At 29.6% G+C, this 57,671-nt stretch carries 47 protein-coding genes (2 of these 47 cut by a window edge); 30 read left to right on the forward strand and 17 right to left on the reverse strand.

The window, feature by feature from the left end:
- The 9 genes from BHYOB78_RS04450 to yqeC all read left to right on the forward strand — a co-directional run.
- Positions 1-1,488, forward strand: the 3' portion of a protein-coding gene (locus BHYOB78_RS04450; protein ID WP_020064071.1) for a methyl-accepting chemotaxis protein. The gene continues 351 nt to the left of window position 1, outside the view; the window shows 1,488 of its 1,839 coding nt (coding positions 352-1,839); its start codon lies off the left edge, out of view; the stop codon is at positions 1,486-1,488.
- A gap of 413 nt (positions 1,489-1,901) precedes the next feature.
- On the forward strand, positions 1,902-3,743 hold the full coding sequence (locus BHYOB78_RS04455) for a methyl-accepting chemotaxis protein (protein WP_047115034.1): 1,842 nt from the start codon (positions 1,902-1,904) through the stop codon (positions 3,741-3,743).
- A gap of 214 nt (positions 3,744-3,957) precedes the next feature.
- Positions 3,958-5,799 carry a methyl-accepting chemotaxis protein gene (locus BHYOB78_RS04460; RefSeq protein WP_065203217.1) on the forward strand — a complete coding sequence of 614 codons (1,842 nt, stop codon included), beginning with the start codon at positions 3,958-3,960 and terminating at the stop codon, positions 5,797-5,799.
- Between the two features lie 139 nt (positions 5,800-5,938).
- Complete coding sequence (locus BHYOB78_RS04465; protein ID WP_012669609.1) at positions 5,939-6,190, forward strand: TM1266 family iron-only hydrogenase system putative regulator; 252 nt, start codon at positions 5,939-5,941, stop codon at positions 6,188-6,190.
- Between the two features lie 41 nt (positions 6,191-6,231).
- Positions 6,232-7,656, forward strand: coding sequence for a [FeFe] hydrogenase H-cluster radical SAM maturase HydG (hydG, locus tag BHYOB78_RS04470; RefSeq protein ID WP_020064340.1), 1,425 nt, complete (start codon positions 6,232-6,234; stop codon positions 7,654-7,656).
- A gap of 102 nt (positions 7,657-7,758) precedes the next feature.
- Entirely contained in the window at positions 7,759-8,943 is a 1,185-nt protein-coding gene (hydF, locus tag BHYOB78_RS04475; RefSeq protein ID WP_020064341.1) for a [FeFe] hydrogenase H-cluster maturation GTPase HydF, read from the forward strand.
- A 24-nt stretch (positions 8,944-8,967) separates the two neighbouring features.
- Positions 8,968-10,089, forward strand: a complete 1,122-nt coding sequence (gene hydE, locus BHYOB78_RS04480) for a [FeFe] hydrogenase H-cluster radical SAM maturase HydE (RefSeq protein ID WP_020064342.1) — start codon at positions 8,968-8,970, stop codon at positions 10,087-10,089.
- Positions 10,090-10,178: 89 nt separating this feature from the next.
- Positions 10,179-11,936 carry a TrkH family potassium uptake protein gene (locus BHYOB78_RS04485; RefSeq protein ID WP_012669613.1) on the forward strand — a complete coding sequence of 586 codons (1,758 nt, stop codon included), beginning with the start codon at positions 10,179-10,181 and terminating at the stop codon, positions 11,934-11,936.
- 2 nt (positions 11,937-11,938) lie between these two features.
- Positions 11,939-13,123, forward strand: coding sequence for a selenium cofactor biosynthesis protein YqeC (yqeC, locus tag BHYOB78_RS04490; RefSeq protein ID WP_020064343.1), 1,185 nt, complete (start codon positions 11,939-11,941; stop codon positions 13,121-13,123).
- A 95-nt stretch (positions 13,124-13,218) separates the two neighbouring features.
- On the opposite strand, the gene BHYOB78_RS04495 is transcribed toward yqeC, so the two are convergent.
- The 9 genes from BHYOB78_RS04495 to BHYOB78_RS04535 form a co-directional block, all read right to left on the reverse strand.
- Complete coding sequence (locus BHYOB78_RS04495; RefSeq protein WP_020064344.1) at positions 13,219-14,604, reverse strand: uracil-xanthine permease family protein; 1,386 nt, start codon at positions 14,602-14,604, stop codon at positions 13,219-13,221.
- 26 nt (positions 14,605-14,630) lie between these two features.
- Positions 14,631-15,473, reverse strand: coding sequence for an FAD binding domain-containing protein (locus BHYOB78_RS04500; protein ID WP_028331319.1), 843 nt, complete (start codon positions 15,471-15,473; stop codon positions 14,631-14,633).
- Positions 15,464-15,952, reverse strand: a complete 489-nt coding sequence (locus BHYOB78_RS04505; protein ID WP_012669617.1) for a (2Fe-2S)-binding protein — start codon at positions 15,950-15,952, stop codon at positions 15,464-15,466. Before BHYOB78_RS04505 ends, BHYOB78_RS04500 begins: the two co-directional genes overlap by 10 nt.
- A complete protein-coding gene (locus tag BHYOB78_RS04510) occupies positions 15,952-18,087 on the reverse strand; it encodes a xanthine dehydrogenase family protein molybdopterin-binding subunit (RefSeq protein WP_020064346.1) in 2,136 nt (711 codons plus the stop codon). The genes BHYOB78_RS04505 and BHYOB78_RS04510 overlap by 1 nt, the downstream gene beginning before the upstream one ends.
- 162 nt (positions 18,088-18,249) lie before the next feature.
- Positions 18,250-19,191 carry a carbamate kinase gene (gene arcC, locus BHYOB78_RS04515; RefSeq protein ID WP_012669619.1) on the reverse strand — a complete coding sequence of 314 codons (942 nt, stop codon included), beginning with the start codon at positions 19,189-19,191 and terminating at the stop codon, positions 18,250-18,252.
- A 130-nt stretch (positions 19,192-19,321) separates the two neighbouring features.
- Complete coding sequence (ygeW, locus tag BHYOB78_RS04520; protein WP_020064347.1) at positions 19,322-20,512, reverse strand: knotted carbamoyltransferase YgeW; 1,191 nt, start codon at positions 20,510-20,512, stop codon at positions 19,322-19,324.
- 48 nt (positions 20,513-20,560) lie between these two features.
- Positions 20,561-21,892 carry a YgeY family selenium metabolism-linked hydrolase gene (locus BHYOB78_RS04525; RefSeq protein ID WP_012669621.1) on the reverse strand — a complete coding sequence of 444 codons (1,332 nt, stop codon included), beginning with the start codon at positions 21,890-21,892 and terminating at the stop codon, positions 20,561-20,563.
- Between the two features lie 66 nt (positions 21,893-21,958).
- The gene (gene dpaL / locus BHYOB78_RS04530; RefSeq protein WP_020064348.1) at positions 21,959-23,152 is read right to left on the reverse strand and encodes a diaminopropionate ammonia-lyase; all 1,194 of its coding nucleotides are present in this window, start codon (positions 23,150-23,152) and stop codon (positions 21,959-21,961) included.
- Positions 23,145-23,798 (reverse strand): helix-turn-helix transcriptional regulator, encoded by a 654-nt coding sequence (locus BHYOB78_RS04535; protein ID WP_012669623.1) that lies wholly within the window; start codon positions 23,796-23,798, stop codon positions 23,145-23,147. Before BHYOB78_RS04535 ends, dpaL begins: the two co-directional genes overlap by 8 nt.
- 180 nt (positions 23,799-23,978) lie before the next feature.
- Between BHYOB78_RS04535 and ssnA the strand changes: the two genes are divergently transcribed.
- The 4 genes from ssnA (at position 23,979) to yqeB (ending at position 31,890) form a co-directional block, all read left to right on the forward strand.
- Entirely contained in the window at positions 23,979-25,310 is a 1,332-nt protein-coding gene (ssnA, locus tag BHYOB78_RS04540) for a putative aminohydrolase SsnA (protein ID WP_020064349.1), read from the forward strand.
- A 97-nt stretch (positions 25,311-25,407) separates the two neighbouring features.
- Positions 25,408-28,377 (forward strand): putative selenate reductase subunit YgfK, encoded by a 2,970-nt coding sequence (ygfK, locus tag BHYOB78_RS04545; protein WP_020064350.1) that lies wholly within the window; start codon positions 25,408-25,410, stop codon positions 28,375-28,377.
- A gap of 99 nt (positions 28,378-28,476) precedes the next feature.
- Positions 28,477-31,047 carry a selenium-dependent xanthine dehydrogenase gene (xdh, locus tag BHYOB78_RS04550; protein ID WP_020064351.1) on the forward strand — a complete coding sequence of 857 codons (2,571 nt, stop codon included), beginning with the start codon at positions 28,477-28,479 and terminating at the stop codon, positions 31,045-31,047.
- Between the two features lie 15 nt (positions 31,048-31,062).
- Complete coding sequence (yqeB, locus tag BHYOB78_RS04555) at positions 31,063-31,890, forward strand: selenium-dependent molybdenum cofactor biosynthesis protein YqeB (protein WP_020064352.1); 828 nt, start codon at positions 31,063-31,065, stop codon at positions 31,888-31,890.
- Positions 31,891-31,997: 107 nt separating this feature from the next.
- Here the strand turns inward: yqeB and BHYOB78_RS04560 are convergent, their stop codons facing one another.
- Positions 31,998-34,253 (reverse strand): ankyrin repeat domain-containing protein, encoded by a 2,256-nt coding sequence (locus BHYOB78_RS04560; protein ID WP_020064353.1) that lies wholly within the window; start codon positions 34,251-34,253, stop codon positions 31,998-32,000.
- 178 nt (positions 34,254-34,431) lie between these two features.
- On the opposite strand from BHYOB78_RS04560, the gene BHYOB78_RS04565 reads away from it, so the two are divergent.
- Together BHYOB78_RS04565 and hydA are read left to right on the forward strand one after the other, a co-directional pair.
- Complete coding sequence (locus BHYOB78_RS04565) at positions 34,432-35,337, forward strand: Rpn family recombination-promoting nuclease/putative transposase (protein ID WP_020064354.1); 906 nt, start codon at positions 34,432-34,434, stop codon at positions 35,335-35,337.
- A gap of 129 nt (positions 35,338-35,466) precedes the next feature.
- Entirely contained in the window at positions 35,467-36,906 is a 1,440-nt protein-coding gene (gene hydA, locus BHYOB78_RS04570; RefSeq protein ID WP_020064355.1) for a dihydropyrimidinase, read from the forward strand.
- 87 nt (positions 36,907-36,993) lie between these two features.
- Here hydA and BHYOB78_RS04575 read toward each other — a convergent pair whose 3' ends face one another.
- The gene (locus BHYOB78_RS04575) at positions 36,994-37,980 is read right to left on the reverse strand and encodes a LacI family DNA-binding transcriptional regulator (protein ID WP_028331320.1); all 987 of its coding nucleotides are present in this window, start codon (positions 37,978-37,980) and stop codon (positions 36,994-36,996) included.
- 163 nt (positions 37,981-38,143) lie between these two features.
- Between BHYOB78_RS04575 and BHYOB78_RS04580 the strand changes: the two genes are divergently transcribed.
- From BHYOB78_RS04580 to BHYOB78_RS04620, 9 genes are all read left to right on the forward strand, one after another.
- The gene (locus tag BHYOB78_RS04580; protein ID WP_020064356.1) at positions 38,144-39,565 is read left to right on the forward strand and encodes a PTS transporter subunit EIIC; all 1,422 of its coding nucleotides are present in this window, start codon (positions 38,144-38,146) and stop codon (positions 39,563-39,565) included.
- Positions 39,566-39,706: 141 nt separating this feature from the next.
- Positions 39,707-41,191, forward strand: a complete 1,485-nt coding sequence (locus tag BHYOB78_RS04585) for a glycoside hydrolase family 32 protein (protein WP_020064357.1) — start codon at positions 39,707-39,709, stop codon at positions 41,189-41,191.
- A 69-nt stretch (positions 41,192-41,260) separates the two neighbouring features.
- Positions 41,261-41,725, forward strand: coding sequence for a transcription elongation factor GreA (greA, locus tag BHYOB78_RS04590; protein WP_012669634.1), 465 nt, complete (start codon positions 41,261-41,263; stop codon positions 41,723-41,725).
- 167 nt (positions 41,726-41,892) lie between these two features.
- Positions 41,893-43,386 carry a glycogen synthase GlgA gene (gene glgA, locus BHYOB78_RS04595; RefSeq protein ID WP_012669635.1) on the forward strand — a complete coding sequence of 498 codons (1,494 nt, stop codon included), beginning with the start codon at positions 41,893-41,895 and terminating at the stop codon, positions 43,384-43,386.
- A gap of 36 nt (positions 43,387-43,422) precedes the next feature.
- Positions 43,423-43,947, forward strand: a complete 525-nt coding sequence (locus BHYOB78_RS04600; RefSeq protein WP_012669636.1) for a DJ-1/PfpI family protein — start codon at positions 43,423-43,425, stop codon at positions 43,945-43,947.
- Between the two features lie 145 nt (positions 43,948-44,092).
- On the forward strand, positions 44,093-44,890 hold the full coding sequence (locus tag BHYOB78_RS04605) for a Cof-type HAD-IIB family hydrolase (protein WP_020064359.1): 798 nt from the start codon (positions 44,093-44,095) through the stop codon (positions 44,888-44,890).
- A gap of 23 nt (positions 44,891-44,913) precedes the next feature.
- Positions 44,914-45,699, forward strand: coding sequence for a Cof-type HAD-IIB family hydrolase (locus BHYOB78_RS04610; protein ID WP_012669638.1), 786 nt, complete (start codon positions 44,914-44,916; stop codon positions 45,697-45,699).
- Between the two features lie 93 nt (positions 45,700-45,792).
- Positions 45,793-47,079: a glucose-1-phosphate adenylyltransferase gene (locus tag BHYOB78_RS04615; RefSeq protein WP_012669639.1), complete on the forward strand. Its 1,287-nt coding sequence runs from the start codon at positions 45,793-45,795 to the stop codon at positions 47,077-47,079.
- A gap of 182 nt (positions 47,080-47,261) precedes the next feature.
- Positions 47,262-47,690, forward strand: a complete 429-nt coding sequence (locus BHYOB78_RS04620) for a PepSY-like domain-containing protein (protein WP_012669640.1) — start codon at positions 47,262-47,264, stop codon at positions 47,688-47,690.
- Between the two features lie 62 nt (positions 47,691-47,752).
- Here BHYOB78_RS04620 and BHYOB78_RS04625 read toward each other — a convergent pair whose 3' ends face one another.
- From BHYOB78_RS04625 to BHYOB78_RS04635, 3 genes are read right to left on the reverse strand one after another with little or no spacing between them, the layout of a single operon-like run.
- Entirely contained in the window at positions 47,753-50,128 is a 2,376-nt protein-coding gene (locus BHYOB78_RS04625; RefSeq protein WP_020064361.1) for a glycoside hydrolase family 3 C-terminal domain-containing protein, read from the reverse strand.
- A 60-nt stretch (positions 50,129-50,188) separates the two neighbouring features.
- Complete coding sequence (locus BHYOB78_RS04630; protein ID WP_020064362.1) at positions 50,189-50,713, reverse strand: GNAT family N-acetyltransferase; 525 nt, start codon at positions 50,711-50,713, stop codon at positions 50,189-50,191.
- Positions 50,704-51,267: a GNAT family N-acetyltransferase gene (locus BHYOB78_RS04635; RefSeq protein WP_020064363.1), complete on the reverse strand. Its 564-nt coding sequence runs from the start codon at positions 51,265-51,267 to the stop codon at positions 50,704-50,706. The genes BHYOB78_RS04630 and BHYOB78_RS04635 overlap by 10 nt, the downstream gene beginning before the upstream one ends.
- Before the next feature lie 197 nt (positions 51,268-51,464).
- On the opposite strand from BHYOB78_RS04635, the gene kdsA reads away from it, so the two are divergent.
- The 5 genes from kdsA to BHYOB78_RS04660 all read left to right on the forward strand — a co-directional run bounded on the left by kdsA (position 51,465) and on the right by BHYOB78_RS04660 (position 55,644).
- Positions 51,465-52,280, forward strand: a complete 816-nt coding sequence (gene kdsA / locus BHYOB78_RS04640) for a 3-deoxy-8-phosphooctulonate synthase (protein WP_020064364.1) — start codon at positions 51,465-51,467, stop codon at positions 52,278-52,280.
- Between the two features lie 490 nt (positions 52,281-52,770).
- Positions 52,771-53,451 (forward strand): cytidylyltransferase domain-containing protein, encoded by a 681-nt coding sequence (locus BHYOB78_RS04645; RefSeq protein WP_020064365.1) that lies wholly within the window; start codon positions 52,771-52,773, stop codon positions 53,449-53,451.
- Positions 53,441-53,830, forward strand: a complete 390-nt coding sequence (locus BHYOB78_RS04650; RefSeq protein ID WP_020064366.1) for a GIY-YIG nuclease family protein — start codon at positions 53,441-53,443, stop codon at positions 53,828-53,830. The genes BHYOB78_RS04645 and BHYOB78_RS04650 overlap by 11 nt, the downstream gene beginning before the upstream one ends.
- Before the next feature lie 57 nt (positions 53,831-53,887).
- Positions 53,888-54,685: a transketolase gene (locus BHYOB78_RS04655; RefSeq protein ID WP_012669647.1), complete on the forward strand. Its 798-nt coding sequence runs from the start codon at positions 53,888-53,890 to the stop codon at positions 54,683-54,685.
- A 41-nt stretch (positions 54,686-54,726) separates the two neighbouring features.
- Positions 54,727-55,644: a transketolase family protein gene (locus tag BHYOB78_RS04660; RefSeq protein WP_020064367.1), complete on the forward strand. Its 918-nt coding sequence runs from the start codon at positions 54,727-54,729 to the stop codon at positions 55,642-55,644.
- A 77-nt stretch (positions 55,645-55,721) separates the two neighbouring features.
- Here the strand turns inward: BHYOB78_RS04660 and BHYOB78_RS04665 are convergent, their stop codons facing one another.
- The 3 genes from BHYOB78_RS04665 to BHYOB78_RS04675 form a co-directional block, all read right to left on the reverse strand.
- Positions 55,722-55,901: a (2Fe-2S)-binding protein gene (locus tag BHYOB78_RS04665; RefSeq protein ID WP_012669649.1), complete on the reverse strand. Its 180-nt coding sequence runs from the start codon at positions 55,899-55,901 to the stop codon at positions 55,722-55,724.
- Between the two features lie 19 nt (positions 55,902-55,920).
- The gene (locus BHYOB78_RS04670; protein ID WP_012669650.1) at positions 55,921-56,136 is read right to left on the reverse strand and encodes a (2Fe-2S)-binding protein; all 216 of its coding nucleotides are present in this window, start codon (positions 56,134-56,136) and stop codon (positions 55,921-55,923) included.
- Positions 56,137-56,215: 79 nt separating this feature from the next.
- The gene (locus BHYOB78_RS04675; protein WP_012669651.1) at positions 56,216-56,746 is read right to left on the reverse strand and encodes an HdeD family acid-resistance protein; all 531 of its coding nucleotides are present in this window, start codon (positions 56,744-56,746) and stop codon (positions 56,216-56,218) included.
- A 140-nt stretch (positions 56,747-56,886) separates the two neighbouring features.
- On the opposite strand from BHYOB78_RS04675, the gene rsmH reads away from it, so the two are divergent.
- Positions 56,887-57,671: the 5' portion of a 16S rRNA (cytosine(1402)-N(4))-methyltransferase RsmH gene (rsmH, locus tag BHYOB78_RS04680; protein WP_020064368.1), read on the forward strand. Its footprint extends 118 nt past the window's final position; the window shows 785 of its 903 coding nt (coding positions 1-785); it begins with the start codon at positions 56,887-56,889; its stop codon lies beyond the right edge, outside the window.

The following is a 57,671-nucleotide window of genomic DNA, read 5'->3' on the forward strand; positions in this document are numbered from 1 at the left end:
GTTTTACTAACTACATCAGAAGCTTTAAAAAATAGGAATATGGCAGATATAAGACCTCATTTATGGGCTAAGCTTTCAAAAGGAGAAAAAGTTGCATTTGGAAGTCCTAGAGAATCCCCTGTTTCAGGTGAAATAACATTGGGTGTTGGTTCTATAATTACAGATTTTACCAATAATACAATAGGTTATTTAGTAACTACAGTAAAAGGATCTGTTATACATGATAATTATTTTTCAAAAGTTAAATTAGGAAAAACTGGAAGGATAGTTGCTGTTAATGAGAATTTTGTAGTTACTATGGATATGGATCCTGCTAATATTAATAAGCCTGCACCTGCTGAATATAAAAATATATTTAATAATGCTTCTGGTGAAGGACCATACAGCTATAAAAATGGAAATATCATTAGAATGGGATACTACAAGAAAATGAATGTTCAGCCTTGGATAGTAACTTATGCTATGAATGAAGATGAAATATTTGAACAGGTAAGAACTACAGTATTGATAAGTATTTTAGTCACTGTTATTTCTATAATTATTTTAGTTGTATTTGTGTTTATGTATGCAAGAAGGATTACAAAACCTCTTAGAATAGTAGTTGAGGAAGCGAAAGAAATAGAGTCAGGCAGACTCATTATGCATGGAAGAAAAGTTAATAGAAATGATGAAATTGGAGAACTATCCCGTTCTTTCCATAATATGAAATATAAACTTATAGAAATAATAGAAACTTCTTTAAATGAATCTAATAGAATGGCTCAGGCTGCTAATAGTCTTGCAACAGGAAATAAAGATTTAGCAGAGAAAGCGGAAAGTACTGCTGGAAATCTAGAGGAGACAGGATCATTTATGGAAGAAATAGCTGCTGCAATCACTGTATCGATTAATAATTCTGTAAAAGGAAATGAAATGATGAATGATTGTAAAATTGCTATAGAGAATGCGGCTTCAGTAGTAGAAGAGACTGTAAAAAGTATAAGCGAAGTTAATGCTGATAGTGAAAAAATAAAAAACATTATTAAAGTAATTGAAGGAATAGCATTTCAAACTAACATATTAGCTCTTAATGCGGCAGTAGAGGCAGCAAGAGCCGGAGATCAAGGTAAAGGTTTTGCTGTAGTTGCAAGCGAAGTTAGAAGTTTAGCACAAAGCAGCCAAGATTCAGCTAAAGATATAACAGAATTAATAAATCAAGTATATGAAAAAATTAATAGAGCAAATCAGATAGTAGGAAGTCAGGAACAATTATTTGTAGGAATAAAAGAACAGATAGAAGAAACAGCGGATACAATAAAAAGTATTACTGAGGCAGCAGTAGAACAAAAAGAAGGTGTATCTCAAGTTAATAGAGCAGTTGAAGAAATGGATACTTTAACTCAGGAAAATGCAGCTTTAGTTGAAGAGTCTACAGCATCCTCTATGTCATTATATAATGATGCTAAACATTTACAGCAAGTTATCAATTTCTTTAGTATAGAAAGATAATAAATAATATTGCTGCTAACATTAATAATTTATTTATATAATAAAAAATCTCCTTTTGAAATTTATAGTAACTAATATGCATATATTAGAATAATCTGATGTAAACTATATTTTTTTATTTGTAAAAATTGACAATATTCTATTACAATTTTTTTTATTAGTTTATTATTCATCATTAAAAAATAATAATAGAATAATTTACAATATTGTAGAGATAAATATAAAAATTGTGAATATATAGTAAATTTATTTAACATAATTGCTTAATTAATACATTTCTATTAATAATAATGTGAAAAAATCAAAAAAATTTTATTTTCTTGACAACTATTTTTTTTTGAATATACTACATATATAGGTTTTTGTTTATTTTATCAATCTTTTTTATCTAAAAATAATGTTAGGAGTAAATTATGAGTAGATTTCATAGTCTATCATTTAAAATGCCTATTACTATTAGTTTAATGTCTGTTTTAATGTTAGGTTTTTTATTAAGTGCCTCTGTGTTTTTTTCAAATAAAGGAATAACACAAAGTATAGATACAGGCTTTAAAAATACGGTAGAAGGATACGCAAATTTATTTGATTCTATATTGGATGCACAAGTAATGGTAAATAAGGCCTATACAAGCAGTGCCAATATTAAGAATTTTCTATCAGATATGAGTAATTCCTATACTAGAAATGTTAATCTAGATATAACTTCATTTATAGAAAACAATAATTTTATTGAAAATATTTCTATAATGAATACTAATGGTGTAATAGTTTTTGATAAAAATTCTAAACTAATAGGCAGAAATTTTATGGAACTTAGACCAGATATGATGCAAAAATTGCTTGCTGGAGCTGATGTTGCTTTCGGAAATGAAATTAAAGAATCGGCAGCTACAGGAGAGCTTACAATATCTTTAGGCTTGAGAATACTTGATTATAATAATCAATTAATAGGATATTTAGTTTCCATAATAAAAATAATGGTTATATATGACAATTATTTCAGCAATATACAATTAGGAAGAAGCGGAAGAATAGTAACTGTAAATGATAAATCTATGGTTATAATGGATACTGATCCAAAAGAAATAAATAAGAAGGCTCCAAGTGAATATGATAATATAATAAAAAGCGGTTCTGTATCAGGGGATATACGTTATAGTGCCAATAATCATATTAGAGAGGGCTTTTATAAAAAAATGACTGTTCAGCCTTGGATAGTAGCTTATGCTATGGATCAGGAAGAAATTTATGAGATAAATAAATCTATAGTTATAACTAGTGTTATTATAGGCATAATATCTATGCTTCTTATGACATTAGTTGTTTTCCTATTTACTAGAAGTATAATAAAACCTTTAAACATTGTAGTTGAAGAAGCTAAAGAAATAGCATCTGGAAGGCTTGTCATACATAATAGAAAATTAAATAGAAAAGATGAACTTGGAGAATTATCTCATTCTTTCCATGATATGAAATATAAACTTATAGAAGTAATAGAAACAACTTTACATAATGCAGATAAAATGTCTCAGGCTGCTAATAGTCTTGCTATAGGAAATAAAGATTTGGCTCATAAAGCAGAAAATACAGCAGCTAACCTTGAAGAAACAGCTTCTTCTATGGAAGAAATAGCTTCAGCTATATCTATGGCTACAAATAATTCTGTAAAAGGTAATGAGATGATGACTCACTGTAAAGAGTCTATAGAGAATGCAACATCTGTAGTATCTGAAACAGTTAGAAGTATGAATGAAGTTAATGCTGATAGTGAAAAGATTAAAGATATTATTAAAGTTATAGAGGGTATAGCTTTCCAAACTAATATATTAGCTTTGAATGCGGCAGTAGAGGCAGCAAGAGCCGGAGATCAAGGTAAAGGTTTTGCTGTAGTAGCCAGCGAAGTAAGAAGTTTGGCACAAAGCAGTCAGGATTCAGCAAAAGATATAACAGAATTGGTAAATCAAGTATATGAAAAAATTAATAAAGCTAATAAGATAGTAGAAAGTCAGGAAGAGCTTTTTATGAGTATTAAAGGCGAAATAGATGAAACAGCAAATATTATTAAAGATATTAGTTCAGCAGCATTGGAACAGCAATCAGGAGTATCACAAGTAAATAAAGCTGTAATGGAAATGGATTCTATTACACAGGAGAATGCTGCCTTAGTTGAACAGTCCACAGCTTCTTCGCTTGCTTTATATGATGATGCTAAAGAGCTTCAGTCTGTTATGAGTTTCTTTAGAATAGAAAAGTAGTTAAAAAATTATAATATAATGATAATATTATGTATATAAATACTTTATATAATATTGTTTATACATAATATTATCAATATTGTAATTATTAATACATCTTATATTATTTAATTGACAATTCTAATAGTTTTTACTATACTATCTATTATTATAAATTCTATTGTTATTTTCGTATTTATCTTTGTAAATATCTAAATATCTGGGAGTTTGAAGTATGAGTAAATTTAGCAGCCTATCTTTTAAAATGCCAATAACTATTAGTTTTATGGCTATAATAATGTTAGTTTTTTTACTAAGTGCATCTGTGTTTTTTTCAAATAAGGGAATAACAGAAAGTATAGATACAGGTTTTAAAAATACGGTAGAAGGGTATGCTAATTTATTTAATTCTATATTAAATGCTCAAGTTATGGTATCTGTAGCTTATTCAAGCAGTTCTAATATTAGGAATTATCTTATTAATAGAGATGAAAATTATAAGAGATTAGGCTTGATTGATTTAAATTTGTTTATAAAAAGAAATGAGTATTTAGAAAATATATATGTTGTAGGTATTGAAGGCGATATTTTATTGGATAAAAAAAATGAGTTAACAGGGCAAAGTATGGCTAAATTTAGACCATGTATGTGGAATAAATTAAAAGCAGGTGAAGAATATGCTATAGGAAATAATATGAGAAAATCAGCAGATACAGGAGAATATACAGTATCTATTGGTACTCAGATATTAGATTTTGAAAATAATATTATAGGTTATTTAGTATTGATAGTTAGATCATCTATAATATATCAGAATTATTTCAGTAATATAAAATTAGGAAGAAGCGGAAGAATAGTTGCTGTTAATGATCAGCTTAAAGTTGTAATGGATACAGATCCTAATGAAATAGATAAAGATGCTCCTCAAGAATATGATACTATATTTAAATCTGGAAGTTTAGAGGGAGAATTAAAATATTCGTTTAATAATCATATTAGAGCTGGTTATTATAAGAAAATGAAGATACATCCTTGGATAGTAGCTTATGCTATGGATGAAGAAGAGATTTATGAAGTTAATAAATCTATTATAGGTATAAGTACAATAATAGGTATAATATCTATGCTTCTTATGACATTGGTTGTTTTCCTATTTACTAGAAGCATAATAAAACCTTTAAATATTATAGTTGAAGAAGCAAAAGAAATAGAGGAAGGAAGGCTTGTAACTAATAGAAAAGCTTTGAATAGAAAAGATGAGTTAGGTGTATTATCAAGATCATTTACTTCTATGCGCATAAAACTTATAGAAATAATAGAAACAACTTTACATAATGCAGACAAAATGTCATTAGCAGCAAATAATTTGGCAGCAGGTAATAAAGATTTATCAAGAAGATCAGAAAATACAGCAGCTAACCTTGAAGAAACAGCTTCTTCTATGGAAGAAATAGCTTCAGCTATATCTATGGCTACAAATAATTCTGTAAAAGGTAATGAGATGATGACTCACTGCAGAGCATCAATAGATAATGCAACATCCATAGTATCTGAAACAGTTAGAAGTATGAATGAAGTTAATGCTGATAGTGAAAAGATTAAAGATATTATTAAAGTTATAGAGGGTATAGCTTTCCAAACTAATATATTAGCTTTAAATGCGGCAGTAGAAGCAGCAAGAGCCGGAGATCAAGGTAAAGGTTTTGCTGTAGTAGCCAGCGAAGTAAGAAGTTTGGCACAAAGCAGTCAGGATTCAGCAAAAGATATAACAGAATTGGTAAATCAAGTATATGAAAAAATTAATAAAGCTAATAAGATAGTAGAAAGTCAGGAAGAGCTTTTTATGAGTATTAAAGGCGAAATAGATGAAACAGCAAATATTATTAAAGATATTAGTTCAGCAGCATTGGAACAGCAATCAGGAGTATCACAAGTAAATAAAGCTGTAATGGAAATGGATTCTATTACACAGGAGAATGCTGCCTTAGTTGAACAGTCCACAGCTTCTTCGCTTGCTTTATATGATGATGCTAAAGAGCTTCAGTCTGTTATGAGTTTCTTTAGAATAGAAAAATAATATATTTTGTTAAATTTTTATTAATACTATTTACAAATTAAAAATAATTATTATAATATTATCAGCCTAAATGAATAACTGTTAATGTTTATCATGAAGGAATTTATTTAAAATTTATATTAATCTGATTTATTAGTTTATGGAAAATAATAGAATCGCTGTTGTTGGTATAATAGTTGAAGAAACAGAAAATGTTTCAAAAGTTAATGAAATTTTGCATGATTACAGTGATTTTATTATAGGAAGGATGGGAATTCCTTATAGAGAAGAGAATATAAATATAATCAGCATAGTCTTAAATGCTCCTAATGATAAAATTAATAGTTTAACAGGTAAACTTGGTATGCTTAAAGGTGTTTCTGCTAAAGCACTTTATGCAAACAAAAAGTAAAAACTATAATATTATAAGTTTAATTATTAGGAGTTTATATTATGTCTTCAACTACTTTATTTAAGTACGATTCTAAATCAAGAAATGCAAATGAATTTATTAATGATGAAGAAATTTTAAAAACTATATCTCAAGTAGAAAGCGGAAATTACAATATAAGAGATATATTGGATAAAGCTAAAGAGATGAAAGGGCTTGAACCTAATGAGGCATTAGCTTTACTTCTTTGCGATGATAAAGATGCTGAAAATGAGATGTTTGAAATAGCAAAGAAAATAAAATTAGAAATATATGGTAAAAGAATAGTTTTATTTGCTCCTCTTTATTTATCAAATTATTGTATTAATGGATGCGTTTACTGTCCTTATCATGCCAAAAATAAACATATAGCTAGAAAGCAATTAACTCAAGATGAGATTAGAGCTGAAGTTATAGCATTGCAGGATATGGGACATAAAAGACTTGCATTAGAAACAGGAGAAGATCCTGATTATGCTAGTATGGAATATTTACTAGAATCTATAAAAACAATATACAGCATTAAGCATAAAAACGGAGCAATTAGAAGAGTTAATGTTAATATTGCAGCAACTACTGTAGAGAATTATAAAAAGTTAAAAGATGCCGGTATTGGTACTTATGTATTATTCCAAGAAACTTATCATAAACCTACTTATGAAAAAGTTCATCCAAGCGGCCCAAAAAGTAATTATGAATATCATACTGAGGCAATGGACAGAGCTATGGAAGGCGGAATTGATGATGTTGGTATAGGTGTATTATTTGGGCTTTATAATTATAAATATGATTTTACTGCTATGCTTTATCATGCTAAACATTTGGAAGATACTTTTGGATGCGGACCTCATACTATAAGTGTACCTAGAATAAGACCTGCTGATGATGTTGATGTGAAAAATTTTCATAATGCTATTACTGATAGCTTATTCAAAAAGATAGTTGCTGTTTTAAGAATAGCTGTTCCTTATACTGGAATAATAGTTTCTACAAGAGAGAGTCAGAAATCAAGAGAAGAAGTTTTGGAAGTTGGAGTTTCTCAAATAAGTGGAGGATCAAGAACAAGCGTTGGAGGATATGTTGAAGAGGAAGAAGAAAACTCCAAACAGTTTGAAATTTCTGATAACCGTTCTCTTGATGATATTATAAAATGGCTTTCTGATATAGATTATCTTCCTAGCTTCTGTACTGCTTGTTATAGAGAGGGAAGAACAGGTGACAGATTCATGGCATTTGCTAAAAGCGGACAAATAAAAAATTTCTGTCAGGCTAATGCTATAATAACTTTAAAAGAATATGAGAATGATTATGCTAAAGAAGAAACTAAAAAATCTATAGATAAAGTTATAATAAATGAAATAGAGAAAGTACCTAATGAAAAGGTAAAGGCTAAATTAGTAGATTCTTTAAAAGGCATAGACGAGGGAAGAAGAGATTTTAAATTTTAATTTAGGGTTACTCATTTTATAATTTATTCAGTTTTCTTAATTGTTTGTAATGATTAAGAAAACTGAATTAATTTTATTTATAAATAGGATGTGTGAAAAAATATGAATGATACACCAAATTCAAATAGAACTCATATTGCAATATTTGGAAGAAGAAATGCAGGTAAATCTAGTATTATAAATGCTATTGCCAATCAGTATATAGCAATAGTTTCCAATACTGCAGGAACAACTACTGATCCGGTTAAAAAAGCTATAGAAATAAATGGTATAGGTGCATGTACTATTGTTGACACTGCAGGCTTTGATGATGATGGAGAGCTTGGAGCTTTAAGAATAGAAAGAACAAAAAAAATAATGGAGTCATCTGATATAGCTTTATTTGTTTTTGATGCTAGTTTTATAAATAATGATTATTCATTAGAGCTTAAATGGAAAAATAAACTTGAAAGTTTAGAGATACCAATTATAGCAGTTTTAAATAAAATAGATTTAAATGCTGATTATAAAAATATAGAACAAAATATAAAAGAAATTTTTAATTTAGAAACTGTTTCAATAAGTGCTTATAATAAAATTAATATAGATAAATTAATTGATGCTATAAAATTAACGATTCCAAAAACAGAAGAAATAAGTATAACAGGACATATAATAAAAGAGGATGATATAGTAATGCTTGTTATGCCACAGGATATTCAAGCTCCTAAAGGCAGACTTATTCTTCCTCAAGTTCAAACTATAAGAGATATTTTGGATAATAAAGCTGTGATAATTGCTTCGACATTTGATAAGTTTGAAAATGCATTAAAAGCATTAAGCAAAGCACCTAAAGTAATAATAACAGATTCCCAGGTTTTTAAAGAGGTAGAAAAATTAAAACCTAAAGAAAGTTTATTAACTTCTTTTTCAGTTCTTTTTGCACGTTATAAAGGAGATGAGAAAATCTATAAAAAAGGTGCTGATTTTATAGATAATTTAACAAAGGACAGTAAAATATTAATAGCAGAAAGCTGTACTCATATACCATTGGAAGGAGATATAGGCAGAGTAAAAATTCCAAATTTATTAAAAAATAAATTTGGTTTTGAATTTGATATAGATTATGTTGCAGGTAATGATTTTCCAAATGATTTATCGAAATATGATTTGGTTATACATTGCGGAGGATGCATGGGTACTAGAAAACATATTTTAAATAGAATAAGAATATGCGAAGAGCAGAATATACCTATAACTAATTACGGTATGACTATAGCAAAGATTAATGGAGTTCAATATATATAATAATTTAAAAAAGGGAATATAAACTTGATTAATATAAATAAAGCAAAAGAAATTATTAATAAAATAGAAATAGAAGAAAAAATATCAAAAGAAGATGCTTTAACTCTATTATCATCTTTTGAATATGATAATAATATCAATATAAAAAAATTAAATGAAGAAGAAAAAGTAGAAGTAAAGAACTTAAAAGAATATCTAAGACTAAAAGCAAGAGAAAAAGCTGATAAAGTATTCGGAAAATATGTTTTTATGCGCGGGCTTATAGAGTTTACTAATTATTGTAAGAATGACTGTATATACTGCGGGATAAGAAAAAGTAATAAAAATGCAGAGAGATACAGACTTGATAAAGAAGATATTTTATCATGCTGCGAACTTGGTTATGAAATAGGATTTAGAACTTTTGTACTTCAGGGCGGTGAAGACCCTTATTATAATTTAGAAATTATGTCTGATATAGTTGAAGCAATTAAAACAAAATATCCGGATTGTGCTTTGACATTATCAATAGGCGAAAAAGAAGAAGAGTATTATAAAGCATTAAAAGAAAAAGGTGCTAATAGATTTTTGCTTAGACATGAAACTTCTGATGATATTCACTATTCAAAACTTCACCCTACAGATATGAGTTTAGAAAATAGAAAAAAATGTTTAAGAACTTTAAAAAAATTAGGATATCAAACAGGTACAGGTATAATGGTTGGAAGTCCTCATCAAACTTTAGAAAATATAGCTGATGATTTTGTTTTTATGCAGGAGATAAAACCTGAAATGATAGGTATAGGGCCTTTTCTTCCGCATAAAGATACTCCTTTTGCCAATGAAAAAAAAGGAGAGTTGGAACTTACGTTAATACTCATAAGTATACTTCGTCTAATTTTTCCATTGTCTTTGATACCTGCTACCACTGCTTTAGGTACTATTAAAGAAGGCGGACGTGAAATGGGTATACTTTGCGGGGCAAATGTTGTTATGCCTAATTTATCTCCTATGAGTGTGAGAAAAAAATATTTGCTTTATAATGATAAGCTTGCTACAGGTACTGAATCTGCTGAAGGAGTTAAAAGCCTTAGAATCAATATGGAAAATATTGGATATATTCTTACAGGTATGAGAGGGGATTTTGATATTAACAGACATAGTTAAATCTTTATAAAAAATAAAATTATATATTTACATATAAGCTATTATATATTAAAATAATATGATTATATTAATAAGAGTAAAGATTAGTTATGAAAAATATTTTTAATAATAAACTTAATAATCCAAGTAATCCTAATAAAACTTTTATTCAGGCTATAGATGAGTTTTTAAGAAGAATATCAAATTTAATAGCGATAGCAGGATCTATATTTGCAATATTTGTTCTTTTAATGCAGGTAAGACAAATTAATGTTTATAACTTTTACATATATAATTATGATAAGATTATTAATATCATAACAATATGTTTTGTATTTATACTTATAGATCAAATAAGAATAGCACCTAGGAAACTTTATATAGTTGTGCCGATTATTCAGCTTATAGGTTTATTACTTTTAAATTTTTTCAGCAGAAAATATTATGATGTATATGCAAATAGAATAATATGGACTATAGCAGGTTCTATACTTTTCTTTTTAGTTATAGTAATAAATTGGCTTAGGCTTTCATACTCTAAGTTTACATTATATCAGATGATTATAGCTTCTTTTATATTTGTTATAACATTAGGAAGTTTGCTTTTATATTTGCCTTTGAGTACAGTAACAGGTAAATTATCATTTGTAGATGCTTTGTTTACAGCTACTAGTGCGGTATGCGTTACGGGGCTTAGTGTTATAGATATTTCAAAAGAGTTTACTCTTTTTGGACAGATTGTATTGATTACTCTTATTCAAATAGGAGGACTTGGTATTATGTCCATATCTGCAATAGTACTTTTATTTTCTATAAGTAAAGGTAGTGTACAGGATAGGGTAAGAACTTTGGAAATGTTTAATACACAGAATAAAGATATAATACAGTCTACTATAAAAGTGATTTTTTTATCCACATTTTTAATAGAATTATTGGGTGCCGTTTCTCTATTTACTGTTATAGATACTAATGATAGATTAGGAATGCGTATATTTTCTTCGGTATTTCACTCTATAAGTGCATTTTGTAATGCAGGTTTTTCTCTTTACACTGATAATCTTCATCAATATTCTGCTAATGTTGTAGTTAATGTTACTATTATGCTGCTTATAACTCTTGGAGGTATAGGATATCCTGTTATGCTTACTGTTACTAGGGCTATCATTAATAAATTCAAAGGTAAAAGATATGTATTTGACGTTCAGGCTAGAATAGTAATATTTACAAGTATTCTTCTTATAATTCTTGGAAGTGCATTTATTTTCTTTAATGAGTATTCAAATTCATTGAAAGATTTGCCTTTAAAAGAAAAAATATTGGTTTCTTTATTTCAAAGTGTAAGTCCAAGAACAGCAGGTTTTGAAACAATCGCTTATAGTTCTATGAGCAGTGTTACTATAGGAGTTGTTATATTTTTAATGTTTGTAGGAGCTTCTCCTAACAGTACAGGCGGCGGTGTAAAAACTACTACTTTATTTGTATTTATGTTTTCAGTAATAACAGCAATTTTTAACAGACCATATATTGTAGTTAATGGCAGAAAAATAAAAGATGATACAGTTAATAAGTCAGTTGCCATAGTTACACTTGCAATAGCTATTTCTGTATTAGCTTCATTTATCATGTTTTATATAGAAAAATCAAATAGTATGATGCCTATACTTTTTGAGGCAGTATCAGCAATAAGCACAGTAGGACTTTCTCTTGGTATAACACCAACTGTTACAATATGGAGTAAATTGATACTTATTGTTTTAATGTTTATTGGTAGGGTAGGTTATCTTACTTTGTTTATGAGTATAGGTTCTATTAATCAAGGAAAATACGGTATAATAGATTTACCTACAGGCGAGGTAACTATAGGATAATTATGTCTGAAATTATTATTGTATGCGGTGCCGGAGGTAAAACCTCTTATATAAGACAAATAGCAGAAGATAATAAAGATAAAAAAGTAGTAATCACAACCACTACTAAAATATTCAAACCTAAAAACTATACAGAAACTATAAATAATCATTCCTTTGATAATGATAATATTATTGTACTTGGAAAAGAGTATGATGAAAAAAAATTAATGTATGCTGGTGATGTAGAGTTAGAGAATGCAATTAAATATGCTGACATTGTTTTAATAGAGGCTGATGGGGCAAAATACCATCCTTTGAAAATACCTAATGCTGAAGAGCCTGTTATACCAAAGTTCTTATATGCAAGAATATCTCAAATAGTTATTATTATGGGGCTTCATAGCTTAGGAAGAAAATTTAAAGAGGTTTGTTTCAGATATAATTTATGCAGTGAAATAGAGCCTGAAAGAATAGTTGATTTAGATACTATTAATTATATAGCTGATAAATATTATATTAATAAACTTAGATGTAAATGCAGTAATATAAAACTATATTTAAATGATTTTTCAAAGAATAATTATATTTATTATAAAAAAACAGCTTTTATTATATTAGCATCTGGTAAGAGTGAGCGTTTCAATGGTAACAAATTAATTCATAAATTCAAATCCCTTGATAATAAAACATTATTTGAAAAAACAATAGATAAAATATCTGATGTGAGAAAATTATTTAAAGAAAATGAAAAGCTAAAAAATATAGAAACTTTTGTAATAGTTGTAAGCGTATATGATGATATAATAAATAAAAAATTTGAAAATAAAGATTATTATGCTTTTTATAATGATAATCGTAATGAAGGAATAAGTGCTTCTATAAAACTAGGCATTAATGAGGCATTAAAATTAAAAGCCGATTCTTTTGCTTTTTTTGTATGCGACATGCCTTTTCTAGAAAGTAATGATATATTCAATATGTTAAAATATTTTTATTATAGTCATAAAAATATAGGTGCTATGTTCACAGATAACAGACCTTCTAATCCTGCTATTTTTTCATCTAAGTATATTAATGATATTTTGAGTTTAGAAAATGATGTTGGTGCAATTAGAATTATAAAAAAGAATATAGAAGATTGTTTTTTTTATACTATAGATGAAAATAAATTAAAAGATATAGATACAAGAGAAGATTTATTATAAAATATTTTAGTTAATAAAAGTAAGTAATTAATAAAAGAAAAAGCATAAGCTATAAATAATAACTTATGCTTTTATATATTAAAAGATATTTTTAATTATTTTTTAGCTTCCTCTTTAGGAAGAATAACGTTAAGTATAATAGCAACACAAGTAGCTATAACAACAGGGCTGCTTCCGAATACAGTTTTAGCCCAAGCAGGGAAAGTATCTAAAGCACCGCCAACCTGAACAGTACCCATACCTAAAGCAACAGCAAGTCCAACTATTAATGTGTTTCTAGGTCCCATATTTTCAGTGAATACCAATTTAATACCAGTCATAGCGATAGAAGCAAATACCATTATAGTAGCTCCTCCTAATACACAAGAAGGTATTGTAGTAAGTAAAGCAGAGAATTTAGGGAATAAACCAGCTATTAATATTATGATAGCAGCTATACCTAAAACGATTCTGTTAATAACTTTAGTAGTAACAACTATACCAACGTTCTGACTGTAAGTAGCAGTTGGCAAACAACCGAATACAGAACATAACATGTTAGTAAGACCATAAGCAGTGATACCGCATTTTAATTCTTGGTCAGTAGGCATTCTTCCTATAGGGCTTCCTGAAGTAGTAGCAGAGAAGTCTCCTATTGCCTGAACAGAGTTAACAGCAAATAAAAGAGCTATAGCGATAGCAGCAGAAGGGTCAAACTCTATTCCGAAAGGTATAAGTTTAGGTGCTTGGAAAACTCCGGCATTAACAACACTTGCAAAGTTTATCATGCCAAAGAAGAAAGCAGCTATATATCCTACTATTAAACCGAATAATACAGAAGCTAATTTTAAGAATCCTTTAGTAAATTGGTTGAAGAAAATAACTGCTACAAGAGTTATACCAGCAACAGCCCAATACTGCCAAGAACCGAAAGGAACAACTTCACCATTTATTTTGTACAAAGTACTTCCGCCAGCCATATATCTAACAGCTGTAGGATATAGAGAAAGACCAACAGTGAAAACTACTGTACCAGCAATTAGAGGTGGGAATAATTTCCTTATTTTATCAACAGCAAAACCAAATACTATAGCGATTATACCGCCTATGATTTGAGCTCCAAAAATTATTGCAAGTCCTCTAACACCAAGACCAGTACCTTCAGGGCCTCTAGCAATAGACTGCATAGTTGATACATAAGCAAAACTAACACCCATTATCATAGGAAGTCTAGCACCTATATGATAGTTTTTTGTAATAGGTATAGGAAATAACATAATAATAGTTGAAATAGCAGCAAATACTAAAGATGATTGTACTAGCAATATTTGCTCTGGACTTCCGCTTTTAAGACCAGCAGCAGAGGATACGATAAGAGCTGGCGTAACACAACCAACGATCATTGCTACTACGTGCTGAATAGCTAACGGAAAAGCTTGAGACATTTTTGGCATACCTTCGTATTGAAACAAAACGTCTTGAGTTTTTTCATTTGTACTCATAATTAACTCCAATTTTTTATTATATTTTATAGATTTATATTATCTAAAAAATATTCTATTAAATTTAAAGCACATTTCTTCCTATATAAAGCTGTTGACCTAGCACTGTTTCTAGGATTCATAATTGAAGAATATGCTTCCTGTATAGATTTGATATTATTTTTCCATTCTTTAATATCTGAGACAATAAATTTTTCTTCTATACTTTCGTCTCTTGTAACTGTAACTCCCAATGTACAAAAACTTATTTTAAATCTGTACTTTTCATTTTCTTTACAAACTAATGCACATATTGCAAGTTTAGATAATGCATTAGCTTTTCTAGTACCTATTTTTCTATAAAAAGAATACTTATAATCTTTTTTTGGTATCATAATATGAGTAAGTATTTCATCATTTTTTAATATGGTTTTACTTACTCCTGTTATAAAATCTTTTATTTTTACTTCTCTTTGTGAATTTTTACTTTTTAATATTAGAACTGCATCCATAGCATATAAAGAAGGAAGACTGTCTGCAGAAGGTGAGGCATTACAAATATTTCCGCCTATAGTGGCAATATTTCTAATAGGAGGTCCTGCTATTCCTGAGGCACTGTCTTTCAATACCTGAGGAGTTAAATCTGATTTAATAATTTCATCAAATGTAGTTAAGGCACCTATTATTATATTATTTTCATCTTCTTTTACGCCTTTTAATTCATCTATATCATTTATAAATAATATAGGCTTATCGAATTTAGCTATTAAATTGCTTCCTCTTAAATGTTCCACCATTAAATCTGTACCGCCTGCAAAAACTATAGAATCGTTTGCAGATCTGAAATCTAATGCTTCATTAATATTTTTAGCTTTTAAAGTTACTGCCATAAATTTTTACCCTCCTTAAAAGCCATATCGGAAGCTCTTAATACAGCACTTACTATATGATCATATCCAGTGCATCTGCATAAGTTTCCTGATAAACCTTTTCTTACTTCATATTCTGTAGGTTTTCCTTTAGTAGAGTTTAAAATAGCTTCGGATGACATTATCATTCCCGGAGTACAGAAACCGCATTGTACTGCACCTTCATCCATAAAAGCTTTTGTTACTATTTTACCTCTTTCTGTTTCTGTATATCCTTCTATTGTTATGATTTCTTTTCCATCGCATAAAATTATAGGTATTAAACAAGAGTTTACTACTTTTCCATTCATAAGCACGGCACAAGCTCCGCATTCTCCTTCTCCGCATCCTTCTTTAGTACCTGTAAGTTTTAATTCATCTCTTATAAAATCTATTAATCTAGTTAAAGGATCTAATTTTGTATTAATTTCATTTCCATTTACTTTAAATTTTATAGGCATTATATCACCTCCGCTATGTTTTCAGGCAGAATAGGAATTTTTGTAAAATGATGTTTCAAAGCATTTTCCATAGCAGATGCATAAGCACTTGCAGCACCGTCAAAAGTAATTTCTCCTATTCCTTTTGCACCAGAAGGACCATATTGATAAGGCTCTCCCATAATATATGTTTTTATTTCAGGCAAGTCTAAAGAAGTTGGTATCATATAATCAGACATTTTTACCTGTAAGAATCTTCCGTCTTTATTTACTATATTTTCTAAAGCACCCCAGCCAAGCGCCTGAGAAACACCGCCTTTTATCTGACCTTCAACTATTTTTTCATCTATTGGATATCCGCAGTCAAATACAGCCCATACACCTACGATTTTTACTTCTAATGTAAATTTATCTATTTCTACTTCAACAACATTTATTCCAAGTCCGTAAGTAGGGTAGGCATCTCCTCTTAAATTAGTACTATCCCAATCAACTAAATGCGAAGGGTGTTTATATTCTTCTATTATTTCTATTTCTTCAGATTCATTCCATTTATCTTTTAATTTTTTACATGCTTCCTGTATTAAATATCCAACTATCATAACTGAACGTGAAGCTACTGTAGGACCTGTATTTGGAATTACATTTGTATCATATACAGATATATCCACATCTTCCAATGGTATTTGAAGATTATAAGCAGCTATTTTTCTGAATGTGGTATGAAGTCCCTGACCTATTTCTGTATTTGATGTCAGTATTGTTACTTTATTTCCTTTTTTCTTTAACTTTAATTTAGCTTTGATTATATCTCTTTCTCCGCTTCCTGTGAAAGCACATCCATGCAAGAAACAAGATATTCCTATTCCTCTGTACATATCATCTTTATATTTTTTTACTTTGTTTTCATAATCAGATTCTTTTAAAGCTAAATCAAGCATTTTAGGAAGTATTATATTATCATGAAATATTCCGCCTGTTATGGTAGGATCATTTTGTTTTACGAAATATTTTCTTTTAAGCTCTATAGGATCAACATTTATTTTATTAGCTATATTATCCATAGTTCTTTCTATAGCAAATATAGCCTGAGGTCCGCCGAATCCTCTGAATGCACAGCTAGGTACATTATTAGTACAGTATAATCTTCCCAAAACTCTAACATTAGGGAAATGATATACATTAGCAGCAGTGTAAGTACATCTTTGCATAATAACTCTTGAGCTTGATTCATAAGCACCAGCATCCATATCTGAAACTACATCAAGAGCAATGATATTATTATTTTCATCAAGAGCAATTTTAGTTGTGATTTGAGCAGGCTGTCTTTTTACACTATAAGCTAAATCAAATTGTCTGTCTAATATAAGTTTAACTGTTTTTTTTAGTTTATGTACGGCAACAGCAACTGCAGCGGATAGTATATCAGGATAATGTTCTTTTCCTCCGAATCCTCCGCCTATAGTAGGTGATATTACCCTTACCTTTGAATCTTCAACACCAAGAACAGGAGCAACTGCCTTTTGTACATAATATGGACATTGTGTAGATGAATATAAAGTTACTCCGTCATTTTCCCAAACACCTACAGTTCCATTAACTTCCATATATAAATGTTCTTGATATGGTGTATGATATGTTTCTTCTATTATTGTTTTAGCTTTTTTGAAAGCTTCATCAACATCGCCGTATCCTGCTTTAAATGAAATGAATATATTATCATCTCCATATATAGGACCGCCTAGTAATTTTTTGGAGTCTTCTATATTTAATACAGGTTCTAAATCTTCATATTCTATTGTAACTTTTTCGGCTATATCATATACTACATTTTTATCAGGGCCTACAATAAGAAGTATTGTTTCTCCAATATATCTAACATTATCATCAGCAAAAGGACGCCAGTCAGATATAATCATAGTAGCGGCATTTTTACCCGGAACATCTTTATAATCTATTACAGAATAACCTTCAGGAAGTTCAGGAATATTGATTTTTAGTATTTTTGCTCTTGCCTTTGTAGAATGAACTATTTTGGCATGCAGGACTTCTTTTCCAAAATCAATATCATTCAAATACTTAGTTTTTCCTGTTATCTTATCAAGAGCATCTACTCTTGATACAGAATTTTTCAATTCTTTAATTAGAGTTTCCATAAAATAGCCCTCAACTTATTATTTAATTTAAATATTGTTAATATTTATAATATATCAATAGTAAAATATTAATATATTATAGATATTGACAAGCTATAAATAAACTAGATAATTATATATTTTAGTTATATAAATATCTAGTTCATTTATATACTACTAAAATTATTTTACTACTCTAGTACCAGTTTTTCCATTGATAGCATCTTTAGCTTTTTCTAATAATGTTATCATAGCTTCTTTTCCAGTAGCTTCAACAAACTGCATACAAGCCTGTACTTTTGGAAGCATAGAACCAGGAGCAAACTGACCGTCATCGCAATGTTTTTTAGCTTCTGCTATAGTCATAGAATCAAGCCATTTAACATCAGGTTTTCCGAAGTTAACAGCAACTTTTTCAACAGCTGTTAAAATGATAAGCATATCAGCATTAAGTTCTTTAGCAAGTACAGAAGCAGCAAAGTCTTTATCTATAACAGCAGCCATACCTTTTAAGTGATTGCCTATTCTTATTACAGGTATTCCGCCGCCGCCGCAGCAAATTACTAATGCTTTTTCATTAAGCATAGCATTGATTGCAGTACTTTCAGCTATAGCAACAGGTTTTGGAGAAGCAACAACTCTTCTATATCCTCTTCCTGCATCTTCTTTTACTATCCAACCTAATTCTTTAGCTTTTGCTTCGCCTTCTTCCTTAGTCATAAACTGACCTATAGGTTTAGTAGGATTTTTGAAAGCAGGATCATTTTCATCAACTACTACTTGTGTAATTAATGTAGCAATTGGCGGAACTGTAATATTTCTATTAGAGAACTCTTCCATAATAGCATTCTGCAAGTCATAACCAATATAAGCCTGACTCATAGCAACACATACTGATAAAGGTATAGGATTACCTGTATTATGATTGTTAGTGTATTCATTCATAGCATTATTTATGAATCCAACTTGAGGTCCATTACCATGAGCTACAATTACTTCACATCCGCTTTCTACTAAATCTACTATATTTTTAGCAGTGATTTTTACAGCTTCCATTTGCTCAGCAAGAGTATCACCTAAAGCATTTCCTCCCAAAGCAATAACAATTCTTTTTTTATTTTCCATATTTTAATATCCTAAAGCAAAAATTAAATTCTTTTTATATTGTAAAAAGTGCTTTTTTTCACAATATAATAGATATAAAATGGTAAGTACTATAATATATTATAGATACTTACCATCTATTTAGTTTTTATTATCCAAATATTCTTTGTTTTTTATCAGAAGCTAATTTGCTTAATATAGCTTGAGGATCTCTGAACTTAGATAAGAAGATCATAGCAGCTATAACATAAGGTTTGTAACTAGCTTGTTTGTAAAGAGGTACTCTGTATCTATCAAATACTGAAGCAGCAACCTCACCATCTTTACAGCTAACATCATTAATATCAGCAGGTAAGCAGTGTAAGTATAAAGCTTTTCCATTTTTAGTTTTCTTCATTTTTTCTTCAGTACAGCACCAATCTTTATGCTGAGCATTTTGCTCTAATAATCTTTTTTCAAGAGCTTTGATTCCGTCAGTGTCGCCTTTACCATAAAGGTCAGTTCTTTCCTGCATAGCAGCAAAAGGAGCCCAAGATTTAGGATAAACAACATCAGCATCTTCAAATGCTTCGTCCATATTGTTAGTGATAGTTAATTTAACACCAGCAGCTTCAGCATTTTTCTTAGCAATAGCTTCAACTTCAGGCATAAGTTCATAACCTTTTGGATAAGCTAAAGCAACATCCATACCTAATCTAGTGAATAAACCAGCAGCACCTTGAGGTACAGAAAGGGGTTTACCATAAGAAGGTGAATAAGCCCAAGTCATAGCAACTTTTTTACCTTTTAAGTTTTCTAATCCGCCTAATTCATGGATGAAGTGTAAAGAGTCAGCCATCATTTGAGTTGGATGGTCTCTATCACACTGTAAGTTAACTAGAGTAGGTCTTTGCTCTAATATACCATCGTTGTAACCTTGTTTTACAGATTCAGAAACTTCTTTCATATATTCGTGACCTTTACCGATGTACATATCATCTCTGATACCAATAACATCAGCCATGAAAGATACCATGTTAGCAGTTTCTCTAACAGTTTCACCATGAGCTATTTGGCTTTTACCTTCGTCTAAGTCTTGTACTTCTAAACCTAAAAGGTTACAAGCAGAAGCGAAAGAGAAACGAGTTCTAGTAGAATTATCTCTGAATAAAGAGATACCTAAACCAGAATCAAATACTTTAGTAGAAATGTTGCTTTCTCTTAAGAATCTTAAAGCATCAGCAACAGTCCAAACTGCTTGTAATTCATCAAAAGTTTTGTCCCAAGTTAAAAAGAAATCATTTTGATACATTTTGCCGAATTCAAGGCTATCGAGTTTTGAAATGTATTTTTGTATACCCATATTTTTTCATCCTTTTTTATTTTTTTATTTAAATTATTTTTTATTTAATTACTTATTTGCACAATAGATAGTAGGTACAGCAGCATATAAAGCAGCACAGTTTACTAAATCTTGTTTCCAAGTTTTTTCATTAGGAGCATGAGCCTGAGCTTCAGCACCAGGTCCGAAACCTATACAAGGTATTCCGTTTCTTCCCATAATAGATACGCCGTTAGTAGAGAATGTCCATTTATCAGTAAGTGGACGAGCTTTTCTTTCTTTATCTATTTCTGGAGTAGGTCCTAATCTTTCAGTACCGAATAAGCCTTTATAAGCTTCTTCTAAAGTTTTAGTTACAACGTGATCTTCTGGTATTACCCAAGTAGGGAAGTAACATTCTATTGGATAAACTAAGTTAGTCCAAGAAGGTCTGTCATAGTTATACATAGATACTTCAGCACCATATTTTTTAACATTAGGAAGATTTCTGATTTCTTCTAAGCAGCTTTCCCAAGTTTCACCAGCTGTCATTCTTCTGTCTAATGAAATAGAACAAGAGTCAGCTACAGCACATCTGCTTGGAGAAGTGTAGAAAATTTGAGAAACTGTTACAGTACCTCTTCCTAAGAAGTTAGCTTCTTTGTATTGAGGATTGTATTTTTCTTCTAACATTTTTACTAAACCTTTGATAGGTGTAGAATCTTTAGCATCGTTTTCGTTAAGGCTTCTGATATCTTGAAGTATGTCAGCCATTTTGTAAATAGCGTTATCTCCTCTTTCTGGAGCAGAACCGTGGCAAGAAATACCTTTAACGTCTACTCTTATTTCCATTCTTCCTCTTTGACCTCTGTAGATACCGCCGTCAGTAGGTTCAGTAGAAATTACGAATTCAGGTTTGATTTTGCTTTCTTTACAGATGTATTCCCAGCATAAACCATCGCAGTCTTCTTCTTGTACAGTACCAACAACAACTACTTGATATTTATCATTTAAAAGACCTAAATCTTTCATTATTTTAGCACCATAAACACCAGAAACGATACCGCCTTCTTGGTCAGAAGTTCCTCTTCCTCCGATTTCTACATCGTTTTCATAACCTTCATAAGGGTCAAAATTCCAGTTATCTTTGTTTCCTATACCAACTGTATCTATATGAGCATCGATACCTATTAAAGTTTTACCTGTACCCATATATCCTAAAACGTTACCCATAGGATCGATATCAACTTTGTCAAATCCTACTTTTTTCATTTCTTCAGCTATTCTTTCGATTACACCTTTTTCTTCGCAAGATTCACTAGGAATTCTAATTAAATCTCTTAAGAACTTAGTCATATCAGCTTTATAGCCCTCAGCTTTTGCTTTTATTTGTTCAAATTGTTCTTTTGAAATAGCACTCATTGTTTTTATTCTCCTAAAAATTTATAATTTATTTTAATTTCTTTCTTTTTTATTTAAATATATATTTTATCTTTCTTTAGCTTCCCAAATGATATTTTTCCATCTTTCAGGATCAGTATCACCTTCAGTACTGAATAATAATACTTTAGAATTAGAATCAAGTTTTAATTTTTTTCTTAATTCAGCATATTCATCATTAAGCATTATAGTGGCTAAAGTACCGAATGGAGCAGCACCAGATTCACCAGATACTACTTGAGGGTCTCCTTTTAATGGAGCAGATAACATTCTCATACCTCTTGCAGCAACTACATCTTCAGCAGCTATGAAACAATCAGCATGATTTTTAAGTATATCCCAAGAAGTGATATTTGGCTCACCGCAAGCAAGTCCAGCCATTATAGTGTTTAAATCACCTTCAACTATTCTTATTTTACCATCGCCTGCTACAGCACCTTTATATAAACAAGCAGCAGCTTCAGCTTCTACTACAACCATTACAGGAGGATTATCTTTATATTTATTAGAGAAATATCCAACCATAGCACCAGCTAAAGAACCAACACCAGCCTGTACGAATACATGTGTAGGTCTTTCTCCGAATTGCTCATCAGCTTCTAAAGCCATAGTACCGTAACCTTGCATAATCCAAGCAGGTATTTCTTCATAACCTTCCCAAGCAGTATCCTGAACAACTACACCATTTTGAACTTTAGCAGCTTCAGCAGCAGCTTTTCTAACACATTCATCATAGTTGAATTCTTCTATTGTAGCTGTAGCACCTTCAGCCTGAATATTTTTTAATCTAGTTTCTGTTGAACCTTTAGGCATAAAAATTACTGATTTTTGTCCTAATTTATTTGCAGCCCAAGCAACACCTCTACCATGGTTACCGTCAGTAGCAGAGAAGAATGTAGCCTGACCGAATTCATCTTTTAATTTTTTTGAAGTTAATACATCATAAGGGAATTCACTTACATCTTTTCCCATTTTTTGAGCTATATATCTAGCCATAGAATAAGAACCGCCCAATACTTTAAAAGCATTAAGACCAAATCTATATGATTCATCTTTTACTTTAACAGTTCCTAAACCCAAATATTTAGCCATTTCTTTTAAATCTGCTAATGGTGTTTGTGTATATTGAGGGAAACTTTGGTGAAAAGCTTTTGCTTTTTTTACTTCCTCAATAGACATAATAGGTAAATTTTTATCATCTGTTTTAGGCATTTTATTTTCAGCCCATTTAAGCTCACTCATTTATATCCTCCTTTTTTGAATCTATATAATTATATAGAGTGAATTTACTTATTCCAAAATGATTTGATACTTTGTCTCCGGATTTTGTAATTAAAAATACTCCTGAGTCATTTAAAAATTTTATAGCCTTTATTTTTTCATCTTTATTCATTATAGAAGCAGGTTTTCCTACCAATTCTTCACTTTTTATTATTAATTTTTCCATAAGTTCCTGAGCACTGTTTGGTATTTCTTCTAATTTTGATTTGTTCTCAGTTTGTAATAATGTATCTAAATCGCTTTTAAATGGCAAGAAATTAGTTATATCAAAATTTATAGATAGTATATATCTGTACTTACCGTTTGTATCTTTTATGAAGACTGTTGAAGATTTCAATATTTTTCCATTTGATGATTTTGTAAGATATGACAAATGGTCAACTATTGGTTCTCCTTTCCTTAGCTTTTCTATAGTGTTTAGAACAATGTTAGAGGCACCTTCTCCAGCTTGTCTTCCTGTAATACCTCCGTTAATTATAAAGATGATAGTATGCTCTAAATCATCTTCCTTTAGCTCATGTAAACATACTTCACAATTATTTCCAAATTGTCTTGCTATGCCATGTGCCACACTTATCAATGTTTCAAGTATTATATTAGAACTCATAAATATTCCAAAATATTTTATAACGCTTAATTAATATGCTTATAGTATACTAATTTTTTTTTAGATTTTCAAGAAAAAATCTAAATTTTTTTTGAAAATTCGTTGACAAATATGCTTTTTTTAATATCCTATTAAAATGTATATAAAAAATTAATCGAATATAAATTTAGGAGGCAGCTTATGTTATTAATAGGTGGTGGAAAATTAATTACCAGAGATACTGCTAAGCCATTTATTGAAGATGGTGCAGTTCTTTGTGACGGCAGATTAATTAAAGAAGTTGGAAAAACTTCAGATTTGAAAGCAAAATATAAAGATGCTGAGTATATAGATGCTAAAGGAAGCATCATTATGCCGGCTTTCATAAATGTACATGAACATATTTATTCAGCTATGGCTAGAGGTTTCAGTATTAATGGTTATAATCCTAAAGGCTTCTTAGAAATATTAGACGGTATGTGGTGGACTATAGATAGAAATCTTACTTTAGAACAAACTAAACAAAGTGCTATGGCTACATATATAGAATCTATTAAAAGCGGTGTTACTACTGTATTTGACCACCATGCTAGTTTCGGCCATATTGAAGGTTCTTTATTTGCTATAGAAGAAGCTGCTAAAACTATGGGAGTTCGTTCTTGTTTATGTTATGAAGTTTCTGATAGAGACGGAGAGGCTAAATCTAAGGCTTCTGTTAAAGAAAATCTTGATTTTATTAAGCATGCTATGGCTGATAAATCTGATATGATTAAAGGTATGATGGGAATGCATGCATCTTTCACTATTTCTGATAAAACTATGGAAGCATGTATGAAAGATTTACCTGAAGGTATAGGCTGCCATATTCACGTTGCTGAAGGTATAGAAGATTTACATGCTTGTTTGAAAGAACATGGTAAAAGAATAGTTGATAGACTTTATGATTTCAAAGTTTTAGGACCTAAAACTATACTTGTACACTGTATATATATCAATCCTCATGAAATGGATTTAATCAAAGAAACAGACACTATGACTTCTCATAACCCTGAATCTAATATGGGTAATGCCTGTGGTTGTCCTCCTACAATGGAATTAATGAAAAAAGGCATATTAACAGGTTTAGGTACTGACGGTTATACTCATGATATGACAGAATCATACAAAGTTGCTAATGTACTTCATAAACATAGCCTTTGCGATCCTAATGCTGCTTGGGGCGAAATACCTACAATGTTATTTGAAAATAATGCTAAAATGGCTAATCGTTATTTTGATACTCCGCTTGGCGTACTTAAAGAGGGAGCTGCTGCTGATGTTATCATTGTAGATTATAAAAACTATACAGAATTAAGCGATAAAAATATCAATGGACATATATTATTTGGTATGAACGGCGGACATGTTAATACTACTGTTTGTAACGGAGAGGTATTAATGAGAGATAGAAAACTCACTAAGATTGATGAAGAAGCTGCTTATGCTAAGATAAGAGAAGAAGCTGATAAGCTTTGGAAACAAATTAATAAATAAAAAATAATATCATAAATTCTATATAAAATTGATTTTTATATAGAATTTTTTTTGGTATTGTAATAAATTACAGTAATAATTAATTGGAGGAATTATAATGAGTGATGTAATGACACCCATACCTTTTGGAAACCTTATGAATTGGATTTTAGAAGAAAAAAAATCTGGTAAAGTATTTGGTGTTTCAAGAGCGTTCAAAGCTGATAAAGCTAAATATTACGAAATTTTTGGAAGAAAATTAGAAACTCCTATAGGACCAGCTGCAGGACCTCATACTCAGTTGGCTCAAAATATAGTTGCTGCTTATTATACAGGAAGCAGATTCTTTGAACTTAAAACTGTTCAGAAAATGGACGGAGAAGAATTAAGCAAATGCGTTGCAAAACCTTGTATCACAGCTAATGATGAATGTTATAACTGTGAATGGTCTACCGAACTTTATGTTCCTCAGGCTTTTGATGAATATGTTAAGGCTTGGGTTGCTTTAAAAGTAATTGCTAAAGAATGGGATTTAGGAGATATGGACGGTTTTCAGTTCAATATGTCTGTTGGTTATGACTATGAAGGTATTAAAACTGAAAAAATTGATACTTTCATTGAAGGCATGAAAGATGCTTCTAATACTCCTATATTCAAAGAATGCAAACAATGGTTAACTGATAATATCAGCAGATTCAAAAACTTCAAAAAAGAAGATATAGATAAAATCAATGCTGATGTATGTAATTCTGTTACTTTATCTACTCTTCATGGATGTCCTCCTACAGAAATAGAAAAAATAGCTTCATACCTAATTACAGAAAAGAAATTAAATACTTTCGTTAAATGTAACCCAACTTTATTAGGTTATGAATATGCTAGAAAAACTTTAGATGATATGGGTTATGATTATATATCATTTACTGATTTCCACTTTAAAGATGACTTACAATACAGCGATGCAATTCCTATGCTTCAAAGACTTCAAAAATTAGCTGAAGACAATTCGCTTGCATTCGGTGTAAAAATTACTAATACATTCCCTGTAGATGTTAAACAAAAAGAATTACCATCTGAAGAAATGTACATGTCTGGTAAATCTTTATTCCCTCTTTCTATGACAGTTGCTTCAAGATTAAGTAAAGATTTTGATGGAAAATTGAGAATTTCATATTCAGGCGGATGTGATTATTTCAATATCAATGAAGTTATAGATGCAGGAATTTGGCCTGTAACTATGGCTACTACTTTCTTAAAATCAGGCGGTTATCAAAGAGGCGAGCAAATAGCTAAAAATCTTAAAGAACCAAAAGCATTTACAAAAGTAGATGTAGCTAAAACTGAAAAAATAATTGAATGGAGCAAAAAAAGCAAACATCATATTAAACCTGTTAAGCCTCTTGCTAGCAGAAAAGTTAATAAAAAAGTACCTTTGATTGATTGTTATATAGCTCCTTGTATGGAAACTTGTCCTATTCATCAAGACCTTACTACTTATATAAGACTTAATTCTGAAGGAAAATATGAAGAGTCTTTCAAAGTTATTATAGAGAAAAACGCTCTTCCATTTGCTACAGGTATATTATGTCCTCATACTTGTATGGATAAATGTACTAGACAATTCTATGAAGAGCCTGTAAGCATCAGAGCTTGCAAATTAGAAGCTGCTAAAGCTGGATATAGTAAAGTAATAGGCAGTTTAAAACCTGCTGCTTCTATAGGTAAAAAAGCTGGCATCATAGGTGCTGGTCCTGCCGGACTTTCTGCTGCATTCTTCTTGGCTCGTGCTGGTGTTGATGTTACAGTATTTGATAAGAGAGAAAAAGCCGGCGGTGTAGTTGCTAATATTATACCTAGCTTCAGAATAAGTGCTGAAGAGATTGGAAATGATGTTAGCTTATGTAAGCAAATGGGTGTTAAATTTGAATTAGGCAAAGAAATTAAAGATATAAAAGAATTTGCTAAAAATTATGATTACACTGTTGTTTGTATAGGTGCTCATAAAAATATGCCTTTAAAGCTTGAAGCAGGCGAATCTATGAATGCTCTTAAATTCTTAGAAGAGTTCAATAAAACTAATGGAAACGTTGCTTTAGGTGAAGATGTAGTAGTAATCGGAGGCGGTAACACTGCTATGGATGCTGCTCGTGCTGCTAAGAAAAATAAAGGCGTTAAAAATGTTAGATTAGTTTATAGAAGAACTAAGAGATATATGCCTGCTTTAGAAGAAGAACTTCAAGAGGCTTTAGAAGATGGTGTTGAGTTTATGGAATTACTTGCACCTGTTAAATTAGAAAACGGCAAACTTCTTTGTAAAAAAATGGAATTATCTGACTATGATGAAAAAGGCAGAAGAAATGTTGTTGAAACTAGCGAAACAGTAGAAGTACCTGCTAGCAGTGTTATAGCTTCTATTGGTGAGCAAATTGAATCTGACTTCTACAAATCTAATGGCATAGATGTTGATGATAAAGGCAAGCCAAAATGTTCTGCTGCTAATGAATCATCTATCAAAAATGTTTATGTTGCTGGTGATGGTTTATATGGTGCTGCTACTATAGTTGAAGCTATAAGAGATGCTAAAGTTGTTGCTGAAGCTATATTAGGAAAAGCAGTTGCTCCTGATTTGCCTTCTGTTTCTACTGAAGAAATATCTTATAGTAAAAAAGGTAATTTGAAAGAGGTATCAAAAGATCCTGAAGCTACTAGATGTTTAAGCTGTGATTATATCTGTGAAAGCTGTACTGAAGTTTGTCCTAACAGAGCTAATGTATCTATAAAAGTTGCAGGACATTCTAAGATATCTCAAATCATACACGTTGATTATATGTGTAATGAATGCGGTAACTGTGAAACATTCTGTCCTTATAGTTCTGCTCCTTATAAAGATAAATTTACATTGTTTGCTACTGAAGATGATATGAAGAATTCTAAAAATGATGGTTTCTTATTCTTAGATAAAGAAGGAAATGCTAAACTTAGAATAGATGGTAAAGAAGAATCTTATAAAGTTGGCGGAAAGAACAATGGTGTTTACACTATAGTTGACGCTGTATTTAATAACTATAAGTATTTGATCTTAAAATAATTGACTTTATATTAATTATTGTATAACATAGCAAAGGGGAGGTGAGTACCTTTCCCTTGTTATGTTAGTTTATATTAATATATATAAGGAGGAATATATATGGGCGAGAGTGCCAAGATTATCATTAATGGTAAAGAAATGAGCTTTGACTCAGACAGAAAGTTAATGGATGTTCTTAGGAATGACTGTAAATGCAAATCAGTAAAAGACGGATGTTCTGAAGGTGCTTGCGGAACTTGTACTGTTTTGATAGATGGAAAACCTACTAAAGCATGTATTCAAACTATAGGAAGATTGCAGGGCAAAAGCGTTCAAACAATAGAAGGTTTTACTCAAAGAGAAAAAGATGTATATGCTCATGCTTTTGCAGTTGCAGGTGCAGTTCAATGCGGATTCTGTATACCTGGTATGGTTATATGTGCTAAAGGATTAATAGATCAAAATCCTAATCCTACAAGACTTGAAATTGTTGCTGCTATAAAAAATAATATTTGCAGATGTACAGGATACAAAAAAATCATTGATGCTATAGAATTAGCTGCTAAAATGATTAGAGAAAACATTGATGTTAAAGAATACAAAGGTAAAGTAAAATTAGGCGATAGAAATATTGCTAGAGTAGATGCTAAAGAAAAAGCCTTAGGTATTGGCGAATACTGTGATGACATAGAGTTAGAAGGTATGCTATATGGTGTTGCTGTAAGAACTAAATATCCAAGAGCTAAAATATTAAAGATAGATATTAGCGAAGCAAAAGCTTTAAAAGGCGTAGTTGATGTAATAACTGCTAAAGATTTACCTGGTGCTAAGAAAATCGGACATATTTTCCATGACTGGGATGTACTTATCGGTGAAGGCGAAACTACAAGATTTATTGCTGATGGTTTGGCTTTAATCGTTGCTGAAGATGAAGCTACTGCTAAAAAAGCTAGAGATTTAGTAAAAATAGAATATGAAGAATTACCATTGGTAAGAAATCCTCAAGAAGCTATGAAAGAAGGAGCTCCTTTAGTTCATGAAGAAAGAGAAAGCAATTTACTTACTCATGAAAGATTAGTAAAAGGTAATGCTGATGAAGTAATAGCTAAATCTAAATATAAAGTTACAAAACATTATGAACTTCCTTGGACAGAGCATGCATTTATGGAAGCAGAAGTTGCTGTTGCTATGCCTTTCAATGGAGACGGAATATTCGTATATTCAAGCGACCAAAGTGTTTACGATACAAAAAGAGAAGTATCTATGGCTTTAGGTATAGAGCCTGATAAAGTTGTAGTAGAAAATAAATATGTAGGCGGCGGATTCGGCGGTAAGGAGGATATGAGTGTTCAGCATTATGCAGCTATAATGGCATATAGAACAAAAAGACCAGTTAAATTCAAACTTACAAGACAAGAAAGTATCAACTGGCACCCAAAACGTCACCCTATGAGCATAGATATGACTACTGCTTGTGATGAAAACGGTATACTTACAGCTATGAAAGCTACTTTAATTACAGATGCCGGTGCTTATGCTTCATTATCAGGCCCTGTACTTCAAAGAGCTTGTACACATGCTGCTGGTCCTTATAATTATCAAGTTATAGACATAGAGGGTAAATCTTTCTATACTAATAATCCTCCAACTGGACCATTCAGAGGATTCGGCGTACCTCAGTCTTGTTTTGCTACTGAAATGAATATAAACTTGCTTGCTGAAATGTGCGGTTTAGATCCTTGGGAAATAAGATATAGAAATGCTATACGTCCTGGTCAAGTGCTTCCTAACTATCAAATAGCTGATGAGGCTACAGGACTTGTTGAAACATTAGAAGCTGTTAAAGACATTTATTATAATAATAAAAATGTTGGTATAGCTTGTTCTTTGAAAAACTCTGGTGTAGGTGTTGGACTTCCTGACACAGGAAGGGTTCGTTTGGTAGTAAAAGACGGAAAAGTTAATGTATACTCTGCTGCTTCTTGTATTGGACAGGGTATAGCTACTGTTCTTTATCAAATAGTAGGTGAAACTCTTGATTTGAATGATGATGAAATAATTATTAATCAGCCTAATACTGCTACTTCTCCTGATTCTGGTACTACTTCAGGTTCAAGACAAACACTTATTACAGGTGAGGCTTGTAAGAGAGCTTGTGAAGACCTTAAGAAAGATTTGGCTGGTAAAACATTAAAAGATTTAGAAGGAAAAGAATATTACGGTGAATGGCTTACTATCACTGATAAAATGGGTGTTGATAAACCTCACCCTGTTTCTCATGTTGCATACAGTTATGCTACACAAGTATGTATACTTAATGATGACGGTACTATAAACAAAATAGTTGCTGCTCATGATATAGGAAAGGCTATTAACCCTATAGCTTTGGAAGGACAAATTGAAGGTGGTGTTGTTATGTCTTTAGGTTATGCTTTGACAGAAAAATTCCCGCTTGAAGATTGTGTACCTAAAGTGAAATTCGGTACTTTAGGTTTATTCAGAGCTGATAAAACTCCAGATGTTGAATCTATTATAATAGAAAAACCTGGTGTTCCTTATGGTTACGGTGCTACAGGTATAGGAGAGATTTCTAGTATACCTACTGCTCCTGCTGTTGCTTTAGCTTATTATAAGTTTAACGGTGAGTTCCAAACAGAACTGCCACTTAAAAATACTCCTTATTCAAGATAATTTATTTTATTTATTATGAGTTTATTTAATGATGAACTTGTAATTGTAAGAGGAGCTGGTGATTTAGCTACAGGTATTGTGTATTCTTTATATAAGGCTCATTTCAAAGTCATTGTATTGGATATGCAATACCCCTCTTCTATTAGAAGAAAAGTTGCATTGTCTGAAGCTGTTTATGATGGTGAAAGTAAAGTAGAGGACATTGAAGCTGTATTGGTAAAAAGCTATGAAGAAGCTCTTAATATAATTACAAATAAAGATTATAAAAAGATTCCTATTCTTATAGATCCAAATTGTGATATACTAAAAAATATAAAACCAACATTTTTAATTGATGCTATAATTGCTAAAAAAAATCTTGGTACTAATAAATCTATGGCTAAATATACTATAGCATTAGGCCCCGGTTTTACTGCCGGAAAAGACTGTGACATTGTTATAGAAACTATGCGAGGTCATAATCTTGGAAGAATGTATTTAGAAGGAGAGGCTATACCTAATACAGGAATTCCCGGTAATATAGGCGGTAAAGAAGCTGAAAGAGTAATACATGCAAGTTCTGACGGTATTATTGAAAACATAAAAAACATAGGCGACTTTGTAAAAGAAAAAGAAGTTATAGCGTACATAAACAATAATAATGAAAAAATAGAAGTGCTTGCTACTTTTGACGGTCTTTTAAGAGGAATTATAAGAGATGGTTTTAAAGTTCATAAGGGTTTGAAAATAGCTGATATTGATCCTAGAAAATCTGAATATGATAATTGTTTTACCATTTCTGATAAGGCTAGAAATTTAGGCGGTTCTGTTCTTACTGCTATGATGTATTTATATAATAGATAATTAATTTTAGATTATATAACTCTTATGTAATTATTTATATTAAAAAATCTTCATTATAAATTATATCAATTTTATAATGAAGATTTTAATTTATTTAAATATAAAATTTACTTTACATTTCTTTGAGCTTTTTTTAGAATATCTGCAATTTCTCTAAGTTCAAGATTCTCTGCCATATCTAAAGCAGTATCTCCATCGTCATCTTCTATATTTACATCGGCTCCTTTTTCTACTAGAAATTTAACAAATGATTCATTAGATTTTCTTGTACAAGCCCACATTAAAGAAGTGTATCCATTATAATCTTTTGCATTAATATCTGCACCTTTTTCTAATAAAACTTCAGCTAATTTTATACGATTTTCCTGAAAACTTATATTATAAAAACTACCTTCAAGCATACCAAGATGTATCAAAGGAGTATATTGGTTTTTATTCTTTATGTTTACATCAGCACCTTGCTCTATTAAAAAATGAGCTATTTCAAAGTCTGGCATAGTAGTAAGAGTTTTGTTTAAAGCTGTGTATCCTTCATTATCTTGGGCATTTATATCAGAATTTTTTGAAACTAAATATTTTATTACGTCTATATTTATTTCCAAACTAGGTTTACATGCTAATATTAAAGCAGTACTTCCTCCTTTATAAAAGTTTACATCAGCACCGTTTTCAACTAATAATTTTACTGTTTCTAAATTATTTACACCATACATTAAGGCTGTATTTCCATAATTATCGAAAGCATTTATATCAGCACCTTTTTGTATTAGAAGTTCTACCACTTTTATATTATGAAGTTTGGAAGCATACATTAAAGGTGTCTCTCCATCCTCATTTGTTACATTTATATCTGCACCATTATTTATTAAAAATTCTGCAGCAGATGAATTTTCATTTTTATAATAATAATATCTATAGTCAGGATGTTCATTATCTAATGAGAGTAATAGGGGAGTTTCTACTGAGCTATGTTCAGAATGTGTTTTAGCATTTACATCGGCACCTTTTTCAACTAAAAATTTAACCATATCATAGTCATTTCTTAAAGCTGCTATCATTAAAGGAGTATAATCATAATCAGCAGGAGAATAATACTCCCCACCCTTTATTCTTGATTCTAAGTCAAAACCATTTTCTACTAATACTTTAAACATTTCTCTATTTAGTGCCAATTCTGTTGTATAAGCTGTATCAAGAAGTGATGCTCCATCATTGTCTTTAGTATTTACATCAGCACCATATTTTATTAATAAATTAAATATTTTTTTAGCATTTTCTAGTTTTTCTTCTTTTTCGTAATGATCATAGCGAATATTATAATATAATACAGTGTTTCCATCATTGTCTTTAGTATTTATATTGGCACCATTTTCTAATAAAAATTTAACCATTTCATAGTCTCCTATCATAGCAGCGTTCATTAATGCTGTAAGACCGTGTTCATCTTTTGTGTTTATATTTGCACCTTGTTGTATAAGTAATTTTGAAATATCAAATTTTCCATAATCATTAGCAATTGTTAAAGCTGTTTTGTTTTCATTATTTGCTGTATTAGGATTGGCACCTTTATCAAGCAAATATTTAACCATATCATAGTCATTTCTTAAAGCTGCTATCATTAAAGGAGTATAATCATAATCAGATCTACCCGTCTTTATTCTTGACTCTAAATCAAAACCATTTTCAACTAATATTTTAAACATTTCTTTATTTTTATCAAAAGATTCTGAAATTCTATAGGATACATCAAGGAGAGATGCTCCATCATTGTCTTTAGTATTTACATCAGCACCGTATTTTATTAATAAATTAAGTATTTTTATAGCATTTTCTTGTCCGAAACTATCATGCTGAATACTATAATATAATGCAGTTTCTCCTGATGTATCTCTAATGTTTACATCAGCACCATTTTTTAATAAAAATTCAACCATTTCATAATTTGTATTTCTAGCAGTATACATTAATGCTGTAGCACCTGCATTATCTTTAATATTGACATCAGTACCTTCTTCTATAAGTAATTTTGCTATATCATCATATCCCATTAAAGCAGCGTACATTAATGCTGTAAAACCGTATTCATCTTGAGCATTTGGATTTGCTCCTTTAGCTAAATATGATTTAACGTCTTCTATGTTATTATATTGTACAGCTAAAAAGAAAGTCTGAGAATGCATAGGATACATTTTTGTAACTTGAACATATTCATTAGTATTTGTAGTTGTTGGATTAATATATACTTGTTCATTTGTTTGAGTTTGATTAGTTTGAGTATTTTCTGTTTGTTTAGTATTGCTGCTGTTACCTCCACTGCAGGCTATTAAAACAAAAATAGAAATAATGGAAATAATATTTTTCATATATACCCCCTAAGTATATACTGGATTATATGTTTAAAGTTATTTTATGTCAATTTAATAATAATTTATATAATATACTCATTAAAAATATATGATAATTTTATGTATTAGTTTTTTATGAATGAAAATTATATAAATTATAAATTGATATTAATAAAATTTTTAGTATAATTAAGCTATGAAAGAAATTAACAGACTTAATGATTTATTCGTACGATATCTAATTGGTACTGAAGGTGATGAGGATATATTAGAAAATATTGTTAATGCTGTTTTGAATGATGCAGGTCTTGAATCTGTAAGCAATCTTGAAATTATTAATCCTTACAATCTAGCTGAAAATGAGAATTTAAAAGAGTCTATATTTGATGTTAAAGCAAAAACTAAAGACGGCAAAAAGATACTTATTGAAATACAGTTGATAGGAAATAATAACTTTATAAAAAGAATTTTATATTATATAGCAAAAAATATAGCTTCTGAATTAAAAGAGAATGAAAACTATATTAATATAAGTCAAATGATTAGCATTAGTTTTTTAAATTTTAATTTAAACATAGGAAGTGAAACTGATATAAAAAAAGAACATAAATGTTTTCAATTATCAGATATTAATAATCCTAGCCTTAAATTAGATGATTTTCAGATACATTTTATAGAGATAAAAAGATTTGCAGAAATATTAAAAAATGCTAGTATAGATGCTTATAATAAAAATAAGCTTTTGACATGGATTGATTTTTTCACCACTAAAGATTTAGAAAAAGATATTGATAAACTTATAGGAGGTAATGATATAATGCCTAAAGTTATAGATAAATATAAAAGATTTGTAGCAGATGAAAAAGAGATGTCTGCCTATAATGAAAGAGATACTTTTCTTTATGGACAGGCTGCTATGCTACAGTATGAGAGGGCAGAAGGAAAAAAAGAAGGTATGGAAATAGGATTTAAGCAAGGCATAGAAAAGGGTTATAAAGAAAGCCAAATAAATATAGCTAAAGAAATGAAAAAAGAAAATATGAATATTGATGTTATAAGCAGGATTACAGGTTTAAGTATAGAAGAAATAAAAAAATTATGAGCATCTGACAAGTTTTTATATATAAATAAAAAAATTAATAAGTATATTTAATTTTGCTTGAATATGCTTTATTTAATTCATATAAATTTAGTAATTATTTTAATAAACAAATAAATATAGGATTATAAAATGAAAAAGATTATTATAAAAAATGGTACTATTGTTAATGCTTCAGAAACTTATAAAGCTGATGTATTAATAGAAGATGAAAAAATTTCTCAAATAGGTGCTGATTTAAAATGCGACGGAGCAGAAATAATTGATGCTTCAGGCAAATATGTAATGCCAGGTGGAATAGATGTTCATACTCATATGGATATAGATGTGGGAATTGGAAGAGCAGTTGATGATTTCTATACCGGTACTATTGCTGCTGCTTGCGGAGGTACTACTACTATAGTTGATCATATGGGATTCGGCCCTAAAGATTGCGATGTGTTTCATCAATTAAAATATTATCATACTCTTGCTGATAATAAAGCTGTTATTGACTATAGCTTCCATGGAGTTTTACAGCATGTTGATGAAGATGTGCTTAAAGGACTTGAAGTATTAGCAAAAGAAGAAGGTTTGCAAAGTACAAAATTATATTTAACATATAATTATAAAATAGAAGATGATAATGTTGTAAGAGTATTAAAGAAGATGAAAGAGATTAATGGAGTTTCTGCTTTTCATGCTGAAAACCATTATGTAGTTGAGTATTTAAAGAAGAAATTTGTTGAAGAAGGCAAAACTTCTGCACATTATCACCCTATAAGCAGACCTGCAGAGGCTGAAGCTGAGGCAGTTAATAGAATTATACATTTATCAGTTGTAGCCGGAAATGCTCCTGTTTATATAGTTCATACTTCCGCTTCAAAGAGTGTTGATGAAATAGTTAATGCCAGAGCTTTAGGACATAAAAATATTTTCTCTGAAACTTGTCCTCAATATTTAGTTTTAACTGATAAAGAGTATGACAGAGAAGACGGACTTAAATTTGTAATGTCTCCTCCTTTAAGAAAACAGGAAGACTGCGACAGATTATGGAAAGCCATTGCAGACGGACATATTCAGGTAATAGCTACAGATCATTGTCCTTTTAATTATGAAACTGATAAGGTGAAAGGAAAAGACAATTTTACTAAATGCCCTAATGGTGCAGGCGGAGTAGAGGAGAGATACCCTTTGATGTTCTCTGAAGGCGTTATGAAAGGAAGAATAAGCATAAATAAATTCGTTGAAACTTTATGCTATAATCCAGCTTTGATATACGGACTTTATCCTCAAAAAGGTGCTATTATACCAAATGCTGATGCTGATATTACTATAATAGATCCTAATAAAAAATCAGTTATCACAAAATCAAATATGCATGGTGCTTGTGATTATACTGCTTATGAAGGAACGGAACTTTTATGCTCTATTGATACAGTTATATCAAGAGGTAAAATTGTATGCAAAGATAATAAGTTCTTAGGAAATAAAGGCGATGGTAAATTTATAAAGAGAAAAACTTTAGATCATTATGCTGATTTTTCTAAGCATTTTAAATTAGGTGATTATATAGATATTGATTGTAATTAATGATTAAAAATATCATTATATAAAATGTAAATAAAAAAAATAACTGGCTATTATTTTTTAGTCAGTTATTTTTTATATTATGCTTTATTACTTTACGCTATTTCTTTCTAAGAATTCATAATTAACATAAAGAACATTTTTCACTTTTACATGATTAATTAAATCTATTAATGTATTTGCTGTGCATACTCCAGCATTAAAAGAATCAAATTTTATTGTTGAAAGTCCAGGCTCTATTATTTCATCAATATCATATCCTCCGAAAGATATTACAGACACATCATCTGGAATTTTTAGTCCCATTTCCTTTAATACTTTGTATACTCCTAAAGCTTGTCTGTCTGTTGAACATATTATAGCATCTATATCTCTATTTTTTAATAATTTTTCTGTTGCTATTTTTGCTTTCTCATATGAAAAATCTGCTACTTCTATATTTATATTTTCTATTCCATAGTTGGATAATCCGTCTAATACGCCATTTTTTCTTGTTATCCCAACAGCAACATCATTTTCATCTACAGTTATAAAGCCTATATTTTTATGATTCTTGCTTCCTATATATTCTCCTATGTCTATACCAGCATTATAATCATCATTAACTATGCTTATTCCTTCACTGCATTCCTGACCATAGATTACAATTGGTATATCTAATTTTTTTAATACATTTTTATGTTCTTCAGTAATATATGTGGCACTCAATACTATTCCATCAACATTTAGTCTTTTTAATTTTTCTATATACTGCAATTCCAATTTATGCTGATGATTTGTATTCATTATTATAGGCATATAATGCTTTTCTCTAAGTGTTTTTTCTAGTCCTGTTAATACTCTTGCACCAACTATAGAGTCCAAAGCAGGTACTATTATTCCTATAATATGACTTTTTTTTGCTTTTAATCTTGCAAATGTATTTGGTTCATAATCATATTCTGATATTATTGCTCTTATTCTTTTTTTTGTTTCTTCTTTTAGATATCCGCCGTTAAAGTATCTGGATATAGTAGTTTTTGTTACACCAGCAATTTCTGCTATTTCTTTCATAGTAATTTTTTTATTCATAGCCATTTTTATTATCCTGATATTAATAAAGTATATACTTTTTATCGTTAAATACAAATTTATATAATTATTTTATAAAAAAATATATAATACTTGACAAATATCAAAATATTGTTATAATATATATGTAACCGGTTACATAATAGACAATTTCAATAGGATTTTTGTTATGGCTATTAATTATAAAAAAACTGCTGAAGAAATTATTAGAGTAGTTAATAAAGATAATATTATTTCCGCCGCTTTCTGTGCCACTAGATTAAGATTAATAGTAAAATCGAGAGAAAGTATAAAAGATTCAGATGTTCAGAAAATAGAAGGTGTTAAGGGGGTATTTTTTAATTCAGACCAATATCAGATAATATTAGGTACAGGGGTGGTAAATAAAGTTTATGCTGAAGTTGTTAATTTAGGTGTTACAGGAGCATCAAAACAAAATACGGAAGAAACTAAAAAAGTGGGAGAGAAAAATAATTTTAGAAAGTTTATCCGTATATTTGCTGATGTATTTGTACCAATAATGCCTGCTATGATTGCTACAGGATTATTTTTAGGGCTTAAAGGTGCTTTAATTAATGATAGTTTTTTAGGGTTATTCAACTTGCAAATGTCAAATATACCTGTTTCTGTTATGACATTTATGAGTGTTTTAACAGAAACGACATTTGCATTTTTACCTGCTTTGGTATGTTGGTCAACATTTAGGGTATTCGGAGGATCTCCTATATTGGGTATATTATTAGGATTGATGCTTGTTTCACCTGCTTTGCCTAATGCATATTTAGTAGCCAATCCGGACAGCGGAGTTAAACCTATAATGTTATTTGGATTTATACCAATAGTAGGATATCAAGGAAGCATACTTCCTGCACTTATTGCCGGCATAATAGGTTCTAAAGTGGAATTAAATTTAAGAAAAGTAATACCAAATATAATAGATATACTAGCAACACCTTTTTTAACTTTACTCATAATGCTGATATTATCTTTAGCCGTAATAGGTCCTATTTTTCATATAGTTGAACAATGGATATTGATAGCTATAAATTTTTCTTTATCATTACCTTTTGGAATAGGAGGATTTATAATAGGGTTTGGAATAATATTTATAGTTGTAACAGGAGTACACCATATAATGAACTTGATAGAAATATCATTACTTGCTGCTACTACTTTTAACCCTATTAATCCTCTTTTATCAGTTGCCAATTTGGCTGCAGGTGCTGCTTGTTTAGCTGTTACATTAAAAACTAGAAGAAAAACTGTAAAAGCTATGGGATATGGTGCTACATTATCAGCTTGGCTAGGTATAACAGAGCCTGCTATATTCGGTATAAATATAAGATATGGAATAAAGCCTATGGTTTGCGGAGCTATTGCTGCCGGTATAACAGGTTTGATTGCAAGATTATTGAATTTACAGGCTACTGCTAATGGTGTTACAGGAATACCTGGAGCATTGCTTTATATTTATGACGGAAAACAATTAGTTGGTTATATTTCCGTTGCTTTAGTTACTGTTATTTTATCTTTTACTCTTACTTGGTTTTTTGGTGTTCCTGATGAGTATATGCAGGAAGATGAGGAGTAAAATTAAATAAGACATTTACATAATAATTTCTACATAAATCCAATAAAATAATTTATTTGCTTAATATCATGTATTATTTCTTAATACATGATATTAAGTACTATTATGCATTTAATATGAAATATTTAATAGAGGAATGAAATGAGGCTGGTTAGTAAAGTTTTTGAAGAAGCAATAAAGCGAAAGGAAATTGAATATTTTAATGATGATAATAAAGATGATAAATGGAGATTAAATTTTCATTTAATGCCTCCTTTAGGCTGGCTTAATGATCCCAATGCTTTATCATATTTTAAAGGAGAGTATCATATATTTTTTCAATATTCACCATTTGATATTGATGGCGGATTAAAATTTTGGGGACATTATATAACTAAAGATTTGATAAATTACCAATATGTGGGAGTATCAATATATCCGGATGAAAAATACGATTGTCATGGTGTATACTCAGGTTCTGCTTTTATAGAAGATGATAAATTACATATTTATTATACAGGCAATGTAAAACTATTAGGCGAGCATGATTACATCGAAAGCGGCAGAGAAGCTAATACCATGCTTACAGTCTCCGAAGATGGTATTAACTTCTCTGAAAAAGAATGCTTAATGGAAATGAAGGATTATCCTAAAGATATAACTAATCATATAAGAGATCCTAAAGTATGGAAAGAAAATGATTCTTATTATATGGTTCAGGGAGCTAGAAAATATGGCATAGATAGGGATAATGATATTGGAGAGGTATTGATATTCAAATCTAAGGATAAAAGAAATTGGAAGCATGCAAGCACTATAAATTCTAAGAATAGATTTGGATATATGTGGGAATGTCCTGATTTGTTTGATTTAGATGGACAGAATATTTTAATTACTTGTCCTCAAGGTGTAGAGCAAATTGAAAATGTATATGAAAATATTTATCTTTCAGGATATTTTTTAATTAATGATGATTATCAAAATAAAGAACATATAGAAGTTAATAACTTTACTGTTCTTGACAGAGGATTTGATTTTTATGCTCCGCAGACATTTTTAGATGAAAATGGAAATAGGATTATAATAGGTTGGATGGGAGTTCCTGATACAGAAGATGATCATAAAAATTTAACTGTTCAATACGGATGGCAGCATTGTTTAACTGTGGCAAGAGAGTTAAATTTTAAAAACGGAAAACTTTATCAAAAACCTCATAAAAGTTTAGAGAAGTTGAGAGAGGAAAAAATATTTGAAAAATCATGTTCTTATGATTCATTATCTGATAATTTAATTTCTAAAGCTACTAATTCTTATGAAGTTTTAATTGATAATATAAAAATCTCTGATAATTTTGAATTATTAATTTCAGAAGGTGTTTCTATTAAATATAAAGATAGTAAATTTGCATTAGAGTTTATAACTGATATAGGAAAGAAAATAGGGGGAGGAAGACATAAAAGAAGTTGCTATTTAGAAAAATTAGAAAATTTAAGAATATTAATTGATACTTCAGCCATAGAGATATTTATAAATGACGGAGAGATTGTATTTTCCACTAGATATTATCCTGATGAATATTCTTTTAAAATTATTGGAAATATGAATTTGATAATATGTAAATTATCTGATTTTAAGGTTAATCATTAATCTTTTTTATTTGTAAATATTTAAAAATAGTTTATAATATCAGAATTACTAATTTTAAGGATATTGAAAATGGCTAAACCAATAACAAAAGAAGGATATGATAAAGCTAAATCTAAACTTGCTGATTTAAAAGCTGAGTTTGAAACTTTGCCTGCTATTATTGCAGAGGCTAGAGAAAAAGGAGACTTAAAAGAAAATGCTGAGTATCATGCTGCTAAAGAAAAGCAGGGTTTATTGAATGCTCAGATATCAAAGTTGGAAAGTGATTTGGCAGGCTGCGAAATAATAGATCCTGCTAATTTGGATAAGGATACTGTAACTTTTGGTAAGAGAGTAAAAGTTAAAGATAAAAGTAGAAATGCTGTTTTTGAATATAGAATAGTGGGTGAATTAGAAGCAGATATGAGTAAGAATGAAATAACTATAGTAACACCTATTGCTAAAGGATTATTAGGTAAAAAAATAGGTGATGTTGTTACTATAAAAGTACCTGCTGGTGATAAAGTTTTAGAGATATTAGAAATTAGTATTTAATTTATAATAATTTTCTTTAAAAAGGAATTCTATTTGATAAAAAATAGAATTCTTTTGTTTTTTATTAAACTTTTTATTATAATAACATTCTAAAGTCATAATTTCACTTGAAGTTTTTAAATAAAGTTATATATTTAAAAATATATTCCAAATTTTAGGAGTTTTATATGTCAAAAATGAAAGTTATGATAGCATCATCCGAGGCTACACCATTTATAAAAACAGGAGGATTAGCCGATGTTGTTGGTGCTTTGCCTATTTATTTAAAAAAGCTTGATGTAGAAGCATGCGTAGTGCTTCCTAAATATAGAGATATTAATTTTCAAGATTGTTATTTAGAGAATGTACTTCCTACTATGGGAGTATGGATGGGTAGCGGAGAAGAATGGTGCTCTGTGTTTAAGACTGTAAAAGATGGAATTGATTTTTATTTCATAGAACATCATAATTTTTTCAGCAGAGAAGGACTTTATCATGATGCTTCATTCAATGATTATCAGGATAATGCTTGGAGATTCGGATTCTTTTCAAGAGCAGCTTTACAATTATGTAAAGATTTGCAGTTAGATGTAGATGTTGTTCATGCTAATGATTGGCAGACTGCTGCTATTCCTGCATATATTAAAACTTGGCACTGGAATGATCAAATAGGTCATGCTGCTAGTATGCTTACTATACATAATGCAAATTATCAAGGTATATATAATGCTACTACCACTTATGATTATTTAGGCTTAGGCTGGAATAATTTCAGTCCTGATACTTTTGAAGATCATGGCAATATAAATTTCCTTAAAGGAGGAATATTCTTTTCTGATGTAGTTACTACTGTAAGCCCTACTTATGCTAGAGAAATTGCTTCTCCTTACGGCGGACATGGTATGGCTCCTTATTTGCAAAATAAAACTACTAGCTTCTTTGGAATACTTAATGGTATAGATGAAGAAGTTTGGTCTCCTGAAAAAGATAAATTTATACCTAAAAATTATTCTGCAGATAAAATGGAAGGCAAAAAAATATGTAAAAAAGAACTTCAAAAAAGATTCTTACTTGAAGAGGATGATGATGTTGTTTTAATAGGAGCAATAGGAAGATTTGTTGATCAGAAAGGATATCATTTTATAGCTTCTATAATAGATTCTTTAGTTAATAATATGAAAATTCAGTTCTGTATACTTGGTACAGGTGATAAAAGTCTTGAAGGTTTCTTTGGAGATATACCTAAGAGATATCCTGGAAGAGTAGGTTCTTATATAGGATATAGTAATGAACTATCACATTTGATAGAAGCAGGCTGTGATTTGTTTGTAATGCCTTCATTATTTGAGCCTTGCGGACTTAATCAGATGTATTCTTTAAGATATGGTACTTTACCTATAGTTCATGCTACAGGAGGACTTGAAGATACTGTTGAAAATTATAATGAACAGACAGGAGAGGGAACAGGATTTAAATTCTATGATTCTACTCCTTCAGCATTATATAATACTATTGGCTGGGCTGTAAGTGTTTATTATGATCATAGAGATAGATTTACTGCTATGCAGAAAAGGGCTATGAAAATAGATAACTCTTGGGAGAAAAGTGCTAAAGAATATGTTAAGGCTTATGAACTTGCTATTTTGAATAAAAATAATTATGATAAAAATTGCGGTTTATAATCATTTACTTAAAATAAATATTGGAGATGTTGTATAATGGGAAAAACTAATAATATATTATATGTTATGTCGGGGCAGAATTTTCAAGATGAAGAATATTTTGAGAGTAAAAAAATTTTTGAAGCTGCCGGCTATAAAACAGAAGTATCATCTACATTTATAGGTACAGCTCAAGGAAAATTAGGCGGTATGACAAATATTGATTTATTATTCAGTGAGGTTGATGCTGTTGAATTTGACGCTGTTGTATTTGTAGGCGGTATAGGATGCATAACTTTATGGGACGATTGGCGTACTCAAGGACTTGCTAAATTATTTTTGGATAATCAGAAAATAGTAGCAGGTATAGGAAGCGGTATTGTAATTATGGCTAATGCTAAAATATTAGAAGGCATTAATGTTACTTGTTTGCCTGCTGATGAATCGCATGTAAGACATGGTAATGCTAATGTTTTGAAAGATAATGTTGTTGTTTCAGGAAACATTATAACATCCAATGGTCCTGCTTCTTCAAAAGAATTTGCCAATGCTATTTTAGGAGTATTGAGTAATATATCTTAATTAATTTTTATAAATAAAAGGCCTATAATTTATTAGGTCTTTTATTTATTAAAAAACAGCCTGAATATAATAAATAATAATTTTATTATTATTGTTTAATTCTTAGCAGATTTCAAATTTATAAAATAAAAGATGGTACTAACAAATGATAAAAGCAGTATTTTTTGATATAGATGGTACTTTGGTTAGTTTCAATACACATAAAATTTCAGATTCTTCCAAAGAAGCTATTAAAATTTTAAGAGATAAAGGTATAAAAGTTTTTATAGCAAGCGGAAGGGCTTTATATCAAATAGATAATTTAGACGGATTAGAATTTGACGGATATATAACAATAAATGGCGGAAGCTGTTTCATAAATGATAATGGAAGCTATAAAGAAATATATAGAGTTGCTTTAGATAAAAATGATTTATTTTCTTTAATTGATTATCTTAATAAAGATAAATTCCCTTGCACAGTAGTAACAAGTGATAATGTATTTATTAATTATACAGATGATATAATTGTTCATCTTTATACTATGGCTAATGTCAAAATTCCTCGGGCTATAGATTTTAATGATTATGTTATAAATAATTATGATAAGATTCTTCAGCTTAATATTTTTGTAGATGAAAATAAAGAAAAATATTTAATGGATAATGTATTAAAAAATTCTAAGTCTAGCAGATGGCATTTTTCTTTTGCTGATGTAAATTCAAAATATAGCGGTAAAGAAGTAGGTATAGATAAGATAATAGAATATTACGGCATAGATTTATCAGAAACCATGGCTTTCGGTGACGGAGGAAATGATATGGGCATGATTGAACATGCCGCCATTGGTGTAGCTATGGGAAATGCTAATGAAAGTGTGAAAAAGATAGCAAATTATATAACAGATGATGTAGATAATGACGGAGTATATAAGGCTTTAAAACATTTTAATATATTGGATTAAATATATTGATGTAAGGATTTTTTATGATAAAAGCGGTATTTTTTGATATAGATGGTACTTTAGTTAGTTTTAATACACATAAAGTTTCAGATTCTTCTAGAGAAGCTATAAGACTTTTGAAAGAAAAAGGAATAAAAGTTTTTATAGCTACAGGAAGAATAAAAAAGCATATAAATAATTTAGGAGATTTAAAGTTTGACGGATATATAACAGCAAATGGTTTTGATTGTTATATAGGTGATAAGTCCATTTACAGACATGGTATAGCTAAAGAGGAAGTGTATTCATTGATGGATTATTTGAAGAACAAAGAGCAATTTCCATGTTCAGTTATGATGAATAGCGGTATATATATTAATTATGTTACAGATAAAGTTAAAAAAGTTTCTGAGTCTATAAATCTTCCTATTCCTGCAATTGATAATTATTATGATTTTTTAGAAGAGAATATAAATGATATTTTGCAGATAAATTTATTTGTAGATGCTGAAAAAGAAAAAGAATTAATGAGTAAGATATTTAAAAATTGTGAATCAAGCAGATGGCATCCGGATTTTACAGATGTTAATACAAAGGGCGGCGGTAAACATATAGGCATAGATAAAATAATAGAATATTATGGAATAGACTTATCAGAGACAATGGCTTTCGGAGACGGCGGAAATGATATTACTATGATAGAGCATGCTGCTATTGGTGTGGCTATGGGAAATGCTAATAAAGAGGTAAAAGATATAGCTGATTATATTACAGACGATATAGATGATGATGGCGTTTATAATGCTTTAAAACATTTTAATGTATTGTAATATATCATTATAATTCTTGAAAAGTCAATTTTTTTTTACTATACTTATAACATATGAATTATTTAGTATAATAAAAATTATTGGAGTTTTTTTATGAGAGCATTTAATACTGTTGCCTTGATACTTGGTGGAGGTAGAGGAACAAGACTTTATCCTTTAGTAAAAGCACGCTCTAAGCCTGCAGTATCTTTGGGCGGTCAATACAGAATGATAGATATACCTGTATCTAACTGTATAAATAGCGGATTTAGAAATATATATGTTATAACACAATTTAATAGTGCATCTTTGAATAATCATATATACAACGCATACAGATTCGATAACTTCTCAGGTGGACATGTAAGTATACTTGCTGCAGAACAGACAGATACTAATATAGATTGGTATCAGGGAACAGCTGATGCAGTTAGAAAAAATCTTCCGCATTTTGATAATGAATTTGTTAATAATGTAGTTATACTTTCAGGCGATCAGGTTTATCGTATGAATTATAATGTAATGCTTCAGCATATGCTTGAAACAGGTGCTGATATAGTAGTTGGTACAGTTCCTGTTGTAAGAGAAGATGCTAAAGGTTTCGGCGTTATGCTTGTAAACAAAAGAGGCCAGATTACTAACTTCATGGAAAAACCTAAAGAAGCTGAAGAGCTTGATTCATTAAAATTAAGCGAAGATCAAAAGAAAATGTTTAACATAGAAGATCCTAATAAAGAATATTTAGCTTCTATGGGTATTTATGTGTTTAGAAGAAATGTACTTAAAGAAATTTTAGAAGATGTATCTATGATGGATTTCGGTAAAGATATTATTCCTGAAGCTATCAAGAAGTATAAAGTATTCAGCTATGCTTTCCAAGGTTATTGGGAAGATGTAGGAACTATTAAGGCTTATTTTGAAGCTAATATATCTTTTGGAAGTAAAAATCCTCCTTTCGATTTCTATGATGAAAATGCTCCTATATATACTCATGTTCGCTACTTGTCTCCTTCTAAAGTTGAAAAGGCTAGTGTAACATCTAGTATTATAGCAGATGGATGTAGAATAGAAAATGCTACTATAAAAGAATGCGTTATCGGTGTTCGTTCAGTAGTTCAAAGCGGTTCTACATTAGAAAGAGTAGTTATGATGGGTAGTGACTATTACGAAGATAGTGATGATATAGAAAGATTAAATGTTAAGCATATACCTAAAATTGGTATTGGTAAAAAATGTACTCTTAAAAATGTAATTATAGATAAGAATGTAAGAATAGGTAATGATGTTGTTATTACAAATAAAAAGAAAATACAGCATCAGGATAGTGAATTCTATTGTATTAGAGATGGTATTGTAATAATTCCTAAAAATACAATAGTAAAAAGCGGTACAATTATCTAATATTTGTTAGTTTAAGTTTGTTTGTTGTGGGTAGGAGTAATCTTCTACCCATATTTATATTAAAAATAAAAATGTAAAAAATAGTAAAAATATTGTAAATAAACTTGACAAATAATATAAAAATGCTATACTTATAATTGTAAAGATAATTTACATATATCAATATTTAAGGAGAGTAAATCATGAAAAAATTATCTATCTTTTTAGCATCATTATTTATTTTATCAGCTTCTAGTCTTTTTGCAGATATGGTAGTTCCGCCTTCAGCATTACCTCAGCAAGCTACAGCTTTTATAAATAGAGTTTTCCCTGGTGTTCAGATTTGGAAAGTTGAAAGAGACGGAAGAAAATTTGATGTAAATTTGTCTAATGGTGTATCCATAGATTTTTTAGCTAATGGAGATTGGCAAAATATAGACAGCGAATATGCTCCTATACCTGATGCTGCTTTTCCTACTGCTGTTGTACAAGCTATAAAAAATGCATATCCTCAGGCTGCTATAATTGATGCAGAAAAAGAGTGGGGAAACTACAAATTAAAATTAAATAATATGATGGAAGTTATGGTTTCAGGAAATGGACAAATAATGGGACAGCAATTTGATGATTAATCAATAATGAAACAAAAATAAAAGCGGGAGAATTAATAATAATTCTTCCGCTTTTTTATTAATTATTTATTTAAAGTATTTATTAAGTTTTCAACATCTTCTCTTGTAATAATACCTCCGCTCATAGTATGAAGAGAACGAAGAGGTGTTTCAAGCATCATACTTTCAAACATTTTTTTAGTATCTGTTTTATCATCTTTAAACATATCATCAAGTCCTGATAAAAGTTTATTATAAAATTCTTTTGCTATATTCTCATCAAGCAAATCTGCCAAATTATTATTAAGATGATAAGGTTTAGATGCTTTTATATTTATAGGTTTTAATTTTCTTCCTAAAAGCTGCTGAAATTCATTGTCTGAAATATTTATATCTTTAAAGTTGAAATAATTATCAATTCTTTTTTGATAATAATTTATAGAGTTTATTTCCATATTTTTACTTAATAATAAATTTCTTGATGAATTACCTATATATATTGTATATACACCACTTTCTATCTCATATTGTTTTGTATCAGCATTATAGAAAGAGAAACTTCTTTTATTTAATTTTAGTATAACAGTTTTAGTTTCTCCGGGTTCCAAAAATACTTTTATAAAAGACTTTAATTCTTTTTTTGGTTTAAATACATTGTTTTCAGGAGCAGATATATAAACTTGAGCAACCTCACATCCGAATACATCTCCTGTGTTTTTTATATCGAAAACTACATGTATATTATCAAGTCCTGCAATAGTGTTGGCATCTGAAACAATTAAATTAGAGAATTCAAATGTTGTATATGATAAACCGAATCCGAATGGGAATAAAACTTTTTTTTCTGCTTTATCATAATATCTATATCCTACAAATATTGATTCTCTGTATTCAACAGCCTTATTGCCTCCTGGAAAATATTTATAGCTTGGATTATCTTCCAAACTTAATGGGAAACTTTCAGCTAATTTTCCGCTTGGGTTAACTATACCAAATATTATATTGAAAGCGGCACTTACAGCTGCTTCTCCTGCTAAGTATAAATTAATAACACCTTTTACTTTATCGATCCAAGGCATTAAAACAGGTGCACCAATAGAAAGTACAACGACTACATTTTTATTTACTTTTGAAATTTCTTCTATTAAATGATTATGATTTTCAGGCAAGTTTAGATGTTTTCTGTCGAATCCTTCAGATTCATAAGAGTTTATAAGTCCTGCAAATATTATTACAATATCTTTGTCTTTTGAAATATTTACTGCTTCTTCTATTAATGCATTATCTATATCAGCTGAATTTGAATCATATCCTTTAGCATAATTGAATTCTATATTGTTTTCTTTGAAATATTCTTCTGCAGTATCTATTTTGTATGCATTTATAAGAGAGCTTCCATTACCTTGATATCTAGGCTTTTGAGCGAATTCTCCTATCACAGCAATTTTACTTTCTTTTTTTGCCGGAAGTATTTTGTCTTCGTTTTTTAATAATACTATAGAGTTTTCAGCGATTTTTCTTGCTATATTATGATGTTCTTCTTTATCGTAATCGAAATTATCATAAATATTATCCATAGAATATAGAGAGAAATATAAAAGTCTTTCTACGGCTTTATCTAATATTTTTTCATCTATAATAGTTTCTTTAACGGCATTATAAACTTTTCTATCATCTTCTCCATTAGTTGAAGGCATTTGTAAATCAAGTCCAGCCTTTAAAGCTTCAACTCTGTCATTAACAGCACCCCAATCTGAAATTACAATACCATCAAATCCCCATTCATCTCTAAGTATATCTGTAAGCAAGTATTTATTTTCCGATGCGAATGTTCCATTAACACTATTATAAGCACACATAACAGTAGAAGGTTTAGCCTCTTTTACAGCTATTTCAAATGCATATAAATATATTTCTCTCAAAGCTCTTTCATCAACAACGCTGTCTATTATGAGTCTTAAAGTTTCCTGATTATTTGCAGCAAAATGTTTGAGGCTTGACTGTATTCCATTATCTTCTAATCCGTTTATCCAACCGCTGGCCATTTTTCCGGCAAGATAAGGATCTTCAGAAAAATATTCAAAATTTCTTCCGCATAAAGGAGAACGTTTTATATTTACTCCAGGTCCTAATACTACAGCAACTTTATTAGCCTTTGCTTCTTTTGATATTGCTTCACCCATTTCATACATTATATTAGGATCAAATGAGCAGGCAGAGCAGCAGGCGGTAGGAAAGCAGGTTGATGAAACTGACTTTTGCAAACTTAATTCATCCGATTCAGTGCTTTGTTTTCTCACTCCATGAGGGCCGTCTGTTAAGTATACAGAGTCTATTTTCAATCTGTCTATTGCTTTTGTTGACCAGAAATCTTTACCGCTTAAAAGAGATACTTTTTCTTCCAAAGTCATTTCTTTTATTAATTCTTTTATTTTTTGCGAGTATTTATTATCATTCATAATTCAATACCTCAAAATTTGATTATTATATTTATATGATAGTATAAATATTTTAGTAAATCAATATAAATTATATATATTCTTATGAAGAAGATTAACTATTTTTTTATATTCGTAACTAGTAAGTTCATTAGATGACATTAATCTAAAATCTATAAATGTAACTTCTCCGTTATCAAGAAAATAAGGATATGGGTATGTATCATTATATAAATAGAAGCCTAAAGATCTATACCAATTTACTCTTCTATATGCTAAATCATTAGTATCTTCAGGCACAACTTCTAATATTATATTATCATGTATTTTCATTAATTTTTTTAATGCAGCAGAACCGTATCCCATGCATCTATATTTTCTTTCTATGGCGAAATATTCTATATATGCAAATTCTTCAAGAAGCCAAGACAAGCAAACGCCTATATGGATATTATCTTTTTTAATGTCGTAAAGATTTTTTTTGATTTTGTTATTATTATTTAAAGACTCTTTTAAACTCCAATTTTCACGGATATTAAAAGAGTCTTTTATAATTTCTTCATTATAATTTGAAGAATCAATACTTTCTATTAATTCTATTTCCATTTATCTATTTCATCTAATCTAGGCTTGTATACTTTATTATATATTATTTTTGTGATATTGTCATGCTCTTCTTTATCCTGTATCTTTCTGCTTGTCATTATTTTCATTTTCATAGTTGATATTTCCTGATTTTCATTTATACAAGGCATATCATATTCATGATCTGCGAGTATTAGCCCGAATCTTTTATACCATTCAATGCGTTTTTGTGCAATTTCATTTAAATCATAAGGCTCTACTTCTATAACTATTAATTTATTGCTTAATATTTCTAGTATTTTAGTAAGCACTTCAGAACCATATTTTTTTCCTCTTAAATTTTTATCTATAGCCAAATATTCACCGTAATTAAAATCATCTAAATCCCAAAGCATAGTTAAGCCTATAGGAACATCATCATCTAATATAGCATAAAATTTATAATTATGATTATCTTTGTTTTCCAAAGTCATATCGAAATTCCATCTCTCTTCAGGCGGAAAGGCATCATCATATAATTGCTTATAAAAATCTTTGTTCTGTAAATTTTCTTTCATTTCAATTAATTTAATCATAATAAAAACTCCAATATTAGATTTAGTCCGATTATATACTATTTTTATAATTAAGTAAATACAGTATTTTTGATATTTGATTTATTTTTCATTATTTGTGAATATATGATGCAGGCTATAATTTTGTATAATCATTGACTTTAAGTATTAATATTGTATCATATAAACATAATTTTTATATTTTTAAAGGATATAATATGATTTTTGATTATAAAGGCATTACTAATAAAAATAAAGATTTAATATTCGTTGCTGGTCCTTGTGTTATAGAAAGCGAAGAAATGACAATGACTATAGCAAAAAAATTAAAAGAAATAAAAGATAAATTAAATATACAATTAGTTTTCAAAGGAAGTTTTGATAAGGCAAACAGAACATCTCTTTCATCTTTCAGAGGACTTGGAATGAAAGAAGGACTTCAAATACTTCAGAATGTTGGTAAAGAATTTAATTTTCTTACTTTAACAGATATACATGTACCTACAGATGCAGAGGAAGCTGCTAAATATGTTGACTTCTTACAGATACCAGCTTTTTTATGCAGACAAACTGATATGCTTAGAGCAGCATGCGAAACAGGAAAAGCAGTTAATGTTAAGAAAGGACAATTCATAAGCGGTTATGATTGTAAATATATAGCTGATAAATGTACTGATGCTATCAATGAAAACAGACTCTTTTTATGCGAAAGAGGTACTATGTTCGGATATGGTAATTTAGTTGTAGATATGAAGAATTTGGAGATAATGAAAAATTATGCACCTGTTATGTATGATGCTACTCATTCGCTTCAAATGCCTTCTGCTAATAATGGACAATCTGGGGGAGCTAGAGAGTTTATACCTGCTATATTGAAATCGGCTGTTGCTTTGGGAATAGACGCCGTATTTATGGAGGTGCATCCTAATCCTGATAAAAGCCCTTCAGATTCAGGCACTATATTTGATTTGAATAAGGTTGAGGAATTATGGACTCAGGTTATAAAGATCAATGATTTAGTTAAGAGTTTGTAATTAATGTATACAATTTATTGTTAACTTTACTAAATATAATATGTTCTGCTTAAATTAAATACGTTTTGCCAGATTTGGTATATACTGAAAATTTTTAAGTTTGTCATTTTTTTATTCAACTTTTTCCCGCCTCAAAAAGTTGCAAAAAGTGCAAGTATAAAATTAGTACTAAATCATGCTAAAATTATCTTAAATATAAGGTAATTCATAAAATAAAAGCCAAAATGTAGCCTTTTGGCTTCTCGCCTGCAGCGAGGCGGGCTTCGCCTGTGGCAATACCACAGGCACTTCCTTCGGTCGCAAAAGAAGTGGGGTTACCCTACGGGTACGCTTCGCGGGGGGGCAAAGCCCCAATATCACAATATAAATATTAATTTTATTTTTGACAAAATATAATAGTTTATATATAAATTAATAGAGTCATATTTAATAATTTTATTAAATTTGAAAAATATATTTTTATAAAAATAGGAGAAAATTAATTAAAAATATGAAAAATATAGTTATTGTACTTGCTTCAAGATTAGGTTCTACAAGGCTTCCTCAAAAAGCATTAAAACCTATGGCTAATTGTAACAGTATGCTTGAACTTATTATTAAAAGATTAAGAAGTTCTAAAAGGTCTAATGATGTAGTGGTTGCTACTGAAGAAAAATCTTATGAAGCGTTTAAAAATATATTTGATGAATTGAAATGCAGTTATTTTGTTGGAAGTGAAGAAGATGTGCTTAACAGATATAGAAAAGCTGCTGAAGAGTTTAATGCTGATATAGTTGTGCGTGCTACAGGAGATAATCCTTTGGTGAGTGTTAAGGCTTTGGATATGATTATAGATTATCATATAGAAAAAAATGCTGATCTTAGTCATTATGATTTACTTCCTTACGGCAGCGGTGTAGAAGTGATAAATTATGAGGCTTTAAAAATTGCTGATGATAATTCTAAAGACAGTTTTGAGCATGAGCATATTACGCAGTATCATTATAGAAACCCAGATAAATTCAAAATAGAAAATCCTAAAGTAAATGAAGAGTTTGCTATGCCTGAACTTAGAACTACTGTTGATACTATTGAAGATTATAATAATGTATGCAAGATTTTTGAAAAATATAATAATGATATATATGTTGATGTTGATACCATAATAAGTGATATAAGAAATGGAAGATAATAAAAGTTATTATGTTTATATAATACTATGTGAAACTGATTCATACTATACAGGCATTACTAATGATCTTATAAATAGATTTAATAAACATGCAAAGGGCAGGGGGGCTAATTATACAAAGTTTCGTAAGCCTTTAAGATATTTATCTGCTTGGAAGGTTGAAAATGTTAATATTGCTTTGAGTGTAGAGCATTATATAAAAAGCGTAGATAAAAAAATTAAAACTATGTTCATAGAAAACAAAAGACTTCTTAAAAGTTATTATATAAAAGAAATGAAAAATAAAAAGAAAGATTTTAATATCAATATAAGTATCAAAAGTTTAAGCAAAAAAGATATAGAATATATAAATAATTCAGTTTATAACAATACTATTTGACAATAATATTGTTATACTATATCATAAAATAAAAATTATACTATATAAGGAATTATTATGTCTTCTTTAAATACTCAAATAAGAAAAGATATAGTAAGTATGGTTTATAATGCCAATTCAGGACATATAGGCGGTTCTTTATCATTGGTAGAGATAATGCATACTTTATATTTTAAGATTATGAATATTGATCCTAAAAATCCAAAAATGGACGGCAGGGATATATTTATTATGTCTAAAGGACATGCTTCTGCAGTACTTTATTCTACATTAGCACATAGAGGATTTTTCCCAACAGATGAGCTTTTAACTTATAGAAAATTAGGCTCAAGACTTCAAGGACACCCTTCCAAAAAGAATTTAGAATGTATTGAGGCATCTACAGGTTCTTTGGGACAAGGAGTTTGTATAGCTTTAGGTGCCGCTTTAGGATACAAATTAGATAAAAAAGATGCTAAAGTTTTTGTTATAGCAGGAGACGGAGAGGCTCAAGAAGGTACTTTCTGGGAATCTGCTATGGCTGCTGCAAATTACAAGCTTGATAATTATACTCTTATTATAGACCATAATGGATTGCAAATAGATGGTAAAAATGATGAAGTTATGAGTTTAGGTGATTTAGAAGCTAAGATGAAAGCATTCGGTTTTGAAACTTATGTTGTTGATGGACATAATGAAAAGGAACTTGAAGAAGTATTTGGTAAAAAAGTATCTGGAAAGCCTAAATGCGTAATTGCTAAAACAGTTAAAGGTAAGGGAGTATCATTTATGGAAAATAATGTAGGCTGGCATGGAAAAGCTCCTAATAAAGAAGAATATGAAAAGGCTATGGAAGAGTTGAATAAACTTGATTAATGAAAATTTTTATTAAGTATAAATATTAAGGAATAATTATTATGGAAAAAAAGGCAATAAGAAATGCTTATGGTGAGGCTTTGAAACGCCTTGGAGAAATAAATAAAAATGTTGTAGTTTTAGATGCTGATTTATCCGGCTCTACTATGACAAAACTTTTTAAATCTGCTTTCCCTGATAGGTTTTTCAATATGGGAATAGCTGAACAGAATATGATGGGAGCAGCTGCTGGACTTGCTATTGAAGGTAAAATACCTTTTGCTTCTACTTTTGCTATGTTCGGAGCAGGAAGAGCTTTTGAAATTATTAGAAACTCTATTTGCTATCCTAAATTAAATGTTAAAGTGGCAGTTACTCATGCTGGTATATCAGTTGGTGAAGATGGTGCTAGCCATCAAAGTATTGAAGATATATCTTTAATGCGTTCTATACCAAATATGACTGTAATAGTTCCTTGCGATGCTTTTGAGGCTGAAAAAGCTGTATTTGCTGCTGCTGAATATGACGGACCATGCTATTTAAGAATGGCAAGACCCGCTACTAATATAATAACAACACAGGATACACCTTTCAAAATAGGAAAAGCTAATGTACTTAGAGAAGGTAAAGATGTATGTATATTTGCCTGCGGAATAGTGGTATCAGAGGCTTTAGATGCTGCTCAGATGGCTGAAAAAGACGGAATATCTGTAACAGTTGTAGATGTTCATACTATAAAGCCAATAGATAGAGAAATTGTTGTTGAGATGGCTAAAAAGCATAAAAAACTTATTAGTGTTGAAGAGCATTCTATAATTGGAGGACTTGGTTCTGCTATATCTGAAGTTTTAACTGATGAATATCCTGCTAAACTTATAAGAGTTGGTATAAAAGATACTTTCGGAGAATCAGGAACAGTTGAAGATCTTATTAATAAATATGGGCTTAATGCAAAGTCCATTTATGATATTATTAAATAATTAATAAATTTTAATTATAATATAAAAGGAGAGTATTTTGTTACTCTCCTTTTTATATATGAAATATTTTTATAATATCATTTTAAATTGAATTTAAACATTTCTTTCAATTTATTTCTGCATCCGCCGCACTCTGTTCCAGCTTTAGTATATTTTACAAGTTCTTTTAAAGTTTTTATGCCATGTTCTTTTTCTAAATATTTTATTTCTTCAATAGAAAGTTCTTTGCATTTGCATATAAAATTATTATCTATCAATTTAGATATCTCCGATTTATTATTTTTTTATACTTAATATCTTTCCTGTTTTTTTATATTCTTCTAATAAGTCTTTAATATCCCCTCTGCAGCTCCAACAGGTAATTCCTGCTTTTGTATGATGCATAACTTCTTCAAGTGTTGTATAATTATTTGCTTGAATAGCATCAATAACTTCTTTGTATTTTATATTTTTGCAGAAACATATAGTGCTATTTAAATTCTTTTCAAACATAAATTTTCTCCCAAATTAATAATTGATTTATTTTAACAATATTAATAAATAAAATCAATACATCTTTATCAGTATAATTTCATATTTTAAAGAATTTACCGAAAGCAAACCATAATTGTAATGTTATTATACCATATAATATTAAAGCTAATCCAAGTACAACACTAACATAAACAGCACCAAGTATAGGATTGAAAGTTAAAATTATTCCTGCAATCAAAGTAAGTATTCCGCTGAGCATAGAAAGTCCCCATTGATTATATCCAAACTTTTTAAGTTCAATAGAAGAAGATATGGCAACAACGCCTCTTACTATTACAAAGAAAGCAGCCATATAAGGTACAAATGCACCGCTTATTTGCAAATTAGAAATAATTATAATACCGCATATTGTTGATATTATACCATCTAATAGAATTAAAGTAGAACCTGATTTATCTATTAAACTAAAGTAATAGAATATAGCACTTATTCCAGAGAATATTGTTAAAAATCCTATTATATAAGCTAACATTAAAACAGTTTCTATTGGATTAAATAATGTAGCTATACCTGATATTATTAATAGAATGCCGAAAATGAGCCATAAAACTCTTCCTAATTTTCCCATATAAAACTCCTTTAATCATAAATATTAATTATATATGATAATAAAATGTATAAAAAAATCAATATAAAAATCTATAGAATTTTTAAATTAATTTTTTATAGAAATTATTTTAATGTTAATTGTTCCGATAATATTTACAAATGGATAATAATGAAGAATTAGAAATAGTGCATACACCCGTTATGCTTAAAGAGGTTCTAAGCTTTATACCTGAGAATGCTAAAATCGCAGTTGATGCCACATTAGGTGAGGGCGGACATACTAAGGCAATGCTTGATTTGAACCTTGAAGTACATAGTTTTGAAAGAGATTCAGCTATACTTGAAATAGCTAAAAAAAGATTGAAAAACTATGACAAGTTCCATTACTATAATAATACTTATGATAAGATGATTGAAGAACTTGATGATAGTATAATTGGAAATGTTGATTTTATGCTTTATGATTTAGGTGTATCTTTATTTCATTTTAAAAAAGCTGAAAGAGGTTTTTCTTTTAAAGATAATGTAAGACTTGATATGAGGCTTGGACTCAATGAGAAAAGTGCTTATGATGTTATAAATGGGTATAGTGAAGAGGAATTGGAGAGAGTATTAAGAGATTACGGAGAAATTAGCAATGCCAGAAAAATGGCAAATGTTATAGTAAAAGAGAGAAACAGAAGAAAAATAGAAACATCAAGAGAATTAGAAAATATTATATTTCATAATACCGATAAATCTCAAAGATATGGAAAAATTCATCCAGCAACTTTAGTTTTTCAGGCTATAAGAATAGAAGTTAATGATGAGCTTAATATACTTGAAAAATCAATATCAAATATACCTTCTATATTAAAACAAAATGGGGTAGTTATTTTTATGAGTTATCATTCTTTGGAAGATAGGATAATAAAGAGATTTTTCAAAGAAAATGAAAAAACTAA

Origin of the sequence: Brachyspira hyodysenteriae ATCC 27164, assembly GCF_001676785.2 — a bacterium.
GTDB classification, from domain to species: Bacteria; Spirochaetota; Brachyspiria; order Brachyspirales; family Brachyspiraceae; genus Brachyspira; species Brachyspira hyodysenteriae.

What these genes read in the sequence shown, in the direction of transcription:
- BHYOB78_RS04455 (WP_047115034.1), top strand. Translation starts at nt 1,902, where the DNA reads ATGAGTAGATTTCATAGTCTATCATTTAAAATGCCTATTACTATTAGT.
- BHYOB78_RS04460 (WP_065203217.1), top strand. Translation starts at nt 3,958, where the DNA reads ATGAGTAAATTTAGCAGCCTATCTTTTAAAATGCCAATAACTATTAGT.
- BHYOB78_RS04465 (WP_012669609.1), top strand. Translation starts at nt 5,939, where the DNA reads ATGGAAAATAATAGAATCGCTGTTGTTGGTATAATAGTTGAAGAAACA.
- hydG (WP_020064340.1), top strand. Translation starts at nt 6,232, where the DNA reads ATGTCTTCAACTACTTTATTTAAGTACGATTCTAAATCAAGAAATGCA.
- hydF (WP_020064341.1), top strand. Translation starts at nt 7,759, where the DNA reads ATGAATGATACACCAAATTCAAATAGAACTCATATTGCAATATTTGGA.
- BHYOB78_RS04485 (WP_012669613.1), top strand. Translation starts at nt 10,179, where the DNA reads ATGAAAAATATTTTTAATAATAAACTTAATAATCCAAGTAATCCTAAT.
- yqeC (WP_020064343.1), top strand. Translation starts at nt 11,939, where the DNA reads ATGTCTGAAATTATTATTGTATGCGGTGCCGGAGGTAAAACCTCTTAT.
- BHYOB78_RS04495 (WP_020064344.1), bottom strand. Translation starts at nt 14,604, where the DNA reads ATGAGTACAAATGAAAAAACTCAAGACGTTTTGTTTCAATACGAAGGT.
- BHYOB78_RS04500 (WP_028331319.1), bottom strand. Translation starts at nt 15,473, where the DNA reads ATGGCAGTAACTTTAAAAGCTAAAAATATTAATGAAGCATTAGATTTC.
- BHYOB78_RS04505 (WP_012669617.1), bottom strand. Translation starts at nt 15,952, where the DNA reads ATGCCTATAAAATTTAAAGTAAATGGAAATGAAATTAATACAAAATTA.
- BHYOB78_RS04510 (WP_020064346.1), bottom strand. Translation starts at nt 18,087, where the DNA reads ATGGAAACTCTAATTAAAGAATTGAAAAATTCTGTATCAAGAGTAGAT.
- arcC (WP_012669619.1), bottom strand. Translation starts at nt 19,191, where the DNA reads ATGGAAAATAAAAAAAGAATTGTTATTGCTTTGGGAGGAAATGCTTTA.
- ygeW (WP_020064347.1), bottom strand. Translation starts at nt 20,512, where the DNA reads ATGGGTATACAAAAATACATTTCAAAACTCGATAGCCTTGAATTCGGC.
- BHYOB78_RS04525 (WP_012669621.1), bottom strand. Translation starts at nt 21,892, where the DNA reads ATGAGTGCTATTTCAAAAGAACAATTTGAACAAATAAAAGCAAAAGCT.
- dpaL (WP_020064348.1), bottom strand. Translation starts at nt 23,152, where the DNA reads ATGAGTGAGCTTAAATGGGCTGAAAATAAAATGCCTAAAACAGATGAT.
- BHYOB78_RS04535 (WP_012669623.1), bottom strand. Translation starts at nt 23,798, where the DNA reads ATGAGTTCTAATATAATACTTGAAACATTGATAAGTGTGGCACATGGC.
- ssnA (WP_020064349.1), top strand. Translation starts at nt 23,979, where the DNA reads ATGTTATTAATAGGTGGTGGAAAATTAATTACCAGAGATACTGCTAAG.
- ygfK (WP_020064350.1), top strand. Translation starts at nt 25,408, where the DNA reads ATGAGTGATGTAATGACACCCATACCTTTTGGAAACCTTATGAATTGG.
- xdh (WP_020064351.1), top strand. Translation starts at nt 28,477, where the DNA reads ATGGGCGAGAGTGCCAAGATTATCATTAATGGTAAAGAAATGAGCTTT.
- yqeB (WP_020064352.1), top strand. Translation starts at nt 31,063, where the DNA reads ATGAGTTTATTTAATGATGAACTTGTAATTGTAAGAGGAGCTGGTGAT.
- BHYOB78_RS04560 (WP_020064353.1), bottom strand. Translation starts at nt 34,253, where the DNA reads ATGAAAAATATTATTTCCATTATTTCTATTTTTGTTTTAATAGCCTGC.
- BHYOB78_RS04565 (WP_020064354.1), top strand. Translation starts at nt 34,432, where the DNA reads ATGAAAGAAATTAACAGACTTAATGATTTATTCGTACGATATCTAATT.
- hydA (WP_020064355.1), top strand. Translation starts at nt 35,467, where the DNA reads ATGAAAAAGATTATTATAAAAAATGGTACTATTGTTAATGCTTCAGAA.
- BHYOB78_RS04575 (WP_028331320.1), bottom strand. Translation starts at nt 37,980, where the DNA reads ATGGCTATGAATAAAAAAATTACTATGAAAGAAATAGCAGAAATTGCT.
- BHYOB78_RS04580 (WP_020064356.1), top strand. Translation starts at nt 38,144, where the DNA reads ATGGCTATTAATTATAAAAAAACTGCTGAAGAAATTATTAGAGTAGTT.
- BHYOB78_RS04585 (WP_020064357.1), top strand. Translation starts at nt 39,707, where the DNA reads ATGAGGCTGGTTAGTAAAGTTTTTGAAGAAGCAATAAAGCGAAAGGAA.
- greA (WP_012669634.1), top strand. Translation starts at nt 41,261, where the DNA reads ATGGCTAAACCAATAACAAAAGAAGGATATGATAAAGCTAAATCTAAA.
- glgA (WP_012669635.1), top strand. Translation starts at nt 41,893, where the DNA reads ATGTCAAAAATGAAAGTTATGATAGCATCATCCGAGGCTACACCATTT.
- BHYOB78_RS04600 (WP_012669636.1), top strand. Translation starts at nt 43,423, where the DNA reads ATGGGAAAAACTAATAATATATTATATGTTATGTCGGGGCAGAATTTT.
- BHYOB78_RS04605 (WP_020064359.1), top strand. Translation starts at nt 44,093, where the DNA reads ATGATAAAAGCAGTATTTTTTGATATAGATGGTACTTTGGTTAGTTTC.
- BHYOB78_RS04610 (WP_012669638.1), top strand. Translation starts at nt 44,914, where the DNA reads ATGATAAAAGCGGTATTTTTTGATATAGATGGTACTTTAGTTAGTTTT.
- BHYOB78_RS04615 (WP_012669639.1), top strand. Translation starts at nt 45,793, where the DNA reads ATGAGAGCATTTAATACTGTTGCCTTGATACTTGGTGGAGGTAGAGGA.
- BHYOB78_RS04620 (WP_012669640.1), top strand. Translation starts at nt 47,262, where the DNA reads ATGAAAAAATTATCTATCTTTTTAGCATCATTATTTATTTTATCAGCT.
- BHYOB78_RS04625 (WP_020064361.1), bottom strand. Translation starts at nt 50,128, where the DNA reads ATGAATGATAATAAATACTCGCAAAAAATAAAAGAATTAATAAAAGAA.
- BHYOB78_RS04630 (WP_020064362.1), bottom strand. Translation starts at nt 50,713, where the DNA reads ATGGAAATAGAATTAATAGAAAGTATTGATTCTTCAAATTATAATGAA.
- BHYOB78_RS04635 (WP_020064363.1), bottom strand. Translation starts at nt 51,267, where the DNA reads ATGATTAAATTAATTGAAATGAAAGAAAATTTACAGAACAAAGATTTT.
- kdsA (WP_020064364.1), top strand. Translation starts at nt 51,465, where the DNA reads ATGATTTTTGATTATAAAGGCATTACTAATAAAAATAAAGATTTAATA.
- BHYOB78_RS04645 (WP_020064365.1), top strand. Translation starts at nt 52,771, where the DNA reads ATGAAAAATATAGTTATTGTACTTGCTTCAAGATTAGGTTCTACAAGG.
- BHYOB78_RS04650 (WP_020064366.1), top strand. Translation starts at nt 53,441, where the DNA reads ATGGAAGATAATAAAAGTTATTATGTTTATATAATACTATGTGAAACT.
- BHYOB78_RS04655 (WP_012669647.1), top strand. Translation starts at nt 53,888, where the DNA reads ATGTCTTCTTTAAATACTCAAATAAGAAAAGATATAGTAAGTATGGTT.
- BHYOB78_RS04660 (WP_020064367.1), top strand. Translation starts at nt 54,727, where the DNA reads ATGGAAAAAAAGGCAATAAGAAATGCTTATGGTGAGGCTTTGAAACGC.
- BHYOB78_RS04670 (WP_012669650.1), bottom strand. Translation starts at nt 56,136, where the DNA reads ATGTTTGAAAAGAATTTAAATAGCACTATATGTTTCTGCAAAAATATA.
- BHYOB78_RS04675 (WP_012669651.1), bottom strand. Translation starts at nt 56,746, where the DNA reads ATGGGAAAATTAGGAAGAGTTTTATGGCTCATTTTCGGCATTCTATTA.